Annotated in this window: 58 protein-coding genes (1 of these 58 only partly in view); 32 read left to right on the forward strand and 26 right to left on the reverse strand. The window is 41.2% G+C overall.

Annotation, left to right across the window (positions count from 1 at the left end; genetic code table 11):
- Positions 1 to 345: 345 nt before the first annotated feature.
- Together ACM0OY_RS17295 and ACM0OY_RS17300 are read right to left on the reverse strand one after the other, a co-directional pair.
- Positions 346 to 531 (reverse strand): type II toxin-antitoxin system HicA family toxin, encoded by a 186-nt coding sequence (locus tag ACM0OY_RS17295; protein ID WP_414570078.1) that lies wholly within the window; start codon positions 529 to 531, stop codon positions 346 to 348.
- A complete protein-coding gene (locus ACM0OY_RS17300; protein WP_221707960.1) occupies positions 528 to 719 on the reverse strand; it encodes a hypothetical protein in 192 nt (63 codons plus the stop codon). The genes ACM0OY_RS17295 and ACM0OY_RS17300 overlap by 4 nt, the downstream gene beginning before the upstream one ends.
- 275 nt (positions 720 to 994) lie before the next feature.
- Here ACM0OY_RS17300 and ACM0OY_RS17305 point away from each other — a divergent pair, with 275 nt between their 5' ends.
- Positions 995 to 1,213, forward strand: coding sequence for a hypothetical protein (locus ACM0OY_RS17305; RefSeq protein ID WP_414570079.1), 219 nt, complete (start codon positions 995 to 997; stop codon positions 1,211 to 1,213).
- Between the two features lie 78 nt (positions 1,214 to 1,291).
- Here ACM0OY_RS17305 and ACM0OY_RS17310 read toward each other — a convergent pair whose 3' ends face one another.
- Together ACM0OY_RS17310 and ACM0OY_RS17315 are read right to left on the reverse strand one after the other, a co-directional pair.
- Entirely contained in the window at positions 1,292 to 1,519 is a 228-nt protein-coding gene (locus ACM0OY_RS17310; protein WP_414570080.1) for a type II toxin-antitoxin system MqsA family antitoxin, read from the reverse strand.
- Positions 1,516 to 1,803, reverse strand: coding sequence for a DUF4258 domain-containing protein (locus ACM0OY_RS17315; RefSeq protein ID WP_414570081.1), 288 nt, complete (start codon positions 1,801 to 1,803; stop codon positions 1,516 to 1,518). Before ACM0OY_RS17315 ends, ACM0OY_RS17310 begins: the two co-directional genes overlap by 4 nt.
- Between ACM0OY_RS17315 and ACM0OY_RS17320 the strand changes: the two genes are divergently transcribed.
- The 4 genes from ACM0OY_RS17320 (at position 1,792) to ACM0OY_RS17335 (ending at position 3,556) form a co-directional block, all read left to right on the forward strand.
- Positions 1,792 to 2,016: a hypothetical protein gene (locus tag ACM0OY_RS17320; protein WP_414570082.1), complete on the forward strand. Its 225-nt coding sequence runs from the start codon at positions 1,792 to 1,794 to the stop codon at positions 2,014 to 2,016. The two genes, ACM0OY_RS17315 and ACM0OY_RS17320, sit on opposite strands and share 12 nt — an antisense overlap.
- Before the next feature lie 81 nt (positions 2,017 to 2,097).
- Positions 2,098 to 2,349 (forward strand): hypothetical protein, encoded by a 252-nt coding sequence (locus ACM0OY_RS17325; protein WP_414570083.1) that lies wholly within the window; start codon positions 2,098 to 2,100, stop codon positions 2,347 to 2,349.
- Between the two features lie 4 nt (positions 2,350 to 2,353).
- A complete protein-coding gene (locus ACM0OY_RS17330; RefSeq protein WP_414570084.1) occupies positions 2,354 to 2,602 on the forward strand; it encodes a hypothetical protein in 249 nt (82 codons plus the stop codon).
- Between the two features lie 87 nt (positions 2,603 to 2,689).
- The gene (locus tag ACM0OY_RS17335; protein ID WP_414570085.1) at positions 2,690 to 3,556 is read left to right on the forward strand and encodes a hypothetical protein; all 867 of its coding nucleotides are present in this window, start codon (positions 2,690 to 2,692) and stop codon (positions 3,554 to 3,556) included.
- A gap of 37 nt (positions 3,557 to 3,593) precedes the next feature.
- On the opposite strand, the gene ACM0OY_RS17340 is transcribed toward ACM0OY_RS17335, so the two are convergent.
- The 5 genes from ACM0OY_RS17340 to ACM0OY_RS17360 all read right to left on the reverse strand — a co-directional run bounded on the left by ACM0OY_RS17340 (position 3,594) and on the right by ACM0OY_RS17360 (position 8,575).
- A complete protein-coding gene (locus ACM0OY_RS17340; RefSeq protein WP_414570086.1) occupies positions 3,594 to 4,211 on the reverse strand; it encodes a hypothetical protein in 618 nt (205 codons plus the stop codon).
- 262 nt (positions 4,212 to 4,473) lie between these two features.
- Positions 4,474 to 6,573 (reverse strand): NAD(P)H-quinone oxidoreductase subunit 5, encoded by a 2,100-nt coding sequence (locus ACM0OY_RS17345; protein WP_414570087.1) that lies wholly within the window; start codon positions 6,571 to 6,573, stop codon positions 4,474 to 4,476.
- 246 nt (positions 6,574 to 6,819) lie between these two features.
- Positions 6,820 to 7,206 carry a thioredoxin family protein gene (locus tag ACM0OY_RS17350; RefSeq protein WP_414570088.1) on the reverse strand — a complete coding sequence of 129 codons (387 nt, stop codon included), beginning with the start codon at positions 7,204 to 7,206 and terminating at the stop codon, positions 6,820 to 6,822.
- A gap of 34 nt (positions 7,207 to 7,240) precedes the next feature.
- A complete protein-coding gene (locus ACM0OY_RS17355; protein WP_414570089.1) occupies positions 7,241 to 7,540 on the reverse strand; it encodes a hypothetical protein in 300 nt (99 codons plus the stop codon).
- Between the two features lie 312 nt (positions 7,541 to 7,852).
- Positions 7,853 to 8,575 carry an NnrU family protein gene (locus ACM0OY_RS17360; protein WP_414570090.1) on the reverse strand — a complete coding sequence of 241 codons (723 nt, stop codon included), beginning with the start codon at positions 8,573 to 8,575 and terminating at the stop codon, positions 7,853 to 7,855.
- Positions 8,576 to 8,789: 214 nt separating this feature from the next.
- On the opposite strand from ACM0OY_RS17360, the gene ACM0OY_RS17365 reads away from it, so the two are divergent.
- The 4 genes from ACM0OY_RS17365 to ACM0OY_RS17380 all read left to right on the forward strand — a co-directional run bounded on the left by ACM0OY_RS17365 (position 8,790) and on the right by ACM0OY_RS17380 (position 12,095).
- Positions 8,790 to 9,803: a LysR family transcriptional regulator gene (locus tag ACM0OY_RS17365; protein ID WP_414570091.1), complete on the forward strand. Its 1,014-nt coding sequence runs from the start codon at positions 8,790 to 8,792 to the stop codon at positions 9,801 to 9,803.
- 333 nt (positions 9,804 to 10,136) lie between these two features.
- On the forward strand, positions 10,137 to 11,534 hold the full coding sequence (locus ACM0OY_RS17370; RefSeq protein WP_414570092.1) for a protein kinase domain-containing protein: 1,398 nt from the start codon (positions 10,137 to 10,139) through the stop codon (positions 11,532 to 11,534).
- A 151-nt stretch (positions 11,535 to 11,685) separates the two neighbouring features.
- Positions 11,686 to 11,841 carry a hypothetical protein gene (locus ACM0OY_RS17375; RefSeq protein WP_414570093.1) on the forward strand — a complete coding sequence of 52 codons (156 nt, stop codon included), beginning with the start codon at positions 11,686 to 11,688 and terminating at the stop codon, positions 11,839 to 11,841.
- A gap of 29 nt (positions 11,842 to 11,870) precedes the next feature.
- Positions 11,871 to 12,095, forward strand: a complete 225-nt coding sequence (locus tag ACM0OY_RS17380) for a hypothetical protein (RefSeq protein ID WP_414570094.1) — start codon at positions 11,871 to 11,873, stop codon at positions 12,093 to 12,095.
- A 194-nt stretch (positions 12,096 to 12,289) separates the two neighbouring features.
- Here the strand turns inward: ACM0OY_RS17380 and ACM0OY_RS17385 are convergent, their stop codons facing one another.
- A complete protein-coding gene (locus tag ACM0OY_RS17385) occupies positions 12,290 to 13,447 on the reverse strand; it encodes an extracellular solute-binding protein (RefSeq protein WP_414570095.1) in 1,158 nt (385 codons plus the stop codon).
- A gap of 354 nt (positions 13,448 to 13,801) precedes the next feature.
- On the opposite strand from ACM0OY_RS17385, the gene ACM0OY_RS17390 reads away from it, so the two are divergent.
- Positions 13,802 to 14,176 carry a hypothetical protein gene (locus ACM0OY_RS17390; protein WP_414570096.1) on the forward strand — a complete coding sequence of 125 codons (375 nt, stop codon included), beginning with the start codon at positions 13,802 to 13,804 and terminating at the stop codon, positions 14,174 to 14,176.
- Positions 14,177 to 14,237: 61 nt separating this feature from the next.
- Here the strand turns inward: ACM0OY_RS17390 and ACM0OY_RS17395 are convergent, their stop codons facing one another.
- From ACM0OY_RS17395 to ACM0OY_RS17405, 3 genes are all read right to left on the reverse strand, one after another.
- Positions 14,238 to 15,539 carry a nicotinate-nucleotide--dimethylbenzimidazole phosphoribosyltransferase gene (locus tag ACM0OY_RS17395; RefSeq protein ID WP_414570097.1) on the reverse strand — a complete coding sequence of 434 codons (1,302 nt, stop codon included), beginning with the start codon at positions 15,537 to 15,539 and terminating at the stop codon, positions 14,238 to 14,240.
- An 83-nt stretch (positions 15,540 to 15,622) separates the two neighbouring features.
- Positions 15,623 to 16,360: a DUF2232 domain-containing protein gene (locus tag ACM0OY_RS17400; protein ID WP_414570098.1), complete on the reverse strand. Its 738-nt coding sequence runs from the start codon at positions 16,358 to 16,360 to the stop codon at positions 15,623 to 15,625.
- A 14-nt stretch (positions 16,361 to 16,374) separates the two neighbouring features.
- Entirely contained in the window at positions 16,375 to 17,040 is a 666-nt protein-coding gene (locus ACM0OY_RS17405) for a Crp/Fnr family transcriptional regulator (protein WP_414570099.1), read from the reverse strand.
- 998 nt (positions 17,041 to 18,038) lie between these two features.
- Here ACM0OY_RS17405 and ACM0OY_RS17410 point away from each other — a divergent pair.
- Entirely contained in the window at positions 18,039 to 21,971 is a 3,933-nt protein-coding gene (locus ACM0OY_RS17410; RefSeq protein ID WP_414570100.1) for a hypothetical protein, read from the forward strand.
- A 536-nt stretch (positions 21,972 to 22,507) separates the two neighbouring features.
- Complete coding sequence (locus ACM0OY_RS17415; RefSeq protein ID WP_414570101.1) at positions 22,508 to 23,155, forward strand: sugar transferase; 648 nt, start codon at positions 22,508 to 22,510, stop codon at positions 23,153 to 23,155.
- 52 nt (positions 23,156 to 23,207) lie between these two features.
- Here ACM0OY_RS17415 and ACM0OY_RS17420 read toward each other — a convergent pair whose 3' ends face one another.
- From ACM0OY_RS17420 to ACM0OY_RS17450, 7 genes are all read right to left on the reverse strand, one after another.
- Complete coding sequence (locus ACM0OY_RS17420) at positions 23,208 to 24,044, reverse strand: carbohydrate ABC transporter permease (RefSeq protein WP_414570102.1); 837 nt, start codon at positions 24,042 to 24,044, stop codon at positions 23,208 to 23,210.
- A 261-nt stretch (positions 24,045 to 24,305) separates the two neighbouring features.
- A complete protein-coding gene (locus ACM0OY_RS17425; RefSeq protein WP_414570103.1) occupies positions 24,306 to 25,385 on the reverse strand; it encodes a catalase family protein in 1,080 nt (359 codons plus the stop codon).
- 39 nt (positions 25,386 to 25,424) lie between these two features.
- A complete protein-coding gene (locus ACM0OY_RS17430; protein ID WP_414570104.1) occupies positions 25,425 to 26,000 on the reverse strand; it encodes a 5-formyltetrahydrofolate cyclo-ligase in 576 nt (191 codons plus the stop codon).
- 114 nt (positions 26,001 to 26,114) lie between these two features.
- The gene (locus ACM0OY_RS17435; protein ID WP_414570105.1) at positions 26,115 to 27,059 is read right to left on the reverse strand and encodes a GDP-L-fucose synthase family protein; all 945 of its coding nucleotides are present in this window, start codon (positions 27,057 to 27,059) and stop codon (positions 26,115 to 26,117) included.
- 24 nt (positions 27,060 to 27,083) lie between these two features.
- A complete protein-coding gene (gmd, locus tag ACM0OY_RS17440; protein WP_414570106.1) occupies positions 27,084 to 28,163 on the reverse strand; it encodes a GDP-mannose 4,6-dehydratase in 1,080 nt (359 codons plus the stop codon).
- A 592-nt stretch (positions 28,164 to 28,755) separates the two neighbouring features.
- Complete coding sequence (locus ACM0OY_RS17445; RefSeq protein WP_414570152.1) at positions 28,756 to 29,514, reverse strand: sugar transferase; 759 nt, start codon at positions 29,512 to 29,514, stop codon at positions 28,756 to 28,758.
- Positions 29,515 to 29,614: 100 nt separating this feature from the next.
- The gene (locus tag ACM0OY_RS17450; protein WP_414570107.1) at positions 29,615 to 30,769 is read right to left on the reverse strand and encodes a glycosyltransferase; all 1,155 of its coding nucleotides are present in this window, start codon (positions 30,767 to 30,769) and stop codon (positions 29,615 to 29,617) included.
- Between the two features lie 278 nt (positions 30,770 to 31,047).
- On the opposite strand from ACM0OY_RS17450, the gene ACM0OY_RS17455 reads away from it, so the two are divergent.
- The 4 genes from ACM0OY_RS17455 to ACM0OY_RS17470 all read left to right on the forward strand — a co-directional run bounded on the left by ACM0OY_RS17455 (position 31,048) and on the right by ACM0OY_RS17470 (position 38,110).
- Entirely contained in the window at positions 31,048 to 31,986 is a 939-nt protein-coding gene (locus tag ACM0OY_RS17455) for an NAD-dependent epimerase/dehydratase family protein (protein ID WP_414570108.1), read from the forward strand.
- Between the two features lie 61 nt (positions 31,987 to 32,047).
- The gene (locus ACM0OY_RS17460) at positions 32,048 to 32,947 is read left to right on the forward strand and encodes an SMP-30/gluconolactonase/LRE family protein (protein ID WP_414570109.1); all 900 of its coding nucleotides are present in this window, start codon (positions 32,048 to 32,050) and stop codon (positions 32,945 to 32,947) included.
- Positions 32,948 to 33,430: 483 nt separating this feature from the next.
- Positions 33,431 to 33,793, forward strand: a complete 363-nt coding sequence (locus ACM0OY_RS17465; RefSeq protein ID WP_414570110.1) for a hypothetical protein — start codon at positions 33,431 to 33,433, stop codon at positions 33,791 to 33,793.
- Positions 33,794 to 34,216: 423 nt separating this feature from the next.
- Positions 34,217 to 38,110 carry a tetratricopeptide repeat protein gene (locus ACM0OY_RS17470; RefSeq protein WP_414570111.1) on the forward strand — a complete coding sequence of 1,298 codons (3,894 nt, stop codon included), beginning with the start codon at positions 34,217 to 34,219 and terminating at the stop codon, positions 38,108 to 38,110.
- A 2-nt stretch (positions 38,111 to 38,112) separates the two neighbouring features.
- Here the strand turns inward: ACM0OY_RS17470 and ACM0OY_RS17475 are convergent, their stop codons facing one another.
- Together ACM0OY_RS17475 and pgsA are read right to left on the reverse strand one after the other, a co-directional pair.
- Positions 38,113 to 38,343 carry a type II toxin-antitoxin system HicB family antitoxin gene (locus ACM0OY_RS17475; protein WP_414570112.1) on the reverse strand — a complete coding sequence of 77 codons (231 nt, stop codon included), beginning with the start codon at positions 38,341 to 38,343 and terminating at the stop codon, positions 38,113 to 38,115.
- 5 nt (positions 38,344 to 38,348) lie between these two features.
- The gene (gene pgsA, locus ACM0OY_RS17480) at positions 38,349 to 38,858 is read right to left on the reverse strand and encodes a CDP-diacylglycerol--glycerol-3-phosphate 3-phosphatidyltransferase (RefSeq protein WP_414570113.1); all 510 of its coding nucleotides are present in this window, start codon (positions 38,856 to 38,858) and stop codon (positions 38,349 to 38,351) included.
- A 193-nt stretch (positions 38,859 to 39,051) separates the two neighbouring features.
- On the opposite strand from pgsA, the gene ACM0OY_RS17485 reads away from it, so the two are divergent.
- Both ACM0OY_RS17485 and ACM0OY_RS17490 read left to right on the forward strand, forming a co-directional pair.
- Positions 39,052 to 40,473, forward strand: coding sequence for an aspartate ammonia-lyase (locus ACM0OY_RS17485; protein ID WP_414570114.1), 1,422 nt, complete (start codon positions 39,052 to 39,054; stop codon positions 40,471 to 40,473).
- A 126-nt stretch (positions 40,474 to 40,599) separates the two neighbouring features.
- On the forward strand, positions 40,600 to 41,571 hold the full coding sequence (locus tag ACM0OY_RS17490; protein ID WP_414570115.1) for a DUF362 domain-containing protein: 972 nt from the start codon (positions 40,600 to 40,602) through the stop codon (positions 41,569 to 41,571).
- Between the two features lie 857 nt (positions 41,572 to 42,428).
- On the opposite strand, the gene ACM0OY_RS17495 is transcribed toward ACM0OY_RS17490, so the two are convergent.
- From ACM0OY_RS17495 to rsmH, 3 genes are all read right to left on the reverse strand, one after another.
- A complete protein-coding gene (locus ACM0OY_RS17495; protein WP_414570116.1) occupies positions 42,429 to 43,424 on the reverse strand; it encodes an endonuclease/exonuclease/phosphatase family protein in 996 nt (331 codons plus the stop codon).
- A gap of 112 nt (positions 43,425 to 43,536) precedes the next feature.
- Entirely contained in the window at positions 43,537 to 44,025 is a 489-nt protein-coding gene (locus tag ACM0OY_RS17500; protein WP_414570117.1) for a hypothetical protein, read from the reverse strand.
- A 105-nt stretch (positions 44,026 to 44,130) separates the two neighbouring features.
- Positions 44,131 to 45,021 (reverse strand): 16S rRNA (cytosine(1402)-N(4))-methyltransferase RsmH, encoded by an 891-nt coding sequence (rsmH, locus tag ACM0OY_RS17505; RefSeq protein WP_414570119.1) that lies wholly within the window; start codon positions 45,019 to 45,021, stop codon positions 44,131 to 44,133.
- A gap of 306 nt (positions 45,022 to 45,327) precedes the next feature.
- Between rsmH and ACM0OY_RS17510 the strand changes: the two genes are divergently transcribed.
- From ACM0OY_RS17510 to ACM0OY_RS17575, 14 genes are all read left to right on the forward strand, one after another.
- The gene (locus ACM0OY_RS17510; RefSeq protein ID WP_096536440.1) at positions 45,328 to 46,512 is read left to right on the forward strand and encodes an NAD(P)H-quinone oxidoreductase subunit H; all 1,185 of its coding nucleotides are present in this window, start codon (positions 45,328 to 45,330) and stop codon (positions 46,510 to 46,512) included.
- 286 nt (positions 46,513 to 46,798) lie between these two features.
- Positions 46,799 to 48,412: a phospholipase D-like domain-containing protein gene (locus tag ACM0OY_RS17515; protein ID WP_414570120.1), complete on the forward strand. Its 1,614-nt coding sequence runs from the start codon at positions 46,799 to 46,801 to the stop codon at positions 48,410 to 48,412.
- Positions 48,409 to 48,918 (forward strand): hypothetical protein, encoded by a 510-nt coding sequence (locus tag ACM0OY_RS17520; protein WP_414570121.1) that lies wholly within the window; start codon positions 48,409 to 48,411, stop codon positions 48,916 to 48,918. Before ACM0OY_RS17515 ends, ACM0OY_RS17520 begins: the two co-directional genes overlap by 4 nt.
- Positions 48,919 to 49,045: 127 nt before the next feature.
- Entirely contained in the window at positions 49,046 to 49,606 is a 561-nt protein-coding gene (locus tag ACM0OY_RS17525) for a Uma2 family endonuclease (RefSeq protein WP_414570122.1), read from the forward strand.
- Positions 49,607 to 50,258: 652 nt separating this feature from the next.
- Complete coding sequence (locus ACM0OY_RS17530; protein WP_414570123.1) at positions 50,259 to 51,053, forward strand: hypothetical protein; 795 nt, start codon at positions 50,259 to 50,261, stop codon at positions 51,051 to 51,053.
- Positions 51,054 to 51,135: 82 nt separating this feature from the next.
- Complete coding sequence (locus tag ACM0OY_RS17535; protein ID WP_414570124.1) at positions 51,136 to 51,495, forward strand: hypothetical protein; 360 nt, start codon at positions 51,136 to 51,138, stop codon at positions 51,493 to 51,495.
- A gap of 96 nt (positions 51,496 to 51,591) precedes the next feature.
- Positions 51,592 to 51,891, forward strand: a complete 300-nt coding sequence (locus ACM0OY_RS17540) for a hypothetical protein (protein ID WP_414570125.1) — start codon at positions 51,592 to 51,594, stop codon at positions 51,889 to 51,891.
- A gap of 2 nt (positions 51,892 to 51,893) precedes the next feature.
- Positions 51,894 to 52,340: an HNH endonuclease gene (locus tag ACM0OY_RS17545; RefSeq protein WP_414570126.1), complete on the forward strand. Its 447-nt coding sequence runs from the start codon at positions 51,894 to 51,896 to the stop codon at positions 52,338 to 52,340.
- A gap of 448 nt (positions 52,341 to 52,788) precedes the next feature.
- Positions 52,789 to 53,325, forward strand: coding sequence for a GAF domain-containing protein (locus ACM0OY_RS17550; RefSeq protein WP_414570127.1), 537 nt, complete (start codon positions 52,789 to 52,791; stop codon positions 53,323 to 53,325).
- A gap of 82 nt (positions 53,326 to 53,407) precedes the next feature.
- Positions 53,408 to 53,797, forward strand: coding sequence for a VOC family protein (locus ACM0OY_RS17555; protein WP_414570128.1), 390 nt, complete (start codon positions 53,408 to 53,410; stop codon positions 53,795 to 53,797).
- A gap of 67 nt (positions 53,798 to 53,864) precedes the next feature.
- Positions 53,865 to 54,152, forward strand: a complete 288-nt coding sequence (locus ACM0OY_RS17560) for a hypothetical protein (protein ID WP_414570129.1) — start codon at positions 53,865 to 53,867, stop codon at positions 54,150 to 54,152.
- On the forward strand, positions 54,152 to 54,559 hold the full coding sequence (locus tag ACM0OY_RS17565; RefSeq protein WP_414570130.1) for a type II toxin-antitoxin system VapC family toxin: 408 nt from the start codon (positions 54,152 to 54,154) through the stop codon (positions 54,557 to 54,559). The genes ACM0OY_RS17560 and ACM0OY_RS17565 overlap by 1 nt, the downstream gene beginning before the upstream one ends.
- Positions 54,556 to 55,404, forward strand: coding sequence for an OST-HTH/LOTUS domain-containing protein (locus tag ACM0OY_RS17570; protein WP_414570131.1), 849 nt, complete (start codon positions 54,556 to 54,558; stop codon positions 55,402 to 55,404). Before ACM0OY_RS17565 ends, ACM0OY_RS17570 begins: the two co-directional genes overlap by 4 nt.
- 101 nt (positions 55,405 to 55,505) lie before the next feature.
- Entirely contained in the window at positions 55,506 to 56,753 is a 1,248-nt protein-coding gene (locus ACM0OY_RS17575; protein ID WP_414570132.1) for a class I SAM-dependent methyltransferase, read from the forward strand.
- Between the two features lie 72 nt (positions 56,754 to 56,825).
- On the opposite strand, the gene ACM0OY_RS17580 is transcribed toward ACM0OY_RS17575, so the two are convergent.
- On the reverse strand, positions 56,826 to 57,150 hold the 3' portion of the coding sequence (locus ACM0OY_RS17580; RefSeq protein ID WP_414570153.1) for a hypothetical protein. It continues 20 nt past the right edge of the window; 325 of the gene's 345 nt are visible here — the last part of the coding sequence; the start codon falls outside the window, past its right edge; it ends in the stop codon at positions 56,826 to 56,828.

Below are 57,150 nucleotides of genomic sequence, written 5' to 3' on the forward strand. Positions count from 1 at the left end.
GGATGGAAGAATACTTTAAATAATCTGCGTCTTATTATCCAACCACTTTTACTATCCCTCTTCTGTCACTCTCCGGGAGGGCGATCGCTAGAAGCCTCATGAGACAATCAATACAAGCTATACTATTAGAAAAAAATAGGCCTTGTATTTGTTATTAGAAAATAATCGTGCTATCGCTTGCTATACAAAAGCTCTAAGATTCAGAAATGGCAAATGTTTTCGGAAAGTGACAGAAGAGGGCTAATTGATTAACCACCAAGATCAGGTCTAACGGCAAAATTGAGCAGCCGCAGATAACTTCCGTCTCTTGCCGACTGCCTTTCGGCGATCGGCTCTAACGCCGTGTTAGCCTGCTTCATCGCTAAGCATTTTAATAATATGTTTGGCAAGTTGCTCGTTGATTTCTCTATGTCTGGGAACGGCTTGAGAAATTTTTGTTATTGGATTCTGATACCAATCATGTTTGCCACCATGACGAACGAAAATACAACCCATTTCTTCAAGCTTACTGATTAAGTCTCTTCGTTTCATGAGACTTCAAGTTCTGCAACTCTGCGAATATTTTGGATAGTTCCACTTGTTAATTCACTGTAAATATCGAGTAGATTTTCTCTTAGCTCCTCTTCGGTTTCACCCTGAGTCCAATAATCAGGATATTCTTCGAGATAACCTAACCACATATCATCATCTTGCCAGTAAATGTATTTCTTCTTTACCATTCGCCTATTCGCTGCCTTTTTCTGACCAGGGAAATTTAACCTACTGATGCTTAGATCCTTGATCGTTAGATTACCTTATCGATCTTAACTGAAGTTGTTTAGCTTGGATTGATGAACAAGAGCCAAAAGCACAAATATTAGCCGACCGGCAAGAGTCTGTGCGACAAGCAGCAGGACAAACTTTCCCAGTCTCAGAGCTTTGGGACTACAGTAGGCGATTTGATTGAGTTTTTTTAGTAAAATAGACAGGGAAAGTTGATAAAGGAAATTCGATTATGTCATCTCCAGCGATCGCTACTGTAATTAAGATGATGGAATCTTTATCTGAAGATGTGCAAGAAAGAGTCGCAGAACATCTCCGAGAGTACCTGGAAGATTTGCAAGATGAATTGAAATGGAATAAATCATTTAAGAAAACTCAACAAGAACTGATTGCATCTGCCCAATCTGCTAAAAGAGAGATTGCAGAAGGACTTGCAAAACCAATGAACTAGGAAACGTCTCAAAACTCTAACTAAACAATATCTGTATCATCAGCTTCATGAATGCTAACAGAGAAGCAAGTAATAACACTAAGCTGCATATCTAATAATCTCCAATTCTGCTCCATTATTAATAGCTGACTCTGCTTTTTCTAAAACCTGTTCGGTAACTGCATCACTTAAATAATATTCACCGCAGTTATCACAAATTTCTGCTGGAACTTTTTTTAAGACAATAATACATTCATCTCTTTCTAATGTTACAGTTACTAAACCAGGTTTAGTTTCTCCATGCTGACAAATTACGCATTTTATCATCTTTGTCTCCTAGTTGTAAAACCATCTAACCAAATATTAGCATCAGGAATATAAGCTGTTACTACATATCCTGTATCTGTAGCTTCATCGTAGGAAAATACAACATGAATCGGTTTACCTTCTATAAAATCCAATATTAGATAACTAGGGTAAGGTGTATCATCAGGATTTTCTTCTATCACTTCTCCATAAGAAATCGCAGTTTTTACATCTTTTTGACTGATCCGACGATAAAACATTTGTTGGATAGCATGACGGGAAAAAACTAGATTTTGACAATACATGAATTATTTTTTTTAATAGCAAAGAGTTCCCCTATACCTTCAGGTGGGGACTGGCGTCAAGTGGCGTCGGGGTATGTAGCTTGCTTCTTCAAAGGAGTACCGAAATATCTAAAATCTAAAATCCGCACGGTCAAGTCAAAAATTTACCCGAAAAAAGCTGCTAGGCTAGGGTTTTGGAGATGCGATCGCCTAGTCCAACCCAGCGATCGCTAAAAATACACGATGCTGTTTGCTGATTGTCAAAAAAGCGATTTGGTGCAAAAAAGCATTACAGGAGAAACAACAATAATGATAATGGCAGAAATTGAAAATCAGATTCGTTATGTCACCAACGCAGATGGAGAAACAACAGATGTACTCGTCCCTGTAGAACTTTGGCAACAGCTTATCAGTTCCATAAATTCTGATAACGCCAGTGGTTTAGCTTGGATTGATGAACAAGAGCCAAAAGCACAAATATTAGCCGACCTGCAAGAGTCTGTGCGACAAGCAGCAACAGGACAAACTTTCCCAGTTTCAGAGCTTTGGGACGATATCACAGCCTAGATTTATGGCAGAAGTCCGGTTTACACCTCCCTTCAAACGCCGTCTCAAAACTCTGAGTAAACGCTATCGCCAAATTCAAATCGACATTGAACCCATTATCGAGCAGCTACAGGCTGGAAATTTTATCGGCGATCAAATCTCTGGAATAGACTTGACCGTTTTTAAAGTTCGGGCAAAAAACAGTGATATCCCGACGGGCAAAAGTCGTGTATGTCGGGTGATTTATCAAGTTATCTCACTTGAATGTGTTTGAGTTATATACCAAGAGTACCTGGAAGATTTGCAAGATGAATCTCTGATAAGTTATACCAAGTACTGTTGTCTAATATTTAATATTTAAATGCCGCTTCAATTTCCTGATTCATGGCGCTTTAAATCTTCGCCAGATTCAGTTATTCCTAATGCAGCGATTGATGAATTTGAGAAGCTTATTGGCATAATAGTAGCTAAGGGAAATCGCTGGGAGTTACTAGAGTATTTTAAAGAGTGTTTTGCCCATACAGTAGGCTCTACGAGTGTCTGGAGTACTTCAGAGAGTTGGGCAAGCACAGATTTACGGTCATATTTGGAAGACGCGGCTAAAAACCCACCCCTGTTTCTGGAGGCATTCTACGACGCGTGTGAAAATCTTCGGGATAAATATGCAATCCCTGACATTGAACGTATCAACATTATTTGTCTTGAACACAAAATTGCTTATCAAATCTATCCACCAAAACTTATTAAGCCAAATGAAGGTGAAGAAACTATCCCTGTGTCCGAATCGCCACCAACCTTTAGTGAGTCTGTAAAGCAACTTATTAGACAGTCTCTAGAGCGTTCTGAAGAACTACTGATTGACAATCGGCCTAGAGAAGCGGTTCAAGAACTGTTTTGGATTCTCGAATCAATTACAACTGCTTTTAGAGGTGAGCAATTACAATCTGGGAGAATACAAGGGAAATATTTTAACGTAATCGTGAATGAACTCCGCAATGCAAATGAAGGGACAGCAATCAACTATATATTGAAATGTTTAGAAAATCTACATGGTTACCATTCATCACCAACTGGTGGTGGTAGTCGGCATGGACTTGATCTAAAAGATGGCAAACCAATGACGCTTTCTGAAGGTCGCTTATTCTGTAATCTTATTCGTTCTTACATTTCTTTCTTACTTACCGAGTATGAAAGACTCATAAATAATGATGTCTTGGAGAATTTATAACAATGTATTGCAGTGAATTGCAGCGACAATCGATTATTCAACTAACAGACATCAGAAAAACTTTGTGTTTATTTGATATTTGAACCTTTCCTTGCTCACTTAAGCATTTAATAGCATTGTAGTTTCCAAACCGCGTATGTCCTTCTATAAGTTGGTATGGGCGATTTAGTTCTGCATAATTTGGTACATTGATTATATTTTCAGTTTCTAATACAATTATTGGAACTCGCCAAGTTCCAAACTGCCTCCAATAATCTTTATCTTCATCAGTGCATGATAGATGCTCAAAATTTGATATAATACTTCTGCGGTCTACATAATCCTTAAATCCGGAAAATACCTGCACTTTAGAAAACTCTTTTTCAGACCAATAAACAAGATTAAAAGTCACTTCATGGTAATTAATCCAGCCATAGTTATTTACCATATCTAAGTTATAGATATGCTCAAATTGCCACTGAATAAGTACATCTATAGGAATATTGTTGAATATTGATATTATTCTTTGTGAATATTCTAGAGGTTTTTCATCAGATGGATCTCGATGATTAAAGTTCCGTCTTGGCTTGAGTTGTTTCCATGTATTATGGCTTCGTTCCCAAACTTCATCATCTGGTATATAAAACCGTCTGATTCTGATATCTTCTTCTGTCATAAATAACTGAATGTTTTGAAGAATTTTATTCTTTGAAGATTATTAAACATCTTGAAAAAATCAGGGCGGAACTAGAAGGCTAAACTTTTATGGCTTGGATTAAAAAATTTTGTTATTTTTTTAGACCCAACTCTCAATTCCTCTCTGCGACTCTGCGCCTCTGCGTGAAACAAAAAAGATGTATTTCACTTACTTAAAAATGCCTGGATCACAAAAATCAAAAAATAATTTAGGGGTGGACATTCGCCCACCCCTATTTAAATCAGGTCACACCAAAAACAATCGCTAAACCCAAAACAGCCCCAAACACAATCAAGGCATAGAATTGAGCGCGACCGTTTTCTAAATATTTCAGACCTTCGCCGCTGACAAGGGTGAAGAAGCCTGTGAGGTTAACTGCACCATCAACAACGCGGAAGTCAACTTCCATAACTTGTCTGGCTACGCGACGCAAGCCGAGGACAAAAACACGATGGTAAATGTCATCAAAGTACCACTTGTTGAGGGATAACTCGTAAAGTGGTTTGATTTTAGCAGCGATCGCAGCTGGGTCAATTTTACCCCGCAAGTACATTAACAAAGCCAAGGTAATGCCAACCACAGAAATTGCCACTGAAGCACCCGCCATAATATAAAACTCAGTCGGGTCAAACTCGGCAGTTTTTTCTAAAACTTCCGAGAGTGTTTCAGTGGGTGAAAAGACAAACTCCTCGAAGTAATTGGCAAAGGGAGTTCCTACCAAACCAATCAAAATCGAAGGTACTGCCAAAACTGCTAACGGCAGAGTCATTGTCCACGGCGACTCGTGAGGAGAATCGCTGTGATGCCCGTGGGAGTCATGGGAGTGATGGTGGTCGCCAGTTGCCGCCAATTCTCCTTTTTTCATTGCCCCAGGGCCATAATTCGGGACTGGTTCTTCTGACTCTAACTCCAGGACAATTGTCGCTGCTTTTTTGAGTTTTTCCTTGATTTTCTCGTCATTACCGCGGAATTTGCCTTCAAATGTCATGAAATACATTCTAAACATGTAGAAAGCAGTAATCCCGGCGGTTAACCAGCCGATTAACCAGAGGAATGGGTTAGCTTGAAAAGCCTGCCCCAGAATTTCATCTTTTGACCAGAAACCAGCGAAGGGGGGGATACCAGAAATTGCCAAGCAACCAATTAAAAAGGTAGTTGCCGTAACTGGCATATACTTCCGCAGTCCTCCCATCACCCGCATATCTTGGGCTAAGGCCGGGTCGTGACCGACGACACCTTCCATACCGTGAATTACGGAACCTGAACCCAAGAACAGCATCGCTTTGAAATAAGCGTGGGTCATCAGGTGGAATAGTCCAGCACTGTAGGAACCTATTCCCATAGCCATCACCATGTAACCGAGTTGGGAAATGGTGGAATAAGCCAAACCCTTTTTGATGTCGTTTTGGGTAATGGCGATGCTTGCCCCCAAAAACGCCGTAAATGCCCCAGTAAAGGCAATAACGTTCATTGCTGCTGGGACATGTTCAAATACTGGGTACATCCGGGCTACCAGGAAAACACCCGCCGCCACCATTGTTGCCGCGTGAATCAAGGCAGAAATGGGGGTGGGGCCTTCCATTGCATCTGGTAGCCAGACATGCAGAGGGAATTGGGCGGATTTCGCTACTGGACCGAGGAAAACTAAAATCGCAAACAGGACAGCGAGAAAATTGCTGATAGAACCTGTTTCCACGAGTTGGGCGAGGCGATCGCCCATGATATTAAAATCAAAGCTTCCTGTTGCCCAGAACAGCCCTAAAATTCCCAGCAAAAGACCAAAGTCGCCCACGCGGTTGGTTACAAATGCTTTTTGAGCGGCATCTGCTGCTGACTTGCGATCGTACCAAAAGCCGACCAGCAAGTAGGAACACATCCCGACAAGTTCCCAGAATATATAAATCTGTACTAGGTTGGGGCTAAGCACCAAACCTAACATTGAAGAGCCAAACAAACTGAGATAAGCATAAAACCGCACGTAACCGGGATCGTGAGCCATGTAGCCATCGGTGTAAACCATGACCAAGCAGGCTACTGTTGTCACAATCACCAGCATTAGGGCTGTCAGGTGGTCAACAGTGTAGCCCATGCTCAGGTGAAAATTGCCTGCGGCAGCCCACTCCAGAGTATGGGTATAAGTCGGATGTCCTTGAACTTGACTCCACAACAAGGCAAACGACAGCACCATAGCTGCTCCCATTAGGGAGATAATTACTACAGCGTTCAACTGCCGCAGGCTGTTTGTCACCTGATTCAACGAGATTAGCCCTAGACCGACCAGCATTGCCCCGAAAAGAGGTAATACCGGAATCAGCCAGGCATACTGATAGATTACTTCCATCACTGACGCCTACATTTTAGAATTCTTGACTAGCGTGTCGGAACTGTTAATAATTGTGACACACACCCTTTAGGATAAAATAACCCACCCAAAGGTGATTGGGTGGGGTGTTAAGCATGGTTTTAGATTTTAGATTTTAGAATTGGGCATTGGGAATGTTGACTGTTGACTGAGGAGTTATTCCCCGCGTCTCCCATTCCGTACAGACAAGGGTTAACCCTTGTCTGTACCTACTCCCTATTCACATCAAGCTGACCAATACTCTAAGTCGGCCGTTTTAGAACCCTTGTAGATTTTAGGGCAACTAGTATAGCTGACTTTGATGTCTTCTAACGCCAGACGTAAATCTTCTCGGCCGCGAAAACCTTCTAAGCGGTGTCGAATGCTGCCATTTTCAATCAAAAGTAAAGTCGGCAGTGACTTGAGCCTATAAGTTGTAGACAATTTAAAATTTTGATCGGCGTTAACCACCACCAATTTAATTTCCTCACCGCATTGGGCTTGAAATTGCAATAAAAGTGGGTGGATAATCCGGCATAACCCGCACCAAGGGGCTTCAAAATTAACTAAAACAGGAATTGGAGATTCTAAAACTTCTTGAGTAAATGTCCGCTCACTAACCGACAACACCATGACGCCTCTTGGATTATAGGGTTTTTATATCAAACTAGTTATTTGCAATGAATTCAGTAGTGCTGGATTTCGAGTCCTGAGGAGCCACTGCGGTCATTTGGTCTCCAAATGTGGAGCCAGTGGCGTTGCTGAGTGGAATTCCATAACTAAATTGTTTTTGTTTACGACTCAAGTGGGGGCTGGGGACTACTTGCCAAGCAATGAATAATATTGTGATTTTTTTGACACAGTATTTAATATTCATTGCTTGGCGCAGGTTCGGTGAAGGATTATCAAGCCGATAAATTGCGTTGGCAAAGCCCGCCGTAAGCATCGCTACTTTGAGGGCATACATTCCAGGACACAGAATGATTTAGGCATAACTTAGCTGGTTTATGTGTCTGCGATCAAAAAGCTAGCACAACTTTTAAGGTGGCTTTTTTGGATGTTCAATTCTCGATTGGTTTTGCTGTTTGGGAATTGAGACTCCATCGGCCATTTACTCTCCAGATTGGCAACTGACCAACACCTACCGATATCAAATTTCAAGTTGACTCAATGTACCCCCACTGAATAAATGTTTGAATTTATCGTACATTGATTCGGGGGCAATTGATAAGCTGAAATTTTCATCGACTTTGAATTTTATGCTGACACTGGGGATCGGTTAGAATTCCCATTTTATCGTACCAGTTGCTTGCAGCAATAGAGGGTGCGACCACCAAAGCAAAGCCACAAAAATCGCAACTCCTAAATAGGCAGGGCGTAGAAATTCCTGCCATTTGATAGATTGACGGCCGTCAATAATTGCTTTAAAGGGAATAATTGAAGTCCGCTGTTTGACGATTTCAAAGGCTAACCCATAGCGCAAGCCCAAGCGGCGATCGCCATGCCAGACCCCAAACAAGTGATGCAATACTAAGCCAATAGAGGTCACAAGGGTAAAAGTAGTACCCAGCCAAAGAGTGTGAGCAATACACCAAATTATTTGTCCTACCATCTGAGGGTGGCGAGTAATCCGAATAATTCCTGTTTCGTAAAGATGAACTTCAGGCTTTTGAATGGCTGCAATTTCTAGTAGATTGAAGGTAGCAGGATACAAAAACAAAAATGAGATTGCTGACAACAGCCAAACAACTTCTCTGACTCCTGGCACACCCTGTACCTGCCAAAGTTGCAAACCATCATAGCGATGCCGAAAAAAGTAAATAATTAAGATCGCAGCCAATGGTAGGCTGACTAATGCAAAAAAAATACGATAAAGCCTCGGCCCAATGTATTTTTCTGCCCAAGGACGCAAAGCAGCGCCTCCACTGTGAGCGATCGCAAAAACTATTTCTAACCCCAGTATGGCAAAATGACTGGGTGTCAACCACGAAATCGGCATCATAATACACGGGTGAAGTAATTTAAAGAAAACTGAATTCAGTACAACCAATACCACAAAGTATTCAAAAGGGGACTTTAGTCAATGATGTTGTGCTACTGTCTTTTTCGAGTCAAGCCGTCAAGTTTCAAATGCAACAAATCACGCCCAGCCAATTGCTGGCAAAGGTGAAAAGTTGCCTACATCCGCTCCTTTCAAAGTTTGTGGGTTGAGCCTTATGTCTGACCTTCCTTTCACTTTAGATCAGTTACGTATTCTCAAAGCGATCGCTGTAGAAGGGAGCTTCAAGCGCGCTGCTGATAGTCTTTATGTCTCCCAACCTGCCGTCAGTTTGCAAGTGCAAAATCTCGAACGGCAGCTTGATGTTCCTTTATTCGACCGTGGAGGACGACGCGCACAGTTAACTGAAGCTGGGCATCTACTCTTAAGCTACGGCGAAAAAATCCTCAGTCTGTGCCAGGAAACCTGCCGCGCCATCGAGGATTTGCAAAATCTCCAAGGTGGTACTTTAATTGTCGGTGCTTCTCAAACCACTGGCACTTATCTTTTGCCCAGAATGATCGGTATGTTCCGCCAAAGATATCCAGACGTGGCAGTGCAATTGCACGTCCACTCTACTCGACGGACTGCTTGGAGTGTCGCTAACGGACAAGTCGATCTCGCCATCATCGGTGGTGAGATTCCCGGTGAACTAGCAGAATCTTTGGAAGTTATCCCCTACGCCGAAGATGAACTAGCACTGATTTTACCCGTCTTTCATCCCTTAGCCAAACTTGAAAAAATCCAAAAAGAAGACCTATATAAATTACAATTCATTGCTTTAGATTCCCAATCAACAATCCGCAAAGTAATTGACCAAGTGTTAGCACGCTGTGAAATTGATACTAGGCGTTTTAAAGTTGAAATGGAACTCAATTCCATTGAAGCCATTAAAAATGCTGTGCAATCTGGTTTAGGAGCTGCGTTTGTTTCCACTAGCGCCATTGCAAAGGAATTACAAATGGGCGTCCTACACTGTGCCACCATTGAAAGCGTTGTCGTCAAACGAACCCTATGGCTGATTTGTAATCCCAACCGCTATCGATCCAAAGCCGCAGAAGCCTTTAGCCAAGAAATTTTGCCCCAGTTCGCCAATCCTGGATGGAGCCAAGATGTGTTAACATTGACACAAAAAAACATAGTCCTAACTACATTGGATATAGCAACGCCCACCTCCCTTGGCGAAGACTAAAATCTGGTCATTAGTCCTACCGTTACCTACAGGACGCTTGTCTGCGACACGCTGCACGAAGGCGTAGCTTGCTTCGACCCAAGAGTACGAAAAGCCGCCCTTCCAGCGTCTATGTCATTTGTCCTTTGTTTTTTGTTAATGACCAAATAATTCGTAATTCGTAATTCGTAATTATTACCCCAAGTGCTGTAGACAAGCTAGGGATTTGACATAAATAAGACGTTTCCTGTTTCCTGTTGTTGATAAAGAAATTTAGTTTCTGTGTAAGCTGAACTAGTTAGGAATTGCGAATTATCAATTACGAATTATTTTGACTAATGACTAATCACGAAAATGGAAGTTTACTGTACTCGCCCACGTTGCCCACGCCCACAAAACTATTTTGCCGATTTAGATGATATTACAACCCTGAAAACAACGCAGCAAAAGTACTGTATTAGCTGTGGTATGCCACTATTACTTGATGGTCGATATGTGGCCATCAAGTTGTTGGGAAGGGGTGGATTTGGAGCAGCATTTTTAGCACGCGATCGCCGAATCCCGGGAATGCGTCAATGTGTAGTTAAGCAGTTTCAACCAGCGGGAAATTTAACCTCGAGTCAACTGCAACAAGCACAGCTAATGTTTGAGAGAGAGGCAGAAGTTTTAGCCCAAATAGGCAACGAACACGAGCAAATTCCTGACTTATTTGCCTTTTTTCCAGTGATAGTTAATAGCCTGCAACCAGGACAGCAAGACCAATTTTTTTACTTAGTACAAGAATATATTGATGGGCAAAACTTAGAAGAAGAATTAGCTCAGCAGGGTAAATTTTCTGAACAACAAGTGTTAGAAGTGTTGCAAGAAATTCTGAAGGTACTGAAGTTTGTCCATGAGAGAGGAATTATCCACAGAGACATCAAACCTTCTAACATCATGCGTCGTCGTGATGGTAAACTGTTTCTCCTGGATTTTGGCGCAGTCAAGCAAGTAGCAAATGTGGCATCAGGCGCTGCTTCTTCCACAGGAATTTATTCTATGGGATTTGCACCACCTGAACAAATGACTGGGGGTCAAGTATTTCCATCTACGGATTTATACGCCTTGGCTGTAACTGTAATTACCTTGTTGACAGATAAAGAAGCAACTCAATTGTTTGATGCCTATAGCAACCAATGGAAATGGCGATCCCAAGTAAATGTTACCCCCCGCCTTGCTAACATTTTAGACAACATGCTTCTACCTGCTGCCAATCAACGCTTCCAATCAGCCCAAGAAGTTTTAGATGCACTTAACTCAAAGCCTCTAGCCTCGACACAAATTAATTCACCCTCTGTAACACTTCCGCCACAATCACCTCAAAGTTCCAATCCTCCTGTTTCCCGTATTCCAGTAACTAAACCGATGTTTTCAACATTGGAATTACTGGGTGGGGCAGCTTTTAGTGGATTTGAGGGTGCATTGATAGCGATCGCCCTCTTTGGTCTAGTAAAATCACCAATCATCACTTTAAGTGTTGCATCTCTAATTTTGGGCTTACTTATATTTGCCCAAACCAGGCGTTGGATTGAAAAATTCGATTTATTAATTATTCCAACAATTACTTTTGCTATTATTTTTTTTCTCCCCTTTTTACAAGGGGGCCTTAATATTCAGTTAGTAGTTGTTTTAGCAGTTGGGGCTAGTTTAGTAGCCATGTCCATGACAGCTGTATTTCGACTGATTTATAAATTACTATCTCTCATACTTTAAAAAAACTTTTGGCGTTATAACTAATTTATTTAAAATTAAGTTAAAAAATAAAATTTCTCTAGTAGGCTTAATTCTATAATTCTTCAAAAATCAGAATTCGATTTCTGAATTCTTAAAATAATAAACATTTTTATTTTATTAAAATTTATTCATGTCACAAAAGAATGAAACCGCAGTTTTAGTCTTGGCTCTGTTGCTGACAGTTGGAATAGTCGCAGCTGGTGTTTGGTGGTTTACTAGAAATGCCGTCAATATTAGTAATACCATCACTCAAAAACCATCGGAACAGGAAAAAATCTACCATTAGAAGATCGCATTAGTTTTGGCGAAAAAACTTTGACTCCCGGTGAAATTTCTCCAGCTAAAAAAGAGGGAGTACAGGCGATCGCCAATAAAAGTTATGATAAGGTGATCGCTATTTTTTCAGCATCTTTAAAAGTGCGACCCAACGACCCAGAAGCACGTATCTGGTACAATTCGATTTTTAGCATCAGGCGATCGCACTGCTCAAGTCCAACTTGTAAAAATCGTTCCTGGCTCTCGTTCTCGTACTGGATATGATTTTGAGCCAGTGAGGTAGAGGGACTGGGGACACTTCTCTTCTCTACGAGACGCTAAGAGCGAACGAGACGCTCCGCGTAGCTTGCTTACCCGTAGGGGTACGACAAGCTCAGTGCATCGCTGGGGACTCAGGGAGTGTGAGGAGATTATAAAAAAGATTCCCACACTTCCAATGCCCAATGCCCCATGCCCGATTAAACCTTAATTTTGGCAAACAAAGATTCGTATTTTTTGGTTGCTAATGGAGATAAAGGAAGTAAAAATTCGCTTTTATCTAAAACTGAGCCATCGCTTTGTAATAAACTTTGTAAAGGCTTCTGGATATCGGCAGCCGGAATATTTGTAGAAATTGGCGAATTACTTTTGGTTAGTAGCGAAATTTCCTTAGCAGTGCTTGGTTGCCAACAAAAATCAATCCATTGATCTGAGAAAGCATTTGTAGCGATACCTGCGGGACGTACCCACAAATCTGCCCAAATTGCAGTTCCTGACTGGGGAATAACTGCCACAAGTTGCGGATAACGTCCCAGAATTGGTATTACATCGCTTGACCAACCAACTGCTAGCCAAGTATCTCCCATAATTAGAGGTTCTAAGTAATTAATAGAACTGTAGAACTTCACCTGTTGGTTTAATGTCCGTAATTCTTTTTCCAAGTCTGGCACTTGGTCAAGATCTTCTGTATTGTAAGATTTTCCTAGTTTCTTTAAAACCAAACCAATAACTTCTCGTGGTTGATTGAGTAGAGAAATACGCTCCTCCAACCCATCTCGCCATAAATCACTCCAATCTATGGGCGTCCATCCCAATTGTCGTAATTTGTCACGGTTATAAACAATCACCGTGCTACCCCAGCGATAAGGCGCAGCCCACACTTTACCTTGAGCGTCCAGGTTACCTTGGTCATTGCGCGTTACTAGTTGTTTCCACTTTTGATCTAAATTAGGCCAGTGCTTTAATTGATTTTCTTGTAACTGTTGTAGTGGTTGAATCAATTTCTGCTCAATAGCTGCTTTTAGCCAATAATCTCCCAATGTTACTAAGTCGGCTGGAGCAGTTTTTTCAGCTTGCCGAAATGGTAGAAAGCGTCTCCATCCCTGCTCATCAGTGGCTATTGGCTTCTGCTGCCAATTTTGTAATTGCCTAAATAAATCCTGTATCTGCTCCACAGGAGCAAACTTCAGCTCCACCTGCTGTTGCAAACCTTTGTGGAATTCATTAACTACCTGGCCTGGTATGGAACCTTTTAATAACTGTACTTTTAATTGAGTCTGGTTGTTGCCACTACAGCCAAAAAGCAGTTGTGAAATTGTCAGTGTACCTGTACCCAGCAAAAAAGACCGTCGATCCATTGATTTTGGATTTGAGATTTCTATTTATACCTATATTAAGCAGAGATTCACAGAGACTCACTGTCTCAAAACTAGAGTTCTAAAATTTTCAGCATTTTTTGTTGGTAATATCGATAAATTTGAACATTTGACTCAAATTAGCTAGCTTTTATGCAAATCACTACCTGAAGATTAATCTTTCTCAATAATTTTGCTTAGTCCTACTTATGCTAAATCTTTACTTAATATTTAGAATTAATGATTTAAATGTCACATTGCCACAAAAAATATGAATACTTAAATAATCCATAAGTATAGTTAAGATTATCAGTAAATTGAATAACATAGAAGATAATGTGCCGATGAGGGTATTGAATGGAGCCATTACAAAAGCAAATCCTGATTCTGAGCCAAAAACTGGATGCCCTCTGCCAAGTAATTGAGCAGCTTGACATTAAGGTAGCTCAAGCTTTTTCAGAGTGTTCCTTAGCGAATACACAAGCAAGGGACAATTATCAGGAAAATAGTGCTACTGGAGGCAACCAGTTAAAAGGACGTATCAGTTCAAATCCAGAAATGGAACACAAGGATGTATTAACAGATGGCATTTATATAGACATGCATCGTCAGGGTGGGGATAATAACTTAACACCAGAAATTCAAATACAACGACTAACAGCGCAATTAACAGCAGCATACAATCGCATTGCTGCCTTGGAAGAACAATTACTTAGAGAAAGAATTCATTAATTTAGCCAATATTCATGAGTTCAAATATAAACCGGAGCTTTATAAGTTTCCGGTTTTGTTATTAGTAATTGACCAAGCTCAGCCGTTCAAGTTGAGCTTCAATGACTGTTAAAAGTTGGTGTTGCTGCCAATCTTGACTAAGATGAGCAGCTATACAAGCTGCTCCAGCACCCATACCTTCTTTGACAAAGCCCTGCTCATAAGCTCTCAGTTGGGGATAACAAGAATCAGTAAAGTTGAGAGCAGTTGCTAATAGGGGAGGAGTTGCTGCAATCTCAGTTGAACTGCCTTTACTTAAGCTCAGGGCTAAGTCAACAGTAGCGCCAGTAGAATCTTCTGCTACCCAGCGCGTTGTACCCACAACTACTTCTTCTGGTTGCCATGATAGAGCGTAAGCTTGAGCGATCGCACTCATTAGTGCATAAACCGCGAGCATTTGCGTCCCTCCAGCCAGCAGGACACCACAACTACGACTAGCAGCGATCGCCATTCCAGCCACCACCACTTGCATCGGATCGCCCACGGCGGCGACAAGTTTTAGAGGATCTAGAGAATTTTGGATTTTGAGATTTTGCGGAAAGTTTGAGCGGCGGTTTCCGCCGCTCTGAACTTTCCAAGACGGATTTTGGATTGGAAATTGGATCTCCCCCTGCTCCCTGCTACGCCACTTGCTCCACTTGGGGAGACTCCAAGACCGCAGTGGCTCCCCTGCTCCCTTGCTTGTCCTCATCCTCTCCAGTCCTGCTTCCACTAATGCCCACTTTTGGGCGTGGTTACAAACAGGGTGGCTACTGTTAACTTTTCCGGCAGCTTCTATCCCTAAACCAGTTAAGATTGCCAGGGCAGTTGTGGTGCCTCCAACAACACACTCACCGATAATCAAATATCCTTGTTGGATATTGGCAGCAAGGCGTTCTCCCCAAAGTAAGCCTTGTTTTAGCAAGTGGTGTACAGTTGTAATTTCTATAGCATTACCTCCACTTAAACACTTAGCAGGAGTGCCACCCAAATCAATTACTGGCACAGCAGGAGGTTGAGGTAACCCAGCATTAAACAAATGCACTGGTATTTTTAGTGACTCAAAGACAGCGCGAGAAATCAACACAGGCGAAGCCCCAGCAGCCAATGGTGGTAAGGGATATTGGGGTTTATGTTCCGGGCCATAGTACAAAAATTCAGCATCGGCACAAGCAGTATATTTGCGATCCTCTGGAGTGCGACCGGCTGCTGAAATACCTGGGATCAAACCAGTTTCAGTAAATCCTAAAACACAGGCAAATACAGGTAGACGACCACGATACCGTCGCAGCCATTGTTCACCCTGTTCTTTTTGAGTATAAATACGAATTTGGGAATTGGGCATGGGGCATGGGGCATCGGACATTGAGGGAGAATAACTAATGGCTAATGACTAATGACCAAGGACAAATGACAAATGACAAATAACTAACCTTCATAATCCATAAGGACTTGCACCCAGTGTGGTGGGCGGGGAATGGGGTTGCCCAAGCGGTCAAAAAGTAGCCATGCTGCTAGGTGTACAACAAAGAGGTAGATAAAGTTGTTGAGTATGATTAAGGCGATCGCGCCTATTTGAATCAAAAATACACTAGGACTCGCCAATAAACTCAACTTCAGAAATATCCACTCGATAAACTCAGTCACCTGGGTAATCACATAAACCCACAGGTCTTCACCTGACAACACAGACAATAGCCACAACCGAAAAAAGACTCCTAAAGTACCCAACAGCGTACCCAAGGTGATGGAAATCATCCAGGGAACACGACGACGATACCACGTCGCACCCAAGAGGACACCCATAAAGCCGTAGGGCATGACAAATAGCAAACTGCGGGCTGGTCCCATTAGTACCGTCAGCAATAACCCGGAAGTGAGTGCTGCCATCCATGCTGCTCGTTTGTCCCAACGGAGATAAACTAGAGCGATCGGCACTGGAAAAAATATCCGCAAAACTGGTCCTAAAGGAAAGTAAAAATTAATAAACCAAATTAGGCTAGCAGTACTGGCTAAAAAGGCTGTTTCCACCATCCTCAAGGGCGTATCAGCCTTGAGATGAGGACGGGTTAACTCTTGTTTATCTAAGCAATGATTGGCGGGAGTTTGAGATTCTGGCGATGGGTCGTCCTCTGGCTCATCTGGCAGAGAATTTAAAATGCTCATATTTTGACAAGTTGTTAAACTATCATTCTTTCCAAGGCTGACATATCAGGAATACAGATAATGTCTTGATCCCGTTTAATCAAGCCTCTTCTTTCCAGCCTTGTCAACACTCGCGTCACCGTTTCCCGTGCCAGTCCACTCAAACTACTCAATTCCCGATGAGGTAAATTCGGAATTTCGGTTCCTGTTTGCCCTTTTTTTCCCTGTCCTTCTGCCAAAAACAGCAATGTATCTGCCACCCGTGACTGACTATGAGATTCCCGCAAACGTAATCGTCGATTTACTTGCTGTAAACGCTCTGCCATTAGTTTTGCTAATCGGAGTCCTGCCAAGGGTTCTATTTTTAGTAAATTGCTAAAATCTGAAGCAGGCATACTGCCAATTACAGTTGGGGTGAGAGTAATCACATCAGTTGTTCGACGTTTTTCACTTAGAACAGCCATTTCACCAAACAATTCTTCTTTGCCAAGAATGTTCAGTGTTACTTCTTTGCCTTCTAAATTATAGGTACGAATTTTTACCCATCCATCTCTGATAAAATACACAGCACCACCCCAGTCGTTTTCTAGTACGATCACTTGATTAGCTGGGTGAGTGCGGGTTACAAGATGGGTAAGGGCTGTTTCAACAACAGCATCTGGCAAACCCTGAAAAAATAAGGGCACATATCGGTCTTCCATTAGGACATTTTTATTCAAGCTGCTATATACACACGACATACAAGGGCATTCTTTTAAGCGTAAGCTATCAAAGCACAGCCACCTTTTAACAATAAAAATAACCTATGCTAGACAAGAAAGTGATAAGAGGGTTTTTCTAAACAGTTTTTACCTATGGGTTTAGATAGGGTAAAAATTTTGCAAAACTAGTTTCTAGCCTGCTCAAGTATTACTTAGGGGCTAAGTGTACTGCAAAGTTGATTACTCGTGATTACTTAAAAATATAGGCAAACAACATTCATCATACTCAACCTAGTGAAGTACCTGCACTGACCTTACGGTACAGTCTAGGCTTGTGGTCTTAGCCATTGCCTTACTAAACTGATGTTTAATTTGGTCTTATACAGCGTCTGGAGGTCTTAGAACTTTTATCTCCTGAAGCGGAGAACCCAGGCAGCCACCCATCTTACATAGGCAGTTTAATTGTTTTGTGTACAACATCTTTTGGTTTTACTGCAATGGCATTTCCCCGATCTAGTTATGTGTCTGCCGCAAGTCTGACTAGTTTGAAGTTAGCCTTTCTATTTCATGCAGTCGGGTAGGTCAACGACCATGTGTATTATATCAGACCGTGTAAAGGCTTCTAGAGATTTGTTCGTCTGGTCGGTGGTATTCTTCCTATTGGCTCCTGCCAACAACAGGAATACCATTATTCACATAACTCACAATTGATGGGGCAGGCGCTAACAGTGGGTTTCCCGATTTGTAGTGAATGCTGTCTCAACAGGGATGGTATAGTGTGAGCCTTCCTGCTCTGAAAGGTAAATTATTGCTCACATATTTTAGTGGTTTTGAGCAATCAAGCTAAGCTTGTTAAACAAACACTGACTGAAGATTGCCACTCCTCCCAGTAATCCATAACATAATGACAGTCACAAGTCCAAGTGGCAGCTTTTGTCACTTAAAACTTCAATGACTGTAAATTAATTGTCATATTGTTGTAGCTAAGGTAATCGAAAGTGACTTCCAGTGCAGATGAAATTCAAAAGCTGATTGCAGACATTGACAACTTACTTGCCAGTGGTGGCAAGCGCCTGTCTAGATTTTTACCTGGTCAGGGACAAGAACCTAAAGAGGTTTTAGAACGAATTCGGGACTTTTTAGTCAGGTTAAAAGAAAAAGAAGCATTAGAGAGCGGTATTCAAAATCAATCTTTGAGAGAACCGCGTTCGCCCTTGGCGTTGGCGGAGCCATCGCCTTTGTTAACAAAATTTATTGATCGAGATCATAACCAGCTTTTACTGCCAGCGTCCGAACCCACTCAAGAATACACTGCCGTTGAAGCAGGAGAATTAAAAACTGAATTTTCCAAATTGATGCAGCCATTACGGGCAGAACTACAAGGGCTATTGCAAGAACGAGCCACTCTCTTACAGGAAATTCGGCAGCTAGAACAAAAGCGATTGCAAAACTACTCCCTGGCACAACAGTTGACAAACCAAGAGCAGATGATTACCGAGTTTTTACAGGTACTCATGAGTCGCCTTGTGCCAACTTTAACGCCATTGTTAGGACAAACTTTGGTCAATTCCTCCAGTTCTTCAGCAGGAATCGATCGCCTCAACTCAGAATCAGTATCTTTTGCAACCCAAGCTTTTTTAGAATCCCCAGACCGTGTAGAGCGGTTAACACAGCTGACTCAGGAGTTAGATCAACGCCTGTTATCACTAGATGGGACTGTAAATGTTGTTTTTGAAGCACTACAACGCAACATTAATACTTATTACGAGTCTTTATCCCAAGCACTGGCAAGAATGCATAGCAAGGGAATTCAGGGCGAACAGCTGATGGCCAGCTTTCTCAACAATTTGACCCAGTATTTGCAGCAACAATCCCCTACTACCGAGTCATCTTTTCTGGAGGTAGAAGCTGAAACACCATCTACATCAATGGCTCAGCCAACTGATATCAATGCTGAATTTCCACTTCCGCTTTTAGAACTGATACAGCCAGAAACTTCGTCGATTAATCCTGAGCAACAGACTACTACCCTCACAGAAGATTTAGATGCAGTACTGTTGCAGCTTGGCTTAGACTCCTCTGAGCCTTCCGAAAGTCCAGATGAATTACCAGAAGAGATTTCTGCGTTAATTGCTGATGAAGTAGACCAACTTTATGCAAGTTTGTTTGGTTCTGTCACAGCTTCCCCATCAACTTTGAATCCCCCTGAGGAGACACCTGTTGTCTCACCAAGTGTGGATTCTGAGATTGTGACACCCGATCAGCCAGACACGGCTATTTTCGATGTGAGTAATGCTCCATCTGCCGTAGAAACTACAGATTCAGCAGAAGGACTATTTTTTGCAGAGGATACCAATCTAGACTCGCTACCAGAAATTTCGGCAGCAGGCAGTTTGCCTGTGGAACTCGTCACTCAGCCAGAAGTGGCTGATACAATTAGTACCTTAACTGATTTATTACCTGACGAAAGTACTGAGCAGCAACTTCTGGAAATACCATCACTTGTGATTAATGCTACAAGTGCAGCATCAGTCACTCGAGAAATACCAGAAATTGCGATTGCCACAGATGCCACAAGCGATCGCCAAGAACCTTCTTTAGATAACTATATTCCAGCTTCGCCACAAGAAAACCTACTTTCTCTAGAGTCAAATCAGCCTCCAGTCATCCCTGATATTTCCTTAGATGAAGAACAGTTGCAACAATTAGACCTGGATTTGGCTAATTTTGATCGCCAGCTAAATTCTGACTTGCAACCAGCTACAAACTTGGAAATTTCTCAGGAATCTGTTGCTAAAACCCAAGACACAATTCCCACAGTTTCCCCTGAACAACCACCAGAAAATCTCCAAATAGCAACAAACAGTTTGGCAGTTCCTCAGGTAGAAACTAACTTAGATTTAGAGACAAAAACTGAAAAAAAAAAGCAACAGACAACTCCTGTTTCCGAAAGCTCTTTCCCTGCAAATTCCAACTCGATAAACAATACAGAAGTTTCAACCAATGTTCTCCAATCAGTCTGGTATTTAGGAATTGATTTGGGTACAACAGGAATTTCCGCCGCCTTGTTAGATAGTTCTTCTTTGGTTGTACATCCTATCTACTGGTCAGCAGAAAATCCACCGGGAACAACTTCTTTCCAGCAATCTTTTCGTTTACCAACAGAGGTTTATCTGCCCACAGCTTCTGTACCCCAGGGTGAAAATGAAAGTATTGAAACCCATGAACAGACAGCACCTGCGGCTGTTGCCCAAGATAAGAGTCCTACGCCACCGAGATCGGATTCAACAAACAATCTTTACTCAGCACAGCTAAAGCCTTATTTACAAGTAGCTATTCCCTACAAGAGTGAACGCCAAAAATGGGAACCTGTTTTGCAATTAAATGAATTTTCGGCAGGGCCATTAATTTGGGTTGTGCGATCGCTCTCTAAGCTACTGTTAACTCTCAAGTGCGATCGAGGTAGTACTACCCCTAGTTTAATTGCTGCTGCTGTTGGCATCAGCCAACAAAATTTTGCTCAAATTATTAATAATATTGCTGGTGTAATTTGCACTTGTCCATCTAGTTGGTCAGAACAATATCGCTTCAACGTTAGAGAAGCTGTACTCACTAGCAAACTTATCCAACATCCCCAGCAAGTCTTTTTTGTCGAAGAAGCGATCGCTAGTCTACTTCCGGAACTCGATACTGCTAACGGCGAGCAAATAAAATTAAAATTAAGCCAAGAAGATTCTCATCCTGCAAAAACCAGCGAAAATTCCCTTGTGGGCAACACCCTTGTGATTAATATCGGGGCAACTGCTACAGAAATGTTACTAGTCGATGTGCCAGAAACCCTAGCGCAATTGACATACAATGATTTCATGCTCCACAGTTTCGCTTATGCTGGCAAGGGAATTGAACAAGACATTATCTGTCAGCTGCTTTTGCCACCTAAATCTCGGCAACCACGTTTAGAAAACCAAAACGAGAGTAAAACTACTACCACTAATCCCTGGCAATGGCAACCGTCAATTCCTGGTTTAGACCAAATGCATTGGCAGAGTTTAGGGTTAGAAGAATTAGAACTACCCAGAGTCGGCGAACCAGATATCACCGCTCGGATTCGTCTCCAGCAGCGTCTAGAAAGTTCCTTGCTGGGACAGGCGATATTAGATGCAGCACTCGCTCTGAAGCTGATTTTACAACACCAAGACTCTTTTACCTTGGAATTAGCCGACCAACGGTGGATTTTACGACGACGAGACTTAGAAAGCCAAGTATTTATCCCGTTTGTCCGCCGCTTGAACCGCGAACTCAACAAGTTATTGGTAGCTCGTGGTATTCCTACAGAAGCGATTAATCAAGCTATCCTCACTGGTGGCGTGGCTTGTATAGGGACAGTGAACCGTTGGCTACGACAAAAACTCCCCAGCGCCAAAATTATCCAAGATTTATATCTCGGCGAAAACGGCGCTCCCAATTGCAGTCGAGTTGCCTATGGTTTGGCGATGCTACCTTTGCATCCCCAGATATTAGATATACCCAGACAACAATACACTGATTATTTCCTATTTACGGAATTGCTGCGCCTGCTACCAGACCGACCCTTATCTTTCGGCGAGGTTATTCAGCTATTTGAAGGTCGCGGTATCAATACCCGCACTTGTCAGCAACGCCTGTTAGCTTTTTTGGAGGGTGAATTACCTTCTGGTTTGATGCCTTCAGTCACAGATTCAACCTGGCTTACCCAGGGTTCTCAAGAAAATCCTGACTATCAAGCCATCGCCACTGCACCACTTTTTGAAAAGCAAGGTAGTCTCACTTATCGTCCCAATTTCCAACAACTTTTGTCTTTGCGTCGCTATCTCGACGCTATCAAGGCTAGTAATCAGCAATCACTGGAGGAACCATATATAGTCAATTTTGCCTTGCAGCTTCATAATTAAGACTAGTGCCAGTGTGCAAAAGTCAACCGATTTGGGATTTTCGATTGAAAAAGACCACTCTGGGTAGAGGCTTGAGGATTTTAGGTTTTTGATTCATTTCACCCGCAAAGGATGTTAGCGTAGCAGAAAGTTAGTTCCGTATGAACCAAAAAAATCTACAATCGGCAATCTAAAGTCTAAAATTGCTAGTCAAAAGCATCCTACCCGTTATGAATCAAACAAATACTTTCTTCCCCCACTCCCCATATTTGTTCACAGCAGCCAGCTTGTGAGTAAATAATAGTTTTACTCACAGAAATCATAGCTTGTTATTGTACCACTTTGTTCCGCAATTTCCAGTATTTTACTGTAAATTTACAATCTCGCGGCTTAATTGAAAGATTTTGTAAACTTTATGTATTGAGTTTTTTTCTAATTGTAGTTTTGTGTATATTACTACTCAGTAGTGTAGACAACAACATCAAAAGTCCGATCAAAACTATGTCTATGTCTACACTACTGATGCAAAAATTCCTGTTGTAGATAATTTAGCTCTTGTGATTTATTCTTATTCCCTTGATTGCTCGCAACAGCCCTCACATCCATCAACTGTAAGCTTTGCAAAACGATTAATTGATATTATTGGAGCCATTCTCGGGCTGATTATTACATTTGTAGTAGCTATTCCCGTAGCAATTGTTACCTTGATTCACGATCCAAATCCAATATTTTATTCTCAAATTCGCTGCGGTTTGAATGGAAAACCCTTTCGGATATGGAAATTCCGTTCTATGGTTATGGATGCTGATAAACTCAAGCATTTAGTCGATAACCAAGCCAAAGGTCACATCTTTAAATCTGTTGACGATCCCCGAATTACTCCTGTAGGTAAATTCTTGCGGCGTACTAGCTTAGACGAATTCCCGCAGTTTTGGAATGTTTTGCTAGGGGATATGAGTTTAGTTGGTACTCGTCCACCGACTCTTGATGAAGTCAAGAATTACGATCCACACCACTGGGATAGATTGCGAGTCAAACCAGGCATTACTGGAGAATGGCAGGCTAATGGTCGTTCGAGCATTACAGATTTTGAAACCATTGTCAAGATGGATATAGATTATCAACGTAAGTGGTCTGTAAAGTACGACTTGAGTTTAATTATGAAAACAATCTGGGTAGTTTTGAAAAAGACTGGTGCTTATTAAATTTAGTCATTAGTCATCAGTCATTGGTCATTAGTTTTTCTTTGCGTCTTGTTCAGCCCTTGACCCCACTACCAGTTTCCGTGGGTACAATGTAACGTTGTACAAATAGGAATAGTAATAATACTGGGGCGATCGCAATTACTGAGCCAGCTGCTACCAGCCGCCAATCAAGGGAAAATGTACCTGCTAGCTTGGCGACTCCCAGAGGAAGAGTGTATAAATTTTCATCTTGGATGACAATTAAAGGCCACAAAAAGTCACTCCAAGCACCAATAAATACAAAAATTGCTAAAGTTACTAATGCTGGGCGAATTGCTGGTAACATCACATACCACCACAAACCCAACTCCGAGCTGCCATCCATACGGGCAGCTTCTTCTATTTCTTTGGGAACGCTCATAAAAGCTTGGCGCAACAAAAAGATCCCAAATGCAGAAGCTAAGCTCGGAAAAATCATCCCTAAATAACTATTTCTCAAACCCAACTGGACTGTCAAAATGTAAAGAGGAATCATCACAATCTGGAAGGGAATCATAATTGTAGAGACGACGGCGACAAAAATCCAGTCTCGCCCCACAAATGATAACCTTGCCAAGGGATAGGCAGCTAAAGCGCAAAATAGTAGATTTAACCCAACAGTCAGCACTGACACTAAGGTGCTGTTATATAAATATTGTCCAAAGGGTAAAGATTGCCAAACACGAGAAAAGTTATCTAGTGTAGGCGATGCAGGCAACAGCTGTGGTGGCGACTGCAAGATATTTTCGGTAGGTGATTTTAAGGCTGTGCTGATTAGCCATAGCAAAGGAAACAGCATCACCAGTGCGATCGCTCCCAATAGCGCATATGTTAACAGAATTTGCGATCGTGATTTTTTCGAGTTCAGCATTTGATTAATAAAGTTCGAGTTTTGTAAATATTAATTTCTGACTAAGAGAATTTTTAATTTATTATTTAATCAGAGAAAAATACAGCCAGCAAATTGAGAAAATACATCTTGTTCCAGAACTAAAGATTTATCATTTTAATATATGTGAGATTTAGCTAACAATTTAAGGTGCGCTGCGCGACAACGCACCCTACGTCTCCAATTACTTCAGAATTCTGACTCCTGAATTCTGCTGTATCAGCCTACAGTTTGAAATCAAAATTATAGCGGTGAATCTCCAACCTCTGCATAAGGTTGTGGTTCCCGCAGGCGTTTGGCAATTTGTTCTCGTCGATATTTTGCAAGTTCGCTATAAAGCTTCTTGCGGGAAAGATTTACACTACCAACAGGCTCATGTTCTAGGAGTGTATGCCAAGGGCTAAACATTGTACCCTCATCTAAACGTTTGCGTTCTTCAAAGTCAAATTTCTGACTGGGAATGCGGACAGTTGCAACTTTAATAAATGGTGAATCTGCTTCTTGCCATTCTTTAACGTGGTCTTCAATTGGCGTTTTTTCATCATCGACATAAAACTGAATCAGAAAATCAAAAGATGCTTCTCGACCCTCTACCGTTAAATGGTTGACCATTGCTTCCCTAAGGTAGTTTTCAGATTCTGGAAGTATTTCTGGAGGCTGTTCAATCTGTTGAGATTTTACAGATAATTTAACAACGCGAGACGCTGCTAACGTCGCTACCGCTGACCCTCGAGGACTCGCTAACGCTTCGCTATCGCTAACGCCAAACTTAAACGGTGCCATACTCCAATACTGAATCAAAAGTGGGTTGCCTACGTTCTTACTAGTAATTTTTTGTAACAAAGCAAAGGCGTAACCAAGTTCCTGTAAGCGTTCTGGAGTAAGTTGTCCGCTACCTGCTTTAAAGATATCAGCGTAATCATTAACGTCTTTGGTAAAGAAAGTAGGATAACTGTTAAGTATAAAATCTTGAGTTTTTTCTTCATCATCCAGTACTTTTTGCCCCTCTACATTCATCACCTTGATAGCTATACCGCGAACATCAGGTTGGCTATCAGAGCGAAATTTCCCACGTTTTTCAGGCGCACCACCATTAGAGAAACGAATCCAAGCAGGATAGGTTTGGGGGGTTTTGAACAAACCTACTCTCAAGTCTTCAGGAAGATTGGGTTCAACAATAAACTCTCCCCATAGTAGTCCGTGACTTTTGCTATGAATTTGGCGCAGGTCTGGACCTGTTTGTTGTTGAGCTTGGAGACTAGTTGCTACAATCTCGTCGATGGTGGCTTCTTGGTCAGTGGTAGATGCTGTTGGATTACTCATGAAAAATATTTGATGATATTTCTTCATCATCCTCAACCTTTAGTCTTTGGGAGTCAACCCAGTTTCAGTTAAGATATTTTTTAACGGTTTATCCCAAAGTTCGATAGGTAGCTGGGGTAAATATGCAAAATCAAATACAATTCCGATAGTGGGCTTTGTTAACCACTCTGGTGAACTGAGTAGGCGATCGTAATATCCTCCGCCATAACCCAGGCGATATCCTTGATAATCGCAAGCTACACTGGGGGTGAGAATCAAATCCACTTCCGTCGGGTCTAAGGTTGGCGCGTCGGGATGGGGTTCAGCAATGCCATAAGCGCCACTTTGCACAGAATCATCAGTCTGCCAAATATGCCAAGAGAGGGATTGATTAACGCAGCGAGGGAATCCCCAACGGTATTTGGTGTTTATAAATAATGCACTGAGGTCAGGTTCTTGTCGAAAGCTAAAATAAGCAAGTATTGTTTTTGCTTGGGCGAACAAAGCAGAGTTTTGTAAATGAAAGCAAATGCGATCGCTTTTTTCTCTCCACTCCCGAACAGACATTGATTGACGTTTTTTGAGTAAAGTACGGCGTAATTGTGCTTTATTTAGTTGATGATTAACTGCGTCCACATTCAAAAACTTACTTGTTAAACAGCATTGTGCGTTTTAATTGTAAGTTACCTATTAAAGTACTACTAAATTTTTGCTCAAAAAATCTGAGGGTGGGCATTGCCCACCCTCAGATTATGCAGCGTGTTGACGATACCACTCAATGGTATTTTTTAGCCCTTGCTCAAAGCTAACTTGGGCAGTGAAATTAAAAGCAAGCTTGGCACGTTCAGTATCTAAACGGCGTCTAGGTTGACCATTGGGTTTATCAGTTTGCCAAACAACTTCACCTTTAAACTCCATCAAAGAACAAATCAGAGTCACTAAATCAAGAATCGAAATTTCATCACCCGTTCCCAGATTTACTGGTTCTGATTCGTTGTAGAATTGAGTGCCCATCACAATCCCCCGCGCAGCATCAACAGAATAGAGAAACTCGCGAGTCGGACTACCATCACCCCAAACTAGCAGTTGCTTTTGTTCTTGAATTTGGGCTTCGTGAACCTTGCGAATTAACGCCGGAATCACATGAGAACTTCCGGTATCAAAATTATCTTCTGGACCATATAAATTCACTGGTAATAGGTAAATACCATTAAAGCCATACTGCTGGCGGTAAGCTTGCAATTGCACTAAAAGCGCTTTTTTGGCAATTCCGTAAGGTGCGTTGGTTTCCTCTGGGTAGCCATTCCATAAGTCATCTTCTTTGAATGGCACCGGAGTAAATTTCGGATAAGCGCAGATAGTACCAACACAAACAAATTTTTCCACTCGTGCTTGATATGCAGCGTGAATTAGCTGGCTCCCCATAATCAAGTTATCGTAAAATAACTCTGCGGGTTTTTGCTGGTTGAGACCGATACCACCAACATGAGCTGCTAAGTGGATAACGATGTCTTGTTGGTCAACTGCACGTTGGCAATTTTCCCAAACTCGCAGATCGCAATCACGCGATCGCACTACTGTAATCTTCTCACTATCAGCACCTGCTTGAGACAGTTGATCTATCACCTGACGACCGAGAAACCCTGACCCACCAGTGACAAGAATGCGTTTATTTTTGAGTTCTAAGGCGGTCATATTTTTATCCTCTGTGGGTCTCAATCAGAAGTGCAAAGCGCCAAGTTCTTGACGAAGAGTAGCAACCTCATGTGGAAATTGCGAACCATTGCCATTGGGTGAAGTGTAACCCAAAGCTTGGAGGTCTGCTTCTACCATTAAGGAAACTAGTTGTTCAAAGGTTACTGATGGTGTCCAGCCTAACTTCTGCCGTGCTTTGCCAGAATCACCAATCAATAATTCTACCTCGGCAGGACGGAGATAACGTTCGTCAAATTCGACATAATCTTGCCAATTGAGATTGACGTAATTAAACGCCAATTCGAGAAACTCCCGCACTGAGTGAGTTTCGCCAGTTGCAATTACGTAGTCGTCTGGTTGGTCTTGCTGCAACATCAACCACATTGCTTTGACGTAATCTTTAGCGTAGCCCCAATCTCGCTTGGCATCGAGATTTCCCATGTAAATCTTTTTCTGTTTTTTGGCGACGATGTTGGCTACTGCCATGGTGATTTTACGGGTAACGAAGGTTTCTCCACGACGGGGTGATTCGTGGTTAAAAAGTATACCGTTACAAGCAAATAAGTTGTAAGATTCACGATAATTTATTGTTTGCCAGTGGGCATATACTTTGGCGCAAGCATATGGACTGCGGGGATAAAATGGTGTTGTTTCGCTTTGCGGGATTGCTTGTACTAATCCGTACATTTCTGAGGAACCCGCTTGGTAGAACCGCACTTGGATTTTGGTACGTTGTTGGTAGTCTCGAATTGCTTCTAATAACCGTAGTGTCCCCATTCCCACTGCATCTACGGTGTATTCTGGTGAGTCAAAGCTGACTCTGACATGGGATTGAGCGCCGAGGTTGTAAATTTCTACTGGCTGTACTTCTTCTAAGATGCGTCGCAATGTTGTTCCATCGGTCAAATCACCGTAGTGAAGAAATAATTGCACTCCAGGTTTATGCGGATCTTCGTAGATGTGATCGATGCGGTCTGTGTTGAAGGTAGAAGTCCGGCGAATTATTCCATGAACTTCATAACCTTGTTCTAGCAAGTATTCGCTCAGATATGAACCATCTTGACCGGTAATACCAGTGATTAACGCTCGCTTCTTTTGCGTCATGCTCAACTATCCCTTATTCTCTTTGATTAAAATATTACAGCTGATCTGATACAACCTAGCAGGTAATTGCTGAATTGCCTAATAGTAAACCTACTAGTTCTAATCGATCCTGTAACTTTTAAGTAAATAAATTTACTTAAGAACAAGTGATTTAACTACTAAGACTTAAATTCATAAGTTCAAGATTGTTTAATAATTATTTTTAGCTATGTTTTCATTTGTTTTTTTATAAAAATTTTATAATACACCTGATTTTTGTGAAGACTCTATAAAGTTACTTGAGTTCGATCAGCCTTTGATAGCTAGTCTTTTGAGGTTTTAAAAATACGATTATGAAAGAGACTACAATAAAAATTTATACAGCGTTTTCTCTAGTTTTTAACTAGAGAAAAGCTATACCAAATTTGAAAGAAGAATGCGACAGATATATAAGTAGGGGGACACATTTGTGCGCCCCTACAGGCGATTTATTTGTTGCAAAAGTTTTTGCAAATGGTATTATTTAACCAGTTTTGTGTAGCAGTATATTTTACACTAAAAATTAGTACTTAGGGGCATTGACCGCCCCACAGAACCAGCTCTAAGTAATTACTCAGTATGCTCCGTTATTTTTAGGCAAAATTACTACATCAACAGTTTTTAAGATAATCCATAAATCAAGCCATAAATTCCTAAATTTTACGTAATGCAGGTCTATTTGGACTCGCCGAGGGTAGGGAATGTCATTACGCCCAGACACCTGCCACAAGCCTGTAATTCCTGGACGGATTGTTAAAATCTCATCAATGTGACAACCGTATTTTGGTAGTTCTTCTGCTACTAATGGGCGAGGGCCGACTACACTCATATCCCCTTTTAAAACGTTCCAAAACTGGGGAAATTCGTCTAAGCTAGTAATTCGCAAAAATCGACCAATTTTAGTAATCCGTGGGTCTTGTTTGAGCTTAAAACTACTCTCAAACTCTTGTCGCAATTGGGGCGATGTTTCCATCATTTGCACGAGGATTTCGTCCGCATTGCTGACCATTGTTCGGAATTTAATACAGTTAAAAGGTTTGTAATTTTTTCCTACCCGTTGCTGAACATAAAAAATCGGGCCTTCTGAACTCAAAGCAATCAACAAGGCCAAGATTAAGTAGACAGGGAAGAATAAAATCAACACTGACAGCGAAAACACTATATCGAACAGTCGTTTGGCAAACTCTCCGTTTAAACCCTGAAAAGATAAACCTTGAGGTTTAACTCTAGGCGTCTTTGTTCTTTGACCGCGTTTTAGAAGAGTACGCGTAGACGCTCTAGTGTCTTGCCGTACACCTCGCTTGCCGGAGAGGAGTGAGCTCTGGGCAGTCATCATACTCCTTAATAATCCACACCACACATAGTCCCAATCTTAAAGCCAAAATGAGATGCTTCTGGGGATAAATTGCCAAAAGCCTAAAAAAATAAGTATCTTAACCAAGACCATTATTCCAAAAAGGTCTTTTTTCGTTGCACTTGTTTACAAAATCTAGATAACGATCTGCAAACACTTGCTGCGAAAATTGCGCGGCGTGCGATCGCATATACTCACAATTGAACGAAGCCTGATATAGTTCAAATTTTTCTACTGCCTCCACTAAAGCTGCCTCTGTTTGTGTCCTGAATAATATACCTGTCCCTGTATCCACATTAGAGCGAATATCTCGCACTGTTTCTAGAGCACCCCCAGCACCATAGGCAATGACTGGCGTACCACAAGCTTGTGCCTCTACTAAGGCAATACCAAAATCTTCACAAGCTGCATACACAAAGGCCTTAGCGCTAGCCATATATTTTTTTACCACATTATCGGGTTGCCATCCGAGTATTTGTATGTTTGAATTTGCCATCTCACGAATCTTTTTCATTTCATCTCCTGTGCCAATTACTACTAATGGTCGTTTTAGTTGATTAAAAGCTTTGACAATCAACGATACTTGCTTATAACTCACTAGTCGAGAAACTGTTAGGTAAAAATCGTCTTTTTCCTGAAAAAATGGAAATTCGCCAATATTCACAGGTGGGTAAATCACTGTTGCTTCTCGCCGATAGCAACGCCAAATGCGCCGAGCTGTGTGCTGGGAGTTAGCAATAAAGTAATCAACACGATTGGCACTCAAAACATCCCACTGGCGCAAACGATGTAATAAATATCGGGTCACCCACCCAGGTAAACCATTACCCAGCTTGCTCTGGCGCAGATAATCAAAGGTCAAGTCCCAAGCGTAGCGCATGGGGCTGTGACAGTAGCAAATATGCAACTGATCTGGAGTGGTAAGGATTCCTTTGGCAACAGCATGGGATGAAGACAGAATTACGTCATAGTCCCGCAAATCCATTTGTTCAATCGCCAAAGCCCACAAAGGCAAATACTTTTGTATACCGTTACGGGCATAGGGAAAGTGCTGAAGAAACGTCTTGCCAATTTGACGTTTGTATAAATAACTTTCAGGGTTAATGGATTCAAAATCGATGAGGGCATACAAATCAGCATCAATGTGATTCAAAATTTCCCGTACAACGAGTTCTGAACCACCTGTGGCTTTGGGTGTCAACCACTCATGAACCAGAGCATATTTCAAGGGCACAGCTAACTTGTAATGAATGGAAAATCGTTAGGCAACTTATGAGGTTAACTGAAAAGTTTCCCCTTGTGATTAAATAATGGGAAGCGCCCCAGGTGAAGGCCAAGACGCAATTTTTCCCTCACAGGTTCCAGATGGATGCTGCAACCTGATAACCTCAAATTGGGGACTGGGTACTGGGTATTGGGTACTGGGAAAACTCTTCCCTAATCACCAGTCCCTAGTCCCCAGCCCCTAGTACCCTGTGCCTTAAAAAGAACTGACGTAGGAATGGGAAAGCTATGCGAATTCTAATTATGGGTGGTACTCGGTTCATTGGTGTCTATTTGACTCAACTACTAGTGGAACAAGGACATGAAGTGGTGCTGTTTAATCGTGGAAATCGACCAGCGCCTTCTTTACAGGGAGTAGGACAAATTATAGGCGATCGCACCGATGCTACCCAATTAAAAGCAAAATTGTCACAAGAAAATTTTGATGCCATTTTTGACAACAATGGACGAGAACTCAACGATACTCAACCACTTGCAGAGATTTTTCAAGATCGGGTGCAACATTTTGTATACATGAGTTCGGCGGGGGTGTATCTCAAATCTGACCAACTTCCCCATATCGAAGGCGATGCAGTAGATCCCAAAAGTCGCCACCTGGGTAAGCATGAAACGGAAGCTTATCTGACTCAACAGGGATTACCTTTTACTTCCATTCGTCCTACTTATATTTACGGCCCACGTAATTATAATGACTTGGAAAGCTGGTTTTTTGACAGAATTGTCCGCGATCGCCCCATTCCTATCCCCGGAAATGGTTTGCATATCACTCAGTTAGGTCATGTTAAAGATTTAGCAAAGGCCATGACCCAAGTTTTGGGCAATCAACAAGCAGTAGGACAGATTTATAATATTTCTGGCGATCGATTTGTTACTTTTGATGGTTTAGCCCGTGCTAGCGCCGTAGCGGCTGGAAAATCACTTGATGCTGTGAAAATTGTCCATTACGACCCGAAAAAGTTTGATTTTGGCAAGCGCAAAGCTTTTCCCATGCGGGTGCAACATTTCTTTGCTTCGGTGAACAAAGCGCAGACAGAATTAAACTGGCATCCGGAATATGATTTGATTTCGGGATTACAAGACTCTTTGCAAAATGATTATTTAGCTTCTGGTCGGGATAAAGCCGATGTTGATTTCTCTGTAGATGAGGAGATTTTAAAAGCTGTTTAATTGTGAGGTTTGTTGACCGAATAATTCGTAATTATTCGGTCATGGGTGATGGGAAAAACCAATGTTGGTTGAAAAAATGAGTCAGATTTTGCAATATCCACTCCATAATATTTTAGATGCTCGTGCCCGCTTGGGTGAAGGGCCAATTTGGGATTCTACTAAAAAAGTGCTTTACTGGATAGATATTTTTAACCATCGAGTGCATCAATTTGACCCGGGAACTCTTAAAGATCGCTTTTTTGATGTGGGAGATGTGGTAGGTGCGATCGCCACAACTGGTACAAATAGATTAATTATCGCACTGCGCCATCACCTAGCATTACTCAATACCCAGACAGGTGAAGTTACTCCCATTTTAGAAATTGAAGGAAATCTGCCAAATAATCGTCTCAATGATGGCAAATGTGACCTCCAAGGTCGTTTTTGGTTCGGCTCAATGTCTACTTCAGAAAAGCCCGAAGCTAGTCTCTATCGTTATGATAATGATGGTTCATTACATGTCATGGAAACAGGATTAACTATCTCTAATGGTTTGGGGTGGAGTCCGGATCAAAAGACGTTTTATTTGGCTGATTCTCCTCAACAAAAAATATATGCTTATGACTTTAATTCAGGAACAGGGAATATTAGTAATCGCCAGATTTTTGTTGATTTAACTCATGAATCTTTCTACCCAGATGGCTTGACGATAGATAGCCAAGGAAATATTTGGTCAGCTATGTGGAATGGATGGTGTGTGATTCGTTTCAATCCCAAGGGTGAAGAAATTTTGCGGATTAATCTACCTGTTCCACTTGTAACAAGTTGCACCTTTGGCAGCGAAGATTTGCAAACACTTTACATCACCACTGCTTCAGTTGGACTCAGCCAAGCCGAGATTGACAAAAGTTTCTACTCTGGTAATTTGTTTGCTCTCCGCACAGATGTTACCGGATTACCTAGCTATAATTTTTATAAATAAAATAGTAGCTCTGTCAATCTGAGGTGCTAAATGAATTCTCACATTCGTTAAACTAGACTCTTTACTTGTTTGCGAATTCTAAAAATTACGATTTTTGAAGGTAGATGTTGTGAATCAGCACTGCTAGCTTTTTGTAGCAAAAACATCTGAAAAATATTAACTTGAAAGTGTAGAATGGAGGTTAAATAGTTTAAGTAAATGAGAGTATTTTTTTCATCAGAGATATAAAATAGCGTTAAAATCCTGTCTGTTAGATCCGCTGCTGGTAGCAGTTGCTTAAATCTTGTGAGAAATAAAACTGATTAATTATAAAAAATCTTATCTGATACAAATTTTCAAGTCTCTAGCCCCCAAAACTGGGGTTTTTCGATAAATCTAGGAAAATTAGTTAGGAGATAATCCGAAAAACTAGAACTTCAGTTTGTAGAACAGAATATACTGTGTCAGCCCAAAAATACATCCAAATTTCAGGAGTTTAAGTCTATGGAACCAGTTTCTATCATTCTTACCGCCTTAATGACTGGTGCAGCAGAAGCTATTGGTGGAGATGCTTTTAACAGTTTGAAGAATTTAATCAAGCGTAAGTTTGTAGGCGAATCAAAGGCAGAGATGATTTTAGCAGAATATGAAAAGCAACCGGAAGTTTGGGAAGCACCCTTGAAAGCCGAATTAGTTGAAGTTGGTGCTGATAAAGATGAGGAAATTCTCAAGAAAGCTAAAGAGTTACTGGAGTTAGTCAAACCTCAAGAAGTATCAGGTACAAGTAATATTAATATTGGCGGTGATGCTAAAGGTGTTGTTGGATACAATATTAGTGGAAATATAAATCAAGGAAACATTAGTTAGGATTGTCGATTGATTAAGCTGCAACAGGACTTACGCAACTGCACATATATCTTCTGTTATGGCGGTCAAGAGTCAAAAGTGTAGAGTTTTTGGACTTTTGACTCTTGACAACCTATACGAATTGAAGAAGAATTCAGAATTAATCAGTGGGGGATTCAGACCCGCCACTGATAGCGTAGCGTTAGCGAGTAATCGAGGACACAGCTTAGCTTCGCTATCCGCCAGTCGTACAGAATACCCAACTGAATCTGATACCATTTCCAAAAATCTTTGCAACAGATGAATCGGCTGTAGGGGCGTACAGCTGTACGCCCCTACCTATCTATCTGTATCAAGTATTTCGTGAAATGGTATGACTCCTGACTTCTGAATCCTGTTTTGATAACTAAATAAAAAAGCGGCTATGGGTAATGGGAAATATATATGCTTAATAATAACTCTGAAAGTAACATTAATATTGCTCATGATGCCAATGGTGTTGTTGGTCAAAATATTAGTGGAAATATAACTCAATACTTCATTTCTCATGAATCTAAAGCTAGCATTCACAATCGCAAGCTTGTTACATTCTCTCCCTATGTAGGGCTAGAAAAATTTCAAACTAAAGATAAAGAGAAATTCTTTGGACGGCAAGCATGGATTACGAAACTAAACCAACATTTAAAACAAAAGAATGTACTTCTACTTTTGGGAGCATCTGGAAGTGGAAAATCATCACTGATTCGAGCAGGATTAATTACAAATCTTGAAGACGATTGGGGCGACTTTATTAATCTAACTTTTGAGCCAGATATAGATGTTTTTAAATCTCTGTATAGTTCTCTTCAATCTAACGGATATAAACAGTCAGAACTTGATATTGCCCTGAGGGATAATAACCTAGTTCAAGTTGTAAAAAAATTGAAACATGATTCTCAGTGGCTGATCTTTATTGACCAGTTTGAGGAACTTTTTACGAGGACTCCAAAGCCAGAACGTCATGAGTTTGTTGATAGCCTGATGCAACTTATTAAACAACAGGATAACTCTGTCAAGATTGTTCTCACAATGCGGGCTGATTTCCTGGATAAATTTAGTCCTTATCCTGAGTTGGGAAATATTCACGATAACTATAGTTATATGCTCACCGATATGACTGATAGTGAGCTAAGATTAGCCATCGCTGAGCCTGCGGCCAGAAATGGAGTAACTTTTGAGGAAGATCTAGTTGATCAAATTATCTGTGATTTTCGTCAACAGGCTGGTTCTTTGCCACTTCTACAGTACACCCTGCGAAAAATGTGGGAGACAGAAGTAAATAGTGATACGATCGGCGATCGCACTTTGAATAAAAGTACTTATCAAAAATTGGAAGGAGTCACTGGCGCATTCCAACAACAGGCAAACAAAGTATATGAAAGTCTTGCAGAAGAAGAAAAACAAGCAGCTAAAAAAATATTTCTTGAGTTAGTAGATATTGCAGACAATAAACCTGTTGTTAGAAGAATCAAGAAGGCCGAGTTTGAAGATGGTGGAGTTATAGAGAAGACACTCAATATACTAACTGATAACCCTAATCGCCTGCTGGTAGTGGGAAATGAAAAATCAACTTTTGCAAAACCCACAGTACAAGTAGCCCATGAAATTTTGCTAACTGCTTGGCCAATGTTGCAAGCCTGGATAAAAGAAGCGGAAGAACCTCTGTTTTTAAGAAGGCGTTTGCTCGAAGATGCTAGGCGTTGGAGTCGCTTGCTAAGAAAAAACCCTCAAAAAGCAGAAGAAGAACTTTGGAAAGAATCTAAGCTCAGGCAAATACAAGAACTGATAAAAAAACAAATCATATTGGCTTTGAACGATGAGGCAAATAAATTTCTTGATGCTAGCAACATGCTAGCTCAAGGAATAGAAGTACATAATTTGCTGAATCCTCAAGACACACAAAACGGTCTGGTTCTGGCAATTAAAGCAATAGATGAAAATTTAGATAAATTGCCAGAACAGATACTCGCTCCAATTCAGGTTGGTTTGTATAGAGCGATAAAAATATCCTCAGCTTCAATTTCTTTACTCGGACATCAAGCTCTTATCAGGTCAGTTGCCTTTAGTCCTGATGGACGGATACTTGTTAGTGCCAGTGATGACAATACATTACGGTTATGGGATGTCTTTTCTGGCAAGCCCATCGGTGAACCGTTGCAGGGGCATGAGGCTGCTGTCGGTTCAGTTGCCTTTCACCCTGATGGGCAGATGCTTGTTAGTGGCAGTGCTGACAATACATTACGATTGTGGGATATCTCTGGCAGCCCTATCGGCGAAACGTTGCAGGGGCATTTAGGTGCTATCAGTTCACTTGCCTTTAGCCCCGATGGGCAAATGATTGTCAGTGGCAGTGCTGACTATACATTACGGTTATGGGATATCTCTGGCAGCCCTATTGGCGAACCGTTGCAGGGGCATCATGCTCCTATCAATTCAGTTGCATTTAGCCCCGATGGGCAGATGCTTGTTAGTGGCAGTTCTGACAATACATTACGGTTATGGGATATCTCTGGCAGCCCTATTGGCGAACCGTTGCAGGGGCATCAGGCTCCTATCAATTCAGTTGCTTTTAGCCCCAATGGGCAGATGCTTGTTAGTGGCAGTTCTGACGGTACAGTGCGGTTGTGGGGCATTTACGGCAACCTCGTCGCTGAATTTTTTGCGGGAGATATGGGTAATAATGCTCCTATCAATTCAGTTGCCTTTAGCCCCGATGGGCAGATAATTCTCAGTAGCTCTAATGACAATGGATTACGGTTGTGTGATATCTCTGGCAAGTGTATGAGTGAACCCTTCTGGGTGAACCGCCCCGTCGGACTCATTGGACCGGTTGCCTTTCACCCCGATGGGCAGATGATTGCTAGTGGTTGTGCTGATAGTACAGTGCGGTTGTGGGATATCTCTATCAACTCAATTGGTCAACCGTTGCGGCAGCATGAGGGTCTTGTTCGTTCGGTTGCTTTTAGCCCCGATGGACAAATCATTGTCAGTGGTGGTGATGACAATACAGTGCGGTTATGGAATATCTCTGGCAACCCTATCGGTGAACCGTTACAGGGGCATAGGGCTGCTGTAAATTCAATAGCCTTTCACCCCAATGGAGAGATGATTGTTAGTGCCAGTGCTGACAATACATTACGGTTGTGGAATATTTATGGTCAACCCATCGGTGAACCCTTGCAAGGGCATAGTGCTGCTGTCGGTTCAGTTGCCTTTCACCCTGATGGGCAGATGCTTGTTAGTGGCAGTGATGACAATACATTACGGTTGTGGAATATCTCTGGTCAACCCATCGGTGAACCCTTACAAGGGCATGAGGCTGCTGTCTGTTCAGTAGCCTTTCACCCCAATGGAGAGATGCTTGTTAGTGGCAGTGCTGACAATACATTACGTTTGTGGAATATCTCTGGTCAACCCATCGGTGAACCGTTGCAGGCGCATAACGCTCGTGTGAATTCAGTTGCCTTTAGCCCCGATGGACAGATGATTGTTAGTGGCAGTAATGACAATACATTACGATTGTGGGACATCTCTGGTCAGCAAATCAATGAATTTTCTCAAAGAGTTATGCTTGAGGTTCCTGTAGGGTCAGTTAGTTTTAGCCCTGATGGGCAAATAATTATTAGTGGCTGTGCTGACGGGACAGTGAAGTTGTGTGATGTCTCTGGCAAGAAGATATATGAATCTTTTTGGGCAATTAATGGTCCTGTGTATTCAATCGCTTTTAGTCCAGACGGGCAAAAGATTGCTAGTGCCTGTGCTGATGGTACGGTGTGGTTGTGGCCAGGTGGTTGGCAAGCGTGGCTAGAAATTTGTTGCAACAGATTAGATTACTATCGTGACTTCATAAATCGTAACCATAGCAGTGATGTCGATCGCAGTGATGTCGAAGCTGCTTGCCAAATCTGCCAAAAGTATGTTCGCAACTCAGCACCAGCTGATGAGTTCAACAAACAGGGTGTAGACAAGCGGCGAGAAAAAGCTTTTCAAGCAGCGTTTGATGATTTTTCTCGGGCAATTCAACTCAAACTCAATCACACAGGGGCTTACTATAATCGCGGCATAACTTGTATGGAATTGAAGGATTATGGGGGAGCGATAGAAGATTTTAAACGCCTAATTCGCTTGATGCCAAACCATGCAGGTGCTTACGAATATCTAGGAATTTGTTATATAAAGTTAGACAATAACAAGTCAGCAATTGAGAATTTTCAGAAAGCAGCCAACCTTTATCAGCAACAAGGGATAGAGAAAAAGTACCAGGATGTATTGATAAAGCTTGAAAAAATTCAGCATTAGCTTCAGGATGAAATAAACTGGAAGGAAAAGTTTGCAGTCAAAGGTTCTGGCAGCGGTTTTCCTTGTGCTTGGTAATCTTCAATCAAAAGTTCCAACACTTCTTCACCATTATTGAGAGCATCGGCGTAGGTATTTCCATGAGTATGTGCGTAAGGGCCAAACTCAGGCAGCCTGACAATATACTTTTTATCTTCATCAGACCACTGAATTAGAATACTATATTGTCGTTTCATTAGTGCTAGCTAGCTTTTTGTGGTAAGAGATAAATTGCCCCAGATATTAACGTTAAAGCAACAGAAATCCAAAAAGCAATTAAAGATGGAGTTTGCCAAACTTCAGGTAGTGGTGCAATTAAAAGTGCGATCGCCATTATTTGACTCACAGTTTTGAGTTTACCCCAAATGTTCGCCCCGGTAATCGTTGTTTGATTTACCCGCCAACCAGCGATCGCTAATTCCCGCGCTAAAATCAAAAACACTCCCCAAGCCGGCACTTTTCCCAGTTCAATCAACACTAGTAACGGCGCAAGTACCAAAAATTTATCTACCAAAGGATCGAGAAACTTACCTAAATCAGTAATTTGATTGAGTTTCCGCGCTAAATAACCATCTAACCAATCAGTCAGCGCAGCAACAAGAAAAATCGCCAAACATATCCACTTAGCTCGATCTGTGGGATTATATAAACCGTAAAGCAGAAATGGTACACCCAGAAGGCGAGAGAAAGTAATCCAGTTAGGTAGAGTCACGTCGCTTCGCTCCGAATTCAAAATTCAAAATTCAAAATTAATAATCCCCATAAATAAATTTAGTTGCTCTGTTATCAGGAGTCATGGGGAAGACGGGCAGAGGGGATAAACTTACTGCAAGTTCTCCTTGTTTTTCCACTCTTTCCCTAAGCGTGGGAAAATCTGTTTTCTGAAGCTCTCCTAAAACAATACTATGACTCAACACACAGACTCCGAATTTCGCATCGAACGGGATTCAATGGGCGATCGCCAAATTTCTAGTAGCGTTTATTACGGCATTCAAACACTACGGGCAATAGAAAACTTTCCCATCAGCGGCATCAAGCCTCTATCTACTTACGTAGATGCTTGTTTGTTAATAAAAAAAGCTACCGCAATTGTGAATGGAGAACTAAATTGCATTCCCCAAGATATTACTCAGGCGATAGTCGAAGCAAGTGATGAAATCTTAGCTGGGAAGTTGCGCGAACAATTCGTTGTGGATGTTTATCAAGCGGGTGCTGGAACTTCTCACCACATGAATGTTAATGAAGTTCTGGCAAATCGCGCCTTAGAAATTCTTGGCGACGAAAAAGGCAACTATAAACGCATTAGTCCCAATGACCACGTTAACTATGGGCAGTCTACCAATGATGTGATTCCCACAGCAATTAGGATTGGTGGTTTATTGGCACTTTCTCATACATTACACCCAGCTTTAGAAGAAGCGATCGCCGCCTTAGAAAACAAAGCTGTAGAATTTCAAGATATCGTCAAATCTGGCAGAACTCACTTACAAGACGCTGTACCTGTGCGTTTGGGTGAAAATTTTCGGGCTTGGGCGCAAATCCTCACCGAACACCAAAACCGGATTTACACCGCCTCTGGGGATTTGATGGTGCTGGGTTTGGGAGGTAGTGCAGCGGGAACAGGGTTGAATACTCATCCTTTGTATCGCGCCCGTGTTGTAGAAGTTCTCTCGGAATTAATTGATACTCCATTAGAAGCTGCACCCCACCTGATGGCAGCTATGCAAAGTATGGCACCATTTGTCAACGTTTCCGGTGCTTTGCGGAACTTAGCCCAGGATTTAGCCAAAATATCTCATGATTTACGGTTGATGGATTCGGGTCCGAAAACTGGTTTGAAAGAAATTCAACTGCCGCCAGTACAACCAGGTTCCTCGATTATGCCGGGGAAATATAACCCAGTCATGGCAGAGATGACATCAATGGTATGTTTTCAGGTGATGGGTTATGACAATGCGATCGCTCTTGCTGCCCAAGCAGGACAATTAGAATTGAACGTCATGATGCCGTTGATTGCCTATAACTTAATTCACAGCATCGAAATTCTGGGCAACACCATCGCCGCACTTACAGAACGTTGTATCAAAGGAATTACAGCTAACAAAGAACGTTGTTTAGCATACGCTGAAGGCAGTTTAGCTTTAGTAACTGCACTCAATACCCACATAGGTTATTTAAATGCCGCAGCTGTCGCCAAAGAATCTTTAGAAACTGGTAAATCCTTACGAGAAATCGTCCTCGAAAGAGGATTGATGAGTGAGGCAGACTTAGCCACAGTATTAAATCTAGAACAGATGAGTGCTATCTTACCCATTAAGACAGAATAATGGGTATGGGGCATGGGGCATTGAGAGTGCTGAGTTAAGAGTTATTCTCCTCATCTCCCCCAGTCCCAGTCCCCAGCGATACACTGAGCTTGTCGAAGTGTCCCCAGTCCCTAATCCCTATCTACTATGCAGAGTCAAAAACCATCTGTCAGCTTGATTCGGGCTACTTCCTACGAACGAGAGGCTTTACGAGAATCTCTAGTCACACTCCTGGAACCTTTTGGAGGAATGGCAGCATTTGTTAAAAGAGGCGATAGCGTTTTACTCAAACCTAATCTGCTCACAGGTGCGCGTCCTGGTAAAGAGTGTATCACCCGTGCGGAACTAGTTTATGTAGTTGCTCAAATGGTAATTGAAGTTGGCGGGAAGCCATTTTTGGGTGATAGTCCGGCTTTTGGTAGCGCCAAGGGAGTAGCAGTGGCAAATGGCTATCTGCCTATTTTAGAAGAACTCAATCTTGCGATCGTCGATTTTCACGGCCAGCGTTACCAAACTGTCAGCGATAATTTTAACCACCTGCGGCTGTCTAAAGAAGCGATGGAAGCAGATGTGGTGATTAACCTACCTAAAGTCAAATCCCATGCCCAGTTGACGTTAACGCTAGGCGTGAAAAACTTGTTTGGTTGCGTCCCCGGTAAAATGAAAGCTTGGTGGCACATGGAAGCCGGAAAAGACGCCAACAGATTTGCCCAAATGTTAGTAGAAACTGCCAGGGCAATTAACCCTAACTTAACCATCTTAGATGGCATCATCGGTCATGAAGGTAACGGCCCTAGTAACGGTGAACCTCGCCAACTGGACATTCTAGCAGCTGCGTCAGATATATTTGCCCTAGATCGAGCAATGGTGGAAATTCTCAACGTTCCTCCTGAACAAGTGCCCACAGTTGCAGCTTCCCAAAGATTAGGAGTTTGTCCAGAACTTGCTGCCATAGAGTTTCCAAATTTAAATCCTGATTTATTAAAAATAGAAGATTGGCGGCTACCAGACAAGTTAATGCCCATTGATTTTGGTATGCCCCGTGTCATTAGATCTACGTTTAAGCATCTTTACACCCGGTTTATCAAGGAACCAATGAGTGTTTACGCAAAGAATTAAGGAGTGGGGAGGTGGGGAGATGGGGGGGAGAACTTGCACCAAGTCTTTCTCTTTCTCGCCAATTCCCCTTGTTTTGCGATCCTCTTGGCAATGCCCCATACTTCGGCTCCCTTCTCTACGAGACGCACTCGCGTTCGCTACTTCGGCTACGCTCAGCACAAGTCAGGACAAGCCCCTCAGCACAAGTCAGCGCAAGTCGCTCAGTAGAAGTGCCCCATTTAAAAGTGCAAACTTCGTTACAGCAATTTCATTTATTAGCAAAGTAATCTGTAATTACCCTCCGATTGCTTAACCAAACCGTCCTAGTTACTATAGTGGCGGTTTTTTTAGTTGGTTAATTTTTTTATAAAAATCTTTCATACATAACAGATTACCAAGAACTAAATTATTCAGTAGACCTCTTGGATAAATCGAAAATAAGAACCCCACCCCGCCAAAGCTACGCTTTGTCTCCCCTCCCCTTAGCAAGGGCAGGGATTGGGGGTGGGGTGTTAGGCAATACGGTTCGGATAAGCAATATGAACTTTCCTTGTGGTCTGGGAAAAGGTTAATGGTTCGACAAGCTCACCAACCGGGTAATGGGTAAAGGATGTATTTAAAACCTTTCCCCTTTCCCCTTTCCCCTTTAACCGAACCGTATTGGGGTGTTAGGGACTTTTGCAACAGGTCTAGTCTTGTGGGGTGGACGTTCTCGCCCGCCCATAACTGAGGGCAGATAAGATGTCCACCCCACAAGAAGAATTTGATGTTTTTTGATTTGAAAATCCCTACAGTTGATAAATATTCTGTTGACAAAATGACAATTGGCAAATGACCAATGACAATAAAATGTGCATCAAAATTGAACATTAACGTAGCTACAAATCAAAAATTGCAATGATTGGCGCATGGTCTGAACCTGGTTTTCCTTGTCTTAAGTTGGGGTCATCATTAACAGAAGATAAAGTATCCCTACTATCGATATAGCTGTCTACTTTGGGCAACTTGCGCGGCTTCCCAGGTAACAGTTCTTGACTAACAAAAATATGATCTATTAACTCCTTGTTGTTCTGATAAATACGCGAGTATCGTCTTTTTTCATCAATCAAAGGAGCTAAATTAAATAGTCTGGTATCATCTCCTTCGTCTAACAAATTAAAGCCGCGTGTATTAATCTCGCTACCACTTGGCCCATGAAGAATCTGAGTAGTAGCAGCAGATGGTACATCATTCAGATCTCCTAGAACAATCAGACCTTGGTTGGCATTATTTTCTAATAACTTATTTGCTTTAACACGCAATGCAACTGCTTCTGCTGTTCGCTTTATAAGTGCTAAGCCAGCAACTAGACTACGCTCATTTTCATCTTTGGGAGCAAATCGGGGATTATTGTTTGTTGAAGTAAAAGTTAACAATTTAGACTTGAAGTGTGCATTGATAATATGAATAGAAATATCTTCTTGAGGTTTGACAAGAATTCGCAAAGCACCTCGGCCCATGCGATTAACTTCAGTTGAATTTCCTTCTGTGTCTTGAGTAATGAGTTTGGAAAAGCCACCTTCAGGAAAATTTATTATATCTTCGTGTTCGGCGATCGCTAATTTTGAAAGAAACCCAACTCTAATTCCGCGAGGGTCTGGAAATGCAGATAAACATGTATGAGGATAGCGCCCCTCTAACAGTCCTAATAATTCTGCAAATGCTTGCATATCTCCAATTTCTTGAACAGCTAGCACATCAGGATCGAGAGTTAGAATTACACTAGCTAAGCTATTCAATTTTTGTGTGTATTCTGCTTCGGTTTTGGGACTAAAACTACTACCCAAAGAAAATAGATTTTCTACGTTCCAAGTCATGACCTTAAATGTAGCCATACTTGCTCCAAATATATATAGATAAATTTTAGCATTGAGCTATTTGCACAAAGTCATCTTACAGCAAGTTGAATTTTTTGATGGTTAATATTTACTAAATTTCAAAAAATCATTAATTCAGCTTGCCTAAAGTACTCGATATTTCCTGTTTTTTCAGCCAGTATTTTAATTTTTCAAAGCTTGTATTAATTGGTTTGATAGACTCTTCTGTGATTGTTTTATGTTTAACTGCTCTTTGCAATTCTTGTGAGATATAATTATATTGTTGGTCAAAGATTGATTTATTTTTAGACTTCAGAGATTCTATCAAATGTTTCAAATTAATGTCCAACTCTTCTATTTTGTTTTTTGGCAGTCGGGATGTTATCAGTTTTAGAAGGTTTTTTATTTCGGTCTTTTCATCTAAACTTGAGCTTTCATCTGTTAAAAACCGACCGGAAATTTTTACCTGAATACCATCATCCAACTGTATTTGGTATTGTTGTTGAAAATTGAAATCACCAGTTACATGGGCAATTACTTTACCATGCCGATTGCAGTTTTCTCCTTTTTCAGTCACAACCACGCGATCGCCGTTGTCAAAATAATCCTTTGTCATCATTAGAGTACTTGAGTTGAACTACAAAAAAACTACATCGCCATACTTGGCGATTCCAGATCAACTCAATAACTCTAATTTTGCTAAGCTATACGGTTTAGTATGTGCCTACTCCTCTTTCCTCTCGGCTATCCTCAACTTTGCAGAACGCGATCGCGGATTCTGACTAATTTCCTCTTCAACAGCAATAATTGGCTTTTTTGTCAATACTTTTAATAAAGGTGAATTTCTCAAACTATGTTTCACCAAACGGTCTTCTAGGCTGTGAAAACTGATAATCGCAATTTTCCCACCAGGAACAAGGGCCTTTGGTGCTTTATCCAAAAAAGTTTCTAAAGATTTTAGCTCATCGTTGACGACAATTCGCAGAGCTTGAAAAACACGGGTAGCGGGGTGAATTCTACCATAACGGTATTTAGGGGGAACACAAAGTGCGATCGCTTGGGCCAACTCAACAGTCGTGTGAAACGGACGCCGTTCGATGATGCGTCTAGCAATACGCCGTGATAATCTCTCTTCACCGTACTGAAAGAAAATGTTGGCTAATTCGGCTTCATCCCAATTATTAATCACATCAGCAGCAGTTAGCGATCGCCCGCGATCCATTCGCATATCCAAACTCCCGGACTGGCGAAAGCTAAAACCCCTCTCTGGCTGGTCTAAATGGTAAGAACTCACCCCCAAATCGGCGACAATACCATCGAAAGTGTTAGGGGGAAATTCATAGGCAGCAAAATTGCGATGAATAAATTGTAGGCGATGGCTAAATTCAGCTAGATTCTTCTGTGCCGCTGCTAAAGCATCTTCATCTTGGTCAACTGCTGTTACCCGCACATCTGGTGCAGCTTCTAAAATCAGCCGACTGTGACCGCCACCGCCTACCGTGACATCTAAATAATGCCCGCCGGGACGCACCGCCAGATTTTCAATTACCTCCCGACCCAACACTGGCACATGAAAAAATTCCTGCGCCTCAAGTCCCTGATATCCAGCTTCCATATAATAGTTGAAGAAGTGCAACAAAATGAAACATCAAGTAAAACCCCTGCTCTGTCACCCCCTCTCAAACATACCCCTGTATGGGCAATAGATTCTAAAAGTATTGCCTCTAATAGTCTGTCAAATTGAAATTGACAGTTTGGAGTTGATGTCAGGACATAGAATTTTCATTCTCCGCGTCCCCGCGTCTCCCCATCCCCGCGTCAATTCTTGATAGACCTTGGCATGAGAGACAAGATAAATTGGGTCTAGTTGGCATCTTGGCGGTTCGATTCAAAATTGTCACAACGGGAGAACACTAAATCTATGACCAGAATAGAAACCCGCACTGAACCGATGGTGCTAAATATGGGGCCACATCACCCCTCAATGCACGGGGTTCTGCGGCTAATTGTCACCTTGGATGGCGAGGATGTCGTTGACTGTGAACCAGTCATTGGCTACTTGCACCGGGGAATGGAAAAAATTGCTGAGAACCGCACGAACGTTATGTACGTCCCCTATGTTAGTCGCTGGGACTACGCTGCGGGAATGTTCAACGAAGCCGTCACCGTCAATGCCCCCGAAAAATTAGCAGGTGTAGCTGTCCCCAAACGCGCTAGTTACATTCGCGTCATCATGCTGGAGTTAAACCGCATCGCTAATCACTTGCTGTGGTTTGGCCCTTTCCTCGCTGACGTTGGCGCTCAAACTCCCTTCTTTTACCAATTCCGGGAACGGGAGATGATTTATGATTTGTGGGAAGCCGCCACAGGTTATCGGATGGTAAATAATAATTACTTCCGCGTCGGTGGCGTGGCAGTTGATTTGCCTTATGGTTGGGTAGATAAGTGTGTGGAATTCTGCGATTACTTAATACCCAAAATTGATGAATACGAACGCTTGGTAACAGATAATCCCATCTTCCGGCGACGTGTTGAAGGTATCGGCACTATTACTCGTGAAGAAGCAATTAACTGGGGACTTTCTGGGCCAATGTTACGCGCATCTGGCGTCAAATGGGATTTGCGGAAAGTTGACCATTACGAATGCTACGACGATTTCGATTGGGACGTGCAATGGGAAACAGCCGGTGATTGCTTTGCCCGTTACGTGGTGCGGATGCGGGAAATGCGCGAATCTGTGAAGATTATTCGCCAAGCAATTAAAGGACTTCCTGGCGGTCCTTACGAAAATCTCGAAGCCAAGCGCTTAGCCGCAGGTAAAAAATCTGAGTGGGACGCCTTTGATTATCAGTACATCGGTAAAAAAGTTTCCCCCACCTTCAAAATTCCCAAGGGTGAAATCTACGCCCGAGTAGAAAGTGGCAAAGGTGAACTCGGAATTTATCTGGTAGGCGATGATAACGTCTTCCCTGCACGCTGGAAAATTCGCGCTGCTGACTTCAACAACCTCCAAATTCTCCCGCATTTACTTCGGGGTATGAAAGTTGCAGATATTGTAGTCATTCTCGGTAGTATTGACGTAATCATGGGTTCTGTAGATAGGTAGAAAATATCTATCTAAATAGTTTTTTAGAGCAGTTGTATTACAGTGCAACTGCTCTATTTTTTTATAATTTTTGAAGACGCGATAAATCGCCGTCTTTACGAAGGAGTGATTCTTGTAGAGACGGCGATTTATCGCGTCTCTTGTCTAAGATTTATCGCGTCTGTTGTCTTAACCGAACAGTAAATATTTTGTTCATCTATTTATCCAGCCTAATCCTTCACTAACCTGGCTGGAAATATTTTTTACTCATATAACATAAGTACGAAATATTTATGAGTTTTAAATAATGCCCCGCATTTTTGACAACATTGATTTACAACTGCTGCCAATTTTACGAGAAACTCTCAAAGTCTCTTATCGCGCAGACTTTTGCGTTGGCTACTTTAACCTCAGAGGTTGGCGAAGAATTGATGACTTAATCGAACAGTATGTTGGTGGTGAAAATGCTTGTTGTCGTTTGCTAATTGGGATGCAAAGCTTACCCAGTGATGAAGTTCATGCAGCGTTTAGCTTTATTAGTGGTGATGGAAGGATTGACAATAGTGCCATCGTCCGGTTTAAAAAACGCATGGCGGCGGAATTTCGTCAGCAATTAACTATTGGTGCGCCGACTAATCAGGATGAAGCGGGGTTGCGGCGGTTAAGTCATCAGTTAAAAAGTCAGAAAGTAATTATTAAACTGTTTTTGCGTCATTCTCTCCACGCCAAGTTATATCTTGTGCATCGCAATGACCCCAACACGCCAATTGTGGGATTTTTGGGTAGTAGTAATTTAACCCTTCCCGGATTGGCTAAACAAGGGGAGTTGAATGTTGATATTTTAGACCACGATGCTTGCAATAAACTGCAAAAGTGGTTTAGCGATCGCTGGCAAGATTATGGTTGTGTAGATATTTCTCAAGAATTAGCAGAAATTATCGATCGCAGTTGGGCTAGAGATGAGCTAGTTTCGCCTTACTACATCTACCTGAAGATAGCTTACCACTTATCCCATGAAGCGATCGCAGGACTTTCAGAATTTCGTATCCCCCGCGAATTTAATAACTTATTTAATTTCCAAAAAGCCGCCGTGCAGCTAGCAGCACGTCATGTAACTAGGCGTGGTGGCGTATTAGTGGGTGATGTGGTCGGTTTGGGCAAAACTTTAGTTGGAACCGCCCTTGCCAAGATATTACAAGAAGATTGTTATTTAGAAACACTGATTATTTGCCCAAAAAACCTAGTTTCAATGTGGCAAGAATATAAAGATAACTATCGGTTACTTGCCGAAATTATGCCAATTAGTCAAGTACAAAATAAATTACCAACACTGCGGCGTTACCGAGTTGTGTTAATTGATGAAAGTCATAATTTACGTAACCGCGAAGGTAAACGTTATCGAACAATAATAGAATATATTGGAGCTAACGAAAGTAAATGTATTTTATTATCTGCAACTCCTTACAATAAAAGTTATCTTGACCTTTCTGCCCAACTGCGGCTATTTGTGCCAGAAGACCAAGATTTAGGATTAAGACCAGAAGCTTTAATTAATGAACTGGGTGGCAGTTCGGTAGGAGAATTAGAGTTTATTAGAAAGCATCAATGTTCCGTCCGTTCTTTAGCGGCTTTTGAGAAAAGCGAACATCCTGATGATTGGCGAGAATTGATGAAGCGTTACATGGTGCGACGCACTCGCTCATTTATTAAAGAAAATTATGCCCACACAGATGAAACAGGGCGGAAATATTTAGAATTTTCTGATGGGAGACGTTCTTATTTTCCCCAGCGTGTGCCTCGTAGTCTCAAGTTTCCTTTAGAAGGTTCTAGCACAGGCTTTTATGCTCGTCTTTACTCTGAGTTAGTAGTAGAAGTCATTAATCAACTAAATTTACCGCGTTATGAGTATTGCTTTATATGAAAACCACCGAGGGAAATGATTCTTTAATTTATGTTGACCGCGATGGGAATAGCGTTACTCAATCACAATTAGCAGTTCTTCGAGTAGCGGCATGTGAAGAATCTACTCCAGCGATACCTAGAGACAAACAGCATCATGAGTTAGTAAAAAAGGGTGCTGAATTGATTGCTGAAGAAGAAAAAAATGCAGGCGGTCAATTAGGGCGACCATCAGGTGCTAGGTTCCGCAGTTATGAACGACTGAAAAGTTATGTTCAAGAGATGAAAGGAACACTATTTGTTAGTGAAGAACTTTTAAAAGCAATTGATGAAATTTACCGTTATCCTTTGCGACAGTCAGCTATTGATACTCTCAACCGTCAACTGAGAAGCGGTATTAATAATCAGCAGTTAGCTGAGTTAGTAGTGGCGTTACGGATGGATGACCGTTTATGTATTGTCACAGAAGAACTAGAAAAGCGAGAACCTCAAATTATTTGTTCGCTGGGATTATTTTGTAATTCGTAATTTCTCATTAAGGCAATAGACCTGATAAATCGCTGTTTATACAATAATTACCCCTTTGTAGAGACGGCGATTCATCGCGTCTTTGTTATATTTAAATATATATTTAACTATTTTAGGAGTAATTTTTATGGTTATATTATCATCTAATATTTCTTTAACAGAGTTTCTGCAATTACCAGAAACCAAACCAGCTAGCGAATATATTGATGCAAATATCTACCAAAAACCAATGCCGCAGGGAAAACATAGCAGAATCCAAACTCGCTTATCAACGGAGATTAATCACGTAAGCGAACCTGAGCAAATGGCTTTAGCATTAACTGAATTACGCTGCACATTTGGAGGACGTTCTTTAGTTCCAGATATTGCTGTGTTTGAGTGGTCACGGCTTGTTGTTGATGAATCTGGAGAAATTGCCAATAAATTTGAAACTTATCCAGATTGGATAATTGAAATTCTATCACCTGACCAATTTCCTAACCGTGTGATTGATAAAATTATTTTCTGTATTAATCATGGGACAAAATTAGGTTGGTTTATTGACTCTAATGATAAATCGGTGGTGATATTTCAACCTAATAAATTGCCAGAAGTAAAGTATAATAATGATAAATTGACTGTTCTTAATGTATTAGCAGATTGGCAAATTACGCCAGTAGATATATTTAGTTGGTTAAAGGTTAAATAGTAAGACTGTTCGGTTAAGACAAGAGACGCGATAAATCGCCGTCTCTACAAAGGACTGATTATTGTAAAGATGGCGATTTATCGCGTCTTTGGGAACTTGTGAAAAACACCTAAATTAGAAAGGAAACTGGGGTTTGAATAAGTCAAAGCTGCTTTTGCTTGCGGAAAACACCAAAATGAGTAAGTCAAATCACCTTTTGAGTAAGTCAAAGCTGCTTTTGCTTGCGGAAAACACCAAAATGAGTAAGTCAAATCACCTTTTGAATAAGTCAAAGCTGCTTTTGCTTGCGGAAAACACCAAAATGAATAAGTCAAATCACCTTTTGAGTAAGTCAAAGCTTATTTTGATTAAGCATTTCAGTATTTTGAGAAAGTAATCGGGCATTTTTATAAAGCAATTAGGCGTTTTGATAAAGTAATCAGCAAATATACCTGACAATTAAAAATCACGCTTGTACAAAGCGGTAATATCGCTGAACTCACATTTGATATAAAGGATTTATAAAGTATCAAAAGCATGGTTAAAAATTTAACTTCTATAAAAAGAGTTTCTTCAAGTCCGCCAGCGCAGACTTAATTTTTAAAGCCACAGATTTATTTTCTGAATGGCAAAATTACCATGCCTTGTTTTTCTTTTCCAAGCATGGTAATTTATGTCTCTGAATTTTCAACGAACCCGCGATTTACTTAATAACTTTCAATTTAGTGATTTATTTATAGAAGAGTTAGGCTGGTCTAAACCTTCCAGACAAAAACCTGTAACTTTAAAAATTGAGAACAACACCTATCAATACCAGAAGATTGCTGAACTTTCAGGCGTTGCAATCTTTGAAGTCACCGCAGCAGATGGGAACATACCAGAGGCTAAAGTTAGAAATGATATTCATAAAGAAATTACTAAACTTATAGCTGAAAATCTCCTAATTTTTATTACCGAAGAACGCACGCGTAGTCTTTGGTATTGGGTGAAACGAGAAGGAATTAAAAGTTACGTTCGTGACCATTTATATGTGAAAGGTCAACCAGGAGACTTATTTTTAAGCAAGCTTGGTTCTTTAGTTATTGATATTACTGAATTAGAACACGGTGAACCGACGGTTGTCGAAATTGCTTATAAGCTACAACGCGGTTTTGATGTTGAACCAGTAACTAAGAAATTTTACAAGGAATTTCAGGAACAACACCAGAAGTTTTTGCTGTTTGTTAAAGGAATTGATAACGAGACAGATAAACGTTGGTACACATCGGTAATTCTCAACCGTCTGATGTTTGTTTATTTTCTCCAGCGTAAGGGTTTTATTGATAATAAAGATTTAAATTATCTGCAAAATAAGCTAGAACAAAGCAAACAAAAAGCTGAAAATCATTTTTATGACGAATTTCTCAAGGCTTTGTTTTTTGAAAGCTTTGCTAAACCTGAGATTGAACGCGATTTATTTAAAGCATGATGAATTACTATTTATTTGTTCTTTACTTAATAGTTTTATCTGTGACTTTGCAGTTCGTCAAAAAGTTACATCTCATTGTAATATGTTCTATGTCTACCAACTACCCGTCCCACGTTTAACAAAAAACGATCGCAACTTCAATGATATTGTACAACGCGCCGCCAAACTCATCTGCACCACACCAGAATTTGACGAACTCGCGCAAGAAGTCGGTTTAGGTTCCCATCAACAAGGCGTTACCGACGAAACAGAACGCGCCAAACTCCGCGCTGAACTCGATGGAATGGTAGCACACCTTTACGGTTTAACCGAAGATGAATTTAGCTACATCCTCACTACCTTTCCCATTGTGAATGCAACAGTTAAAGAAGCAGCATTAGAAGCTTACCGTAACTTTGCCCCAATGTTTGCAAACTCAAAAATAGAACTTACGCAAAAGTAGACGCTGTAGAAGCGATTTATGATATTACTGTATTAAAGAATCTCAATATAGTCCAATAACTACCAGCAATGCCTGTCTAACCATAAATTCAAGAGCATGTTGACTTGGCGGCTCAGTGCTAACATGGCCTTCGTTGACCACCATCCTCAATTAATGGTGATACCCATGAAAGAATTAATGAAACAGCCTTCATCTTGGCTACCAAATGGAATAAAACTTAATCTTTCTGATCAATTTCGTCCTTTTTCTTTTACTGAAGAGTTACAATTTCGTTTAGAAGAACTATTAGAAAAAAATAAAGAAAATTTACTCAATCCAGATGAACAAGCAGAATTAGCTGGTTTATTGGAGTTAGAAAAAATCTTCAGTTTTATCAACGCTAAACTTGCTTCTTAATTGTGGTACTCAACAATTTTGTTCGTTTAAATGTCCGTAAAAGGGCAAAATACTTGTGTGAATATTGTCACTCTCCAGAACGATCAAATGCAACACCCTTTACCATTGATCACATTATTCCTCAATCTTTAGGGGGATCAGACGATCTCAATAATTTGGCTTTAGCTTGTCATCGCTGTAATCAAAGACGGTATAATTTTACAACCGCAATTGATCCAGAAACACAAACAGAAGTTGCATTATTTAATCCAAGAAATCAAAATTGGTCAGATCATTTTATCTGGACAGAAAATAAGTTAAAGATCATTGGTACAACTCCTATAGGTCGTGCAACTTGCAGTCGTTTTGATTTTAATGATCAAGACCACGATGATGGGTTTATTCTAAATTCCCGTCAACTTTGGTTAACAGCAGGTTGGCATCCACCTATTGGCGATCTATGTCAATAATAAAAGAAACAGCATTGTTAGTTTAACGTAACTTTATCTCAATATTTGAAAACTCAGAATTAGTCTGTAGTTAGTCTCTTGTTCCCATCCAAAGCATAAAAACGAGGATTACTAACAGCGTGAAAAATATCTGTAGCTATGAATACAAACTGACTTGTTACATTACAGTATGAAGTATATTTATTGCCTCAAGTTATAGAAAAAGTAAACATATTATTTGTAAATTTACAATATTCTTAATTTTAAATTTATAATGTTGGATTTTCTCTAGTGATAATTAAAAAACGAGTTTCTTAATAATTTCTTTTAAATTCACCGCATAGGCTAATTAGTATTGTGTCCTGTTAAAATTGAATTGCTGCTATCAATCCAAGGAAGTATTTAACTAGAGGTCTGATAAATTACTATATAAAACCGACAGTATATACTTAGTCCTAATTGTAAAACCGTGCAAATTCATCCTCACTCAGAATTTCACCAGAGCCGCGATCGCCGTGAACAGGGTTTGCAAAATTTGCTCGATCGCCTTGTCATAAAAATACAGCGTGATGAGTTAGTCCGGCAAACAACCAATGAACTCAGAGAATTGCTCCAAGTTGATCGAGTAGTGTTGTATTATTTTTATGGTCAGTGGCAAGGACAGGTAACTTTTGAATCTTTGAGTTCTCAAGAATTGTCAATACTTGGTTCCACTGGGCCAGATAATTGTTTTAACGATGAATATGCTGCTTTATACTTAGCAGGACGAGTAAAAGCCATCGCTGATATTGAATCAGAACCAATGGAGTCTTGTCATCGAGATTTTCTCCGGAGTATGGAAGTCCGCGCCAACCTAGTTGTACCAATTTTGATACCTAGAGGATTATGGGGATTGTTAGTAGCGCATCACTGCCAAGGGCCTCATTATTGGTCACCATTAGATATGGAAATGATGCAAACAGCAGCGCAAACTCTAGCAATAGACCATAATATTCTCGAAAGTTAAGCCACTGTGCATTCAAATCGCATACAGTTAAGTAGCAAAGATATTCACTAGCACTGATTCTTCTAAATAAGGAGAAAAAACTGTGAAATTTGGTTACACGGTAATCTGGGTGGACGATGTAGTTAAGACCGTTGAGTTTTACGAAAAAGCATTTGGTCTGGTTCGTCGCACCCTCAAGGATCATGGACAGTTTATCTGGGCTGAAATCGAAACCGGAAACACTACATTGGCTTTCTCTTCCACTAGTGAAGCACAGAAATTATTTCCCGGTGGCTTTCATCCCAACGACGCTACACAACCGCCGGCATTAATCCAAATATCATTCATCACTCCTGATGTTGGCGGCGCTTACATGAAAGCCATAGGAGCAGGAGCAAAACCACTAGATCCCCCGAAAACCCAACCTTGGGGACAAACAATAGCTCGCGTCCGCGACCTTAATGGCGTGCTGGTTTCCTTGGTGAGTGGATAGCATTGATTAGGGCATAAAACAAGCAAAGCTATAATTACCGTAGCCTCTAGCCACGTTGCATACTTTTATGACTCACCTTCTGACACTGGAACTGAACGAGGAAATTTTCACAGCAATTCAGCGACAAGCTAAGGCGATTGGCGTTCCTCCTGAACAACTAGCTGCAACGTTTCTAGAGCAACAGTTTGGACAAGTTTTTAAATTGTTGTTGTCTGAAGCAGAAAAGGAGAAAGCACGAGCCAGATTTGAACGGCATTTTGGTGCACTTAATCTTGACCATACCACTGATTTTAACAATGAGAGCATTGATACAGATTTGGTAAGAGAATATGGTAGTAACCACGAGGAACGTTAATGCTCCTTGATACCTCTGGGTTACTTTGTCTGCACTATTCAACTGAGCCTTTGCATACTGAGGCTAGTGCTGCCTATAAGAGAGCAACAATGCGATTAACCCACAGCTATGTGATTGCTGAGTACGTTGCGTTAGCCACTGCAAGGCGTTTTCCGCGTTCATCTGTTCTTGCTTTTGTGGTTGACTTGCTGGATAACCCAGACATAGAAACGGTTTGGGTGGATGAACTATTGCACCGGACAGCAGTCGATCTCCTAATGCAGCGGGAGGATAAAACTTACTCTCTATGTGATGCACTCAGCTTTATACTGATGCGCCAGCGTGGGATTACAGAAGCATTATCTACCTCGCCACTTCGAGCAAGAAGGGTTTATTCGCTTACTCCGACCAGCATAACACCAGAATGAATAGTGAGCTTCCAGAGTTAGTCAATGAAGTCCTAAGAAAAATAGGACGAAATATATTGATGTTTCAGCAAATCGAGAAAGGCTTGAAACTGCTTCTTCCATATATACACTCAGATGCTAGTACAAAGGGTATCAATAGCTTTCGGAAGTACAGAGAAACAGCTAAGTTAAAGACTCTAGGACATTTAATAAATGCCTTTATTGAGTCTGTAAATTACGACATTATTGACTCTGTGGACTATAGCACTATTGAGTCTGCGGATTATAACCCTGATTACTTTGCCGATAAATTAAGAGAGATGGTTGCCGAGCGGAACAAACTAGTCCATCACTTTGGTGGGTCGGAAGGTTTGCATATCTTGGAGAATCAAGAAGGTTGTAGAACTTGCATTACCGATTTAGAATCACAGTACCAAGAGGCAATTTCATTTTATAAAGAGATAACACCTTTTGTATTTAGTGTGCTTGTCTGTCTTCGAGAAAATGATGCCGAATCTAACCCAAAAATAGAAATTTTATATAAGCGATTAAAGGCAGATATTACTTCTTCTGGCGTTGAGTATATAAATCTGAACAATCCGTCGGATACAGCATGGGAAAATACAAAAATTGTAAAATTACTGCGTTTAGCCGAAACAAATACAGACAAAATAGGTGATATGACTTTGCTAGCAAGAGCGGGAGAATTTATTAAGATTCAAGATCCTGAATGCACGCCTAAAAAGTATGGAATTAAGACACTAAAAGGTGTTTTAAAAGCTTGTGATTTATTTGAAATTACCGAAATTAAAAACGGAGAGCATAATAGCGTATTTATTTTATATAAAAGTAAACTTACGCATTAACGAATAGCTGCAATAAATAACATTTCAATTTTTAAACTTCGGTTAAATTGATTGTGTTGTTGGCAAGTATTTATTTTCTTTAATCCTCAATATCAAATTCTATGAATTCTAATCCTTTGCTGTGTGCAGCGATCGCTCATCATGTTACCACCAGTCCGCAACAGCGAATTACTTTCGCCGAATTCATGGACATGGCGCTATACCACCCCGAACACGGCTACTATTCCAGCGATGCTGTGAAAATTGGCTTTCAAGGTGGTGATTTTTTCACTTCTCCCAACCTCAGCGCTGACTTTGGCGAATTACTAGCAGAACAATTTTTGCAAATGTGGGAAATTTTAGGGCGACCTGTAACCTTTTCTCTGGTAGAAATGGGAGCAGGTCAAGGACTGCTGGCATTGCATATCCTCAAGTATTACCAGCTACAATACCCAGATTTTTTTACTGCTCTGGAGTATGTAATTGTTGAAAAGTCGCCAACTTTAAGGCAAGAACAGCAACAACGCTTACAAGATTTGCCTGTGCGTTGGTGCAATCTGGAGGATATCCCATCAAATGCGATCGTGGGCTGTTTTTTTTCTAATGAGTTAGTCGATGCCTTCCCAGTCCATCAATTCACTTTAGAAAACGGGGAACTGCAAGAAATTTATCTGACAACACAGGGAGATGAAACAGACGCGGAGAGTGGGAGACGCGGGGACGCGGTGAAAGAATTCTCCATGTCCCCGCGTTCCCCTGTCCCCGTGTCTTCTACACCATTTATAGAAATCGCAGCAGAACCCTCCACGCCCCAACTAGCCGAGTATTTCGACTTAGTGGGAATCGATTTAACCTCCGGTGCATACCCAGATGGTTACCGCAGTGAAATTAATTTAGCTGCTCTGGACTGGTTGAGTATAGTAGCAGACCGCTTGCAGCGCGGCTATGTGCTAACAATTGATTATGGCTACCCTGCCACTCGTTACTATAATCCCAGGCGATCGCAAGGAACGCTACAGTGCTATTACCACCACCGTTTCCATGACAACCCTTATATCAATATCGGACGACAAGATATCACTGCCCATGTTGACTTTACAGCTTTGGAATGCTGGGGCGATCGCTGCGGTTTAAAAAACGTTGGTTTTATCCAGCAAGGATTATTTTTGATGGCATTGGGATTAGGAGAACGAATTGCTGCTGTTTCCTATCAAAAGCAACCCCTCTCGCAATTACTACAGCGACGGGAAGCACTACATCAGCTTTTAGATCCCACTGGACTGGGTGGTTTTGGAGTCTTAATTCAGAGCAAAAATCTGGAAAAAACAGAAATTTCTCAACCACTAAAAGGATTGACCGTGCCAGAGTAAACCTAAATTTGAAAAGTTAAAACTCTATTTAAGAATGCAGTATTAGTTTTATTTGGACTAGCATAGCAGTGATTACTGTAAAGTTAAACACAATTGGAAAGTAACAATTATGTCAGCCCATGACCTATTAATGCTAGTAACACTACTTACCCCAGGTATTTTGCTTTCAGTTTTGATTATGGTGACTTTTGCCGCCGGTGGGTAAAGCGATCGCTGTTTACTGATAACACTGCTATCTTGCAATATTCTTAATAACTCGGTAGGCATTGCCAATACAAAATAAGGAATATTAGGCAATGTCCACCCAACAAAAATTGCGATCGAGTAACTGATGCAAGATGTAAAAATAACTACACAAGTTTTACGAAGAACTAGGCCTACGCTGTACCAAAAGGAA

It is taken from the genome of Nostoc sp. CCY 9925, from assembly GCF_963920935.1.
GTDB lineage: Bacteria > Cyanobacteriota > Cyanobacteriia > Cyanobacteriales > Nostocaceae > Nostoc.

What these genes read in the sequence shown, in the direction of transcription:
- ACM0OY_RS17340 (WP_414570086.1), bottom strand. Translation starts at nt 4,211, where the DNA reads ATGACAGAAGAAGATATCAGAATCAGACGGTTTTATATACCAGATGAT.
- ACM0OY_RS17455 (WP_414570108.1), top strand. Translation starts at nt 31,048, where the DNA reads ATGCGAATTCTAATTATGGGTGGTACTCGGTTCATTGGTGTCTATTTG.
- ACM0OY_RS17515 (WP_414570120.1), top strand. Translation starts at nt 46,799, where the DNA reads ATGCCCCGCATTTTTGACAACATTGATTTACAACTGCTGCCAATTTTA.
- ACM0OY_RS17390 (WP_414570096.1), top strand. Translation starts at nt 13,802, where the DNA reads ATGGAGCCATTACAAAAGCAAATCCTGATTCTGAGCCAAAAACTGGAT.
- rsmH (WP_414570119.1), bottom strand. Translation starts at nt 45,021, where the DNA reads ATGGAAGCTGGATATCAGGGACTTGAGGCGCAGGAATTTTTTCATGTG.
- ACM0OY_RS17540 (WP_414570125.1), top strand. Translation starts at nt 51,592, where the DNA reads ATGTTGACTTGGCGGCTCAGTGCTAACATGGCCTTCGTTGACCACCAT.
- ACM0OY_RS17535 (WP_414570124.1), top strand. Translation starts at nt 51,136, where the DNA reads ATGTTCTATGTCTACCAACTACCCGTCCCACGTTTAACAAAAAACGAT.
- ACM0OY_RS17345 (WP_414570087.1), bottom strand. Translation starts at nt 6,573, where the DNA reads ATGGAAGTAATCTATCAGTATGCCTGGCTGATTCCGGTATTACCTCTT.
- ACM0OY_RS17525 (WP_414570122.1), top strand. Translation starts at nt 49,046, where the DNA reads ATGGTTATATTATCATCTAATATTTCTTTAACAGAGTTTCTGCAATTA.
- ACM0OY_RS17315 (WP_414570081.1), bottom strand. Translation starts at nt 1,803, where the DNA reads ATGTATTGTCAAAATCTAGTTTTTTCCCGTCATGCTATCCAACAAATG.
- ACM0OY_RS17565 (WP_414570130.1), top strand. Translation starts at nt 54,152, where the DNA reads ATGCTCCTTGATACCTCTGGGTTACTTTGTCTGCACTATTCAACTGAG.
- ACM0OY_RS17510 (WP_096536440.1), top strand. Translation starts at nt 45,328, where the DNA reads ATGACCAGAATAGAAACCCGCACTGAACCGATGGTGCTAAATATGGGG.
- ACM0OY_RS17370 (WP_414570092.1), top strand. Translation starts at nt 10,137, where the DNA reads ATGGAAGTTTACTGTACTCGCCCACGTTGCCCACGCCCACAAAACTAT.
- ACM0OY_RS17305 (WP_414570079.1), top strand. Translation starts at nt 995, where the DNA reads ATGTCATCTCCAGCGATCGCTACTGTAATTAAGATGATGGAATCTTTA.
- ACM0OY_RS17310 (WP_414570080.1), bottom strand. Translation starts at nt 1,519, where the DNA reads ATGATAAAATGCGTAATTTGTCAGCATGGAGAAACTAAACCTGGTTTA.
- ACM0OY_RS17400 (WP_414570098.1), bottom strand. Translation starts at nt 16,360, where the DNA reads ATGAGCATTTTAAATTCTCTGCCAGATGAGCCAGAGGACGACCCATCG.
- ACM0OY_RS17355 (WP_414570089.1), bottom strand. Translation starts at nt 7,540, where the DNA reads ATGTATGCCCTCAAAGTAGCGATGCTTACGGCGGGCTTTGCCAACGCA.
- ACM0OY_RS17460 (WP_414570109.1), top strand. Translation starts at nt 32,048, where the DNA reads ATGTTGGTTGAAAAAATGAGTCAGATTTTGCAATATCCACTCCATAAT.
- ACM0OY_RS17575 (WP_414570132.1), top strand. Translation starts at nt 55,506, where the DNA reads ATGAATTCTAATCCTTTGCTGTGTGCAGCGATCGCTCATCATGTTACC.
- ACM0OY_RS17530 (WP_414570123.1), top strand. Translation starts at nt 50,259, where the DNA reads ATGTCTCTGAATTTTCAACGAACCCGCGATTTACTTAATAACTTTCAA.
- ACM0OY_RS17500 (WP_414570117.1), bottom strand. Translation starts at nt 44,025, where the DNA reads ATGATGACAAAGGATTATTTTGACAACGGCGATCGCGTGGTTGTGACT.
- ACM0OY_RS17385 (WP_414570095.1), bottom strand. Translation starts at nt 13,447, where the DNA reads ATGGATCGACGGTCTTTTTTGCTGGGTACAGGTACACTGACAATTTCA.
- ACM0OY_RS17365 (WP_414570091.1), top strand. Translation starts at nt 8,790, where the DNA reads ATGTCTGACCTTCCTTTCACTTTAGATCAGTTACGTATTCTCAAAGCG.
- ACM0OY_RS17350 (WP_414570088.1), bottom strand. Translation starts at nt 7,206, where the DNA reads ATGGTGTTGTCGGTTAGTGAGCGGACATTTACTCAAGAAGTTTTAGAA.
- gmd (WP_414570106.1), bottom strand. Translation starts at nt 28,163, where the DNA reads ATGACGCAAAAGAAGCGAGCGTTAATCACTGGTATTACCGGTCAAGAT.
- ACM0OY_RS17435 (WP_414570105.1), bottom strand. Translation starts at nt 27,059, where the DNA reads ATGACCGCCTTAGAACTCAAAAATAAACGCATTCTTGTCACTGGTGGG.
- ACM0OY_RS17425 (WP_414570103.1), bottom strand. Translation starts at nt 25,385, where the DNA reads ATGAGTAATCCAACAGCATCTACCACTGACCAAGAAGCCACCATCGAC.
- ACM0OY_RS17375 (WP_414570093.1), top strand. Translation starts at nt 11,686, where the DNA reads ATGTCACAAAAGAATGAAACCGCAGTTTTAGTCTTGGCTCTGTTGCTG.
- ACM0OY_RS17560 (WP_414570129.1), top strand. Translation starts at nt 53,865, where the DNA reads ATGACTCACCTTCTGACACTGGAACTGAACGAGGAAATTTTCACAGCA.
- ACM0OY_RS17470 (WP_414570111.1), top strand. Translation starts at nt 34,217, where the DNA reads ATGCTTAATAATAACTCTGAAAGTAACATTAATATTGCTCATGATGCC.
- ACM0OY_RS17475 (WP_414570112.1), bottom strand. Translation starts at nt 38,343, where the DNA reads ATGAAACGACAATATAGTATTCTAATTCAGTGGTCTGATGAAGATAAA.
- ACM0OY_RS17335 (WP_414570085.1), top strand. Translation starts at nt 2,690, where the DNA reads ATGCCGCTTCAATTTCCTGATTCATGGCGCTTTAAATCTTCGCCAGAT.
- ACM0OY_RS17325 (WP_414570083.1), top strand. Translation starts at nt 2,098, where the DNA reads ATGGCAGAAATTGAAAATCAGATTCGTTATGTCACCAACGCAGATGGA.
- ACM0OY_RS17490 (WP_414570115.1), top strand. Translation starts at nt 40,600, where the DNA reads ATGCAGAGTCAAAAACCATCTGTCAGCTTGATTCGGGCTACTTCCTAC.
- ACM0OY_RS17520 (WP_414570121.1), top strand. Translation starts at nt 48,409, where the DNA reads ATGAAAACCACCGAGGGAAATGATTCTTTAATTTATGTTGACCGCGAT.
- ACM0OY_RS17395 (WP_414570097.1), bottom strand. Translation starts at nt 15,539, where the DNA reads ATGCCCAATTCCCAAATTCGTATTTATACTCAAAAAGAACAGGGTGAA.
- ACM0OY_RS17445 (WP_414570152.1), bottom strand. Translation starts at nt 29,514, where the DNA reads ATGACTGCCCAGAGCTCACTCCTCTCCGGCAAGCGAGGTGTACGGCAA.
- ACM0OY_RS17405 (WP_414570099.1), bottom strand. Translation starts at nt 17,040, where the DNA reads ATGGAAGACCGATATGTGCCCTTATTTTTTCAGGGTTTGCCAGATGCT.
- ACM0OY_RS17330 (WP_414570084.1), top strand. Translation starts at nt 2,354, where the DNA reads ATGGCAGAAGTCCGGTTTACACCTCCCTTCAAACGCCGTCTCAAAACT.
- ACM0OY_RS17485 (WP_414570114.1), top strand. Translation starts at nt 39,052, where the DNA reads ATGACTCAACACACAGACTCCGAATTTCGCATCGAACGGGATTCAATG.
- ACM0OY_RS17300 (WP_221707960.1), bottom strand. Translation starts at nt 719, where the DNA reads ATGGTAAAGAAGAAATACATTTACTGGCAAGATGATGATATGTGGTTA.
- ACM0OY_RS17360 (WP_414570090.1), bottom strand. Translation starts at nt 8,575, where the DNA reads ATGATGCCGATTTCGTGGTTGACACCCAGTCATTTTGCCATACTGGGG.
- ACM0OY_RS17465 (WP_414570110.1), top strand. Translation starts at nt 33,431, where the DNA reads ATGGAACCAGTTTCTATCATTCTTACCGCCTTAATGACTGGTGCAGCA.
- ACM0OY_RS17420 (WP_414570102.1), bottom strand. Translation starts at nt 24,044, where the DNA reads ATGCTGAACTCGAAAAAATCACGATCGCAAATTCTGTTAACATATGCG.
- ACM0OY_RS17570 (WP_414570131.1), top strand. Translation starts at nt 54,556, where the DNA reads ATGAATAGTGAGCTTCCAGAGTTAGTCAATGAAGTCCTAAGAAAAATA.
- ACM0OY_RS17295 (WP_414570078.1), bottom strand. Translation starts at nt 531, where the DNA reads ATGAAACGAAGAGACTTAATCAGTAAGCTTGAAGAAATGGGTTGTATT.
- ACM0OY_RS17495 (WP_414570116.1), bottom strand. Translation starts at nt 43,424, where the DNA reads ATGGCTACATTTAAGGTCATGACTTGGAACGTAGAAAATCTATTTTCT.